The 56,802-nt window shown below is 67.5% G+C and carries 49 protein-coding genes and 1 riboswitch (1 of these 50 only partly in view); of the genes, 31 read left to right on the top strand and 18 right to left on the bottom strand.

Going from position 1 to position 56,802, the window contains the following annotated elements:
* The 5 genes from hemE to VER16_RS10605 form a co-directional block, all read right to left on the bottom strand.
* Window positions 1-645 carry the 5' portion of a uroporphyrinogen decarboxylase gene (gene hemE, locus VER16_RS10625; RefSeq protein WP_324807924.1) on the bottom strand. 438 nt of this gene lie to the left of the window's left edge, so the window shows 645 of its 1,083 coding nt (coding positions 1-645); it begins with the start codon at window positions 643-645; its stop codon lies off the left edge, out of view.
* 26 nt (window positions 646-671) lie between these two features.
* Window positions 672-911 (bottom strand): WGR domain-containing protein, encoded by a 240-nt coding sequence (locus VER16_RS10620; RefSeq protein ID WP_106468857.1) that lies wholly within the window; start codon window positions 909-911, stop codon window positions 672-674.
* A 31-nt stretch (window positions 912-942) separates the two neighbouring features.
* Entirely contained in the window at window positions 943-2,058 is a 1,116-nt protein-coding gene (gene aroB, locus VER16_RS10615; protein ID WP_324807921.1) for a 3-dehydroquinate synthase, read from the bottom strand.
* A complete protein-coding gene (locus VER16_RS10610; RefSeq protein WP_324807919.1) occupies window positions 2,055-2,597 on the bottom strand; it encodes a shikimate kinase in 543 nt (180 codons plus the stop codon). Before VER16_RS10610 ends, aroB begins: the two co-directional genes overlap by 4 nt.
* A gap of 74 nt (window positions 2,598-2,671) precedes the next feature.
* Complete coding sequence (locus VER16_RS10605) at window positions 2,672-3,499, bottom strand: kinase (protein WP_324807917.1); 828 nt, start codon at window positions 3,497-3,499, stop codon at window positions 2,672-2,674.
* A gap of 40 nt (window positions 3,500-3,539) precedes the next feature.
* Between VER16_RS10605 and pdxH the strand changes: the two genes are divergently transcribed.
* Window positions 3,540-4,139, top strand: coding sequence for a pyridoxamine 5'-phosphate oxidase (gene pdxH / locus VER16_RS10600; RefSeq protein ID WP_324807915.1), 600 nt, complete (start codon window positions 3,540-3,542; stop codon window positions 4,137-4,139).
* Complete coding sequence (gene aacA, locus VER16_RS10595; protein ID WP_324807914.1) at window positions 4,136-4,603, top strand: aminoglycoside 6'-N-acetyltransferase; 468 nt, start codon at window positions 4,136-4,138, stop codon at window positions 4,601-4,603. The genes pdxH and aacA overlap by 4 nt, the downstream gene beginning before the upstream one ends.
* A gap of 122 nt (window positions 4,604-4,725) precedes the next feature.
* On the opposite strand, the gene VER16_RS10590 is transcribed toward aacA, so the two are convergent.
* Window positions 4,726-7,533 carry an HD domain-containing phosphohydrolase gene (locus tag VER16_RS10590; RefSeq protein WP_324807911.1) on the bottom strand — a complete coding sequence of 936 codons (2,808 nt, stop codon included), beginning with the start codon at window positions 7,531-7,533 and terminating at the stop codon, window positions 4,726-4,728.
* A gap of 125 nt (window positions 7,534-7,658) precedes the next feature.
* Here VER16_RS10590 and VER16_RS10585 point away from each other — a divergent pair, with 125 nt between their 5' ends.
* On the top strand, window positions 7,659-8,120 hold the full coding sequence (locus VER16_RS10585) for a DoxX family protein (protein WP_324807910.1): 462 nt from the start codon (window positions 7,659-7,661) through the stop codon (window positions 8,118-8,120).
* Between the two features lie 80 nt (window positions 8,121-8,200).
* On the opposite strand, the gene prpR is transcribed toward VER16_RS10585, so the two are convergent.
* Entirely contained in the window at window positions 8,201-9,784 is a 1,584-nt protein-coding gene (gene prpR / locus VER16_RS10580) for a propionate catabolism operon regulatory protein PrpR (protein ID WP_324807908.1), read from the bottom strand.
* Between the two features lie 153 nt (window positions 9,785-9,937).
* On the opposite strand from prpR, the gene prpB reads away from it, so the two are divergent.
* The 8 genes from prpB to pbpC all read left to right on the top strand — a co-directional run bounded on the left by prpB (window position 9,938) and on the right by pbpC (window position 24,689).
* A complete protein-coding gene (prpB, locus tag VER16_RS10575) occupies window positions 9,938-10,831 on the top strand; it encodes a methylisocitrate lyase (RefSeq protein ID WP_324807906.1) in 894 nt (297 codons plus the stop codon).
* 36 nt (window positions 10,832-10,867) lie between these two features.
* A complete protein-coding gene (gene prpC / locus VER16_RS10570) occupies window positions 10,868-12,025 on the top strand; it encodes a bifunctional 2-methylcitrate synthase/citrate synthase (protein ID WP_324807904.1) in 1,158 nt (385 codons plus the stop codon).
* Window positions 12,026-12,122: 97 nt separating this feature from the next.
* Window positions 12,123-14,741 (top strand): Fe/S-dependent 2-methylisocitrate dehydratase AcnD, encoded by a 2,619-nt coding sequence (acnD, locus tag VER16_RS10565; RefSeq protein ID WP_324807902.1) that lies wholly within the window; start codon window positions 12,123-12,125, stop codon window positions 14,739-14,741.
* Between the two features lie 94 nt (window positions 14,742-14,835).
* On the top strand, window positions 14,836-15,537 hold the full coding sequence (locus VER16_RS10560) for a hypothetical protein (RefSeq protein ID WP_324807900.1): 702 nt from the start codon (window positions 14,836-14,838) through the stop codon (window positions 15,535-15,537).
* A 101-nt stretch (window positions 15,538-15,638) separates the two neighbouring features.
* Complete coding sequence (locus tag VER16_RS10555) at window positions 15,639-15,860, top strand: ribbon-helix-helix domain-containing protein (protein WP_324807898.1); 222 nt, start codon at window positions 15,639-15,641, stop codon at window positions 15,858-15,860.
* Between the two features lie 100 nt (window positions 15,861-15,960).
* Entirely contained in the window at window positions 15,961-17,139 is a 1,179-nt protein-coding gene (prpF, locus tag VER16_RS10550) for a 2-methylaconitate cis-trans isomerase PrpF (RefSeq protein ID WP_324807896.1), read from the top strand.
* A gap of 196 nt (window positions 17,140-17,335) precedes the next feature.
* Entirely contained in the window at window positions 17,336-22,258 is a 4,923-nt protein-coding gene (locus tag VER16_RS10545) for an alpha-2-macroglobulin (RefSeq protein ID WP_324807894.1), read from the top strand.
* 49 nt (window positions 22,259-22,307) lie between these two features.
* Entirely contained in the window at window positions 22,308-24,689 is a 2,382-nt protein-coding gene (pbpC, locus tag VER16_RS10540; protein ID WP_324807891.1) for a penicillin-binding protein 1C, read from the top strand.
* 123 nt (window positions 24,690-24,812) lie between these two features.
* On the opposite strand, the gene VER16_RS10535 is transcribed toward pbpC, so the two are convergent.
* Both VER16_RS10535 and VER16_RS10530 read right to left on the bottom strand, forming a co-directional pair.
* Window positions 24,813-25,412 (bottom strand): ferritin-like domain-containing protein, encoded by a 600-nt coding sequence (locus tag VER16_RS10535; protein ID WP_324807889.1) that lies wholly within the window; start codon window positions 25,410-25,412, stop codon window positions 24,813-24,815.
* A gap of 30 nt (window positions 25,413-25,442) precedes the next feature.
* A complete protein-coding gene (locus VER16_RS10530; RefSeq protein ID WP_324807886.1) occupies window positions 25,443-25,925 on the bottom strand; it encodes a peroxiredoxin in 483 nt (160 codons plus the stop codon).
* Window positions 25,926-26,187: 262 nt separating this feature from the next.
* Here VER16_RS10530 and VER16_RS10525 point away from each other — a divergent pair, with 262 nt between their 5' ends.
* Window positions 26,188-27,081, top strand: a complete 894-nt coding sequence (locus VER16_RS10525) for a DnaJ C-terminal domain-containing protein (RefSeq protein ID WP_324807884.1) — start codon at window positions 26,188-26,190, stop codon at window positions 27,079-27,081.
* A 71-nt stretch (window positions 27,082-27,152) separates the two neighbouring features.
* Here the strand turns inward: VER16_RS10525 and pilH are convergent, their stop codons facing one another.
* On the bottom strand, window positions 27,153-27,524 hold the full coding sequence (pilH, locus tag VER16_RS10520) for a twitching motility response regulator PilH (protein WP_005410644.1): 372 nt from the start codon (window positions 27,522-27,524) through the stop codon (window positions 27,153-27,155).
* 88 nt (window positions 27,525-27,612) lie between these two features.
* Window positions 27,613-28,608, bottom strand: coding sequence for a YhdH/YhfP family quinone oxidoreductase (locus VER16_RS10515; RefSeq protein ID WP_324807881.1), 996 nt, complete (start codon window positions 28,606-28,608; stop codon window positions 27,613-27,615).
* 152 nt (window positions 28,609-28,760) lie between these two features.
* Between VER16_RS10515 and hflK the strand changes: the two genes are divergently transcribed.
* The 8 genes from hflK (at window position 28,761) to VER16_RS10475 (ending at window position 35,905) form a co-directional block, all read left to right on the top strand.
* Complete coding sequence (hflK, locus tag VER16_RS10510) at window positions 28,761-29,894, top strand: FtsH protease activity modulator HflK (RefSeq protein ID WP_324807879.1); 1,134 nt, start codon at window positions 28,761-28,763, stop codon at window positions 29,892-29,894.
* Window positions 29,891-30,754: a protease modulator HflC gene (gene hflC, locus VER16_RS10505; RefSeq protein ID WP_150455415.1), complete on the top strand. Its 864-nt coding sequence runs from the start codon at window positions 29,891-29,893 to the stop codon at window positions 30,752-30,754. Before hflK ends, hflC begins: the two co-directional genes overlap by 4 nt.
* Window positions 30,755-30,823: 69 nt before the next feature.
* A complete protein-coding gene (locus tag VER16_RS10500; RefSeq protein ID WP_079222788.1) occupies window positions 30,824-31,009 on the top strand; it encodes a DUF2065 domain-containing protein in 186 nt (61 codons plus the stop codon).
* Between the two features lie 611 nt (window positions 31,010-31,620).
* On the top strand, window positions 31,621-32,913 hold the full coding sequence (locus VER16_RS10495; protein WP_108765933.1) for an adenylosuccinate synthase: 1,293 nt from the start codon (window positions 31,621-31,623) through the stop codon (window positions 32,911-32,913).
* Window positions 32,914-33,629: 716 nt separating this feature from the next.
* Window positions 33,630-33,986, top strand: coding sequence for a hypothetical protein (locus tag VER16_RS10490; RefSeq protein ID WP_324807875.1), 357 nt, complete (start codon window positions 33,630-33,632; stop codon window positions 33,984-33,986).
* Between the two features lie 187 nt (window positions 33,987-34,173).
* A complete protein-coding gene (locus VER16_RS10485) occupies window positions 34,174-34,818 on the top strand; it encodes a hypothetical protein (RefSeq protein ID WP_324807873.1) in 645 nt (214 codons plus the stop codon).
* Window positions 34,819-34,881: 63 nt separating this feature from the next.
* Window positions 34,882-35,535, top strand: a complete 654-nt coding sequence (locus tag VER16_RS10480) for a nucleotidyltransferase domain-containing protein (protein ID WP_324807871.1) — start codon at window positions 34,882-34,884, stop codon at window positions 35,533-35,535.
* Window positions 35,498-35,905 carry a hypothetical protein gene (locus VER16_RS10475; RefSeq protein ID WP_324807869.1) on the top strand — a complete coding sequence of 136 codons (408 nt, stop codon included), beginning with the start codon at window positions 35,498-35,500 and terminating at the stop codon, window positions 35,903-35,905. The genes VER16_RS10480 and VER16_RS10475 overlap by 38 nt, the downstream gene beginning before the upstream one ends.
* A 20-nt stretch (window positions 35,906-35,925) precedes the next feature.
* Here the strand turns inward: VER16_RS10475 and VER16_RS10470 are convergent, their stop codons facing one another.
* The 3 genes from VER16_RS10470 to VER16_RS10460 form a co-directional block, all read right to left on the bottom strand.
* Window positions 35,926-36,567, bottom strand: coding sequence for a M23 family metallopeptidase (locus VER16_RS10470; RefSeq protein ID WP_324807866.1), 642 nt, complete (start codon window positions 36,565-36,567; stop codon window positions 35,926-35,928).
* Window positions 36,568-36,571: 4 nt separating this feature from the next.
* Window positions 36,572-37,528, bottom strand: coding sequence for a L,D-transpeptidase (locus VER16_RS10465; protein ID WP_324807864.1), 957 nt, complete (start codon window positions 37,526-37,528; stop codon window positions 36,572-36,574).
* Window positions 37,529-37,622: 94 nt separating this feature from the next.
* Window positions 37,623-38,027 carry a hypothetical protein gene (locus VER16_RS10460; protein WP_324807862.1) on the bottom strand — a complete coding sequence of 135 codons (405 nt, stop codon included), beginning with the start codon at window positions 38,025-38,027 and terminating at the stop codon, window positions 37,623-37,625.
* 80 nt (window positions 38,028-38,107) lie between these two features.
* Between VER16_RS10460 and VER16_RS10455 the strand changes: the two genes are divergently transcribed.
* The 5 genes from VER16_RS10455 (at window position 38,108) to VER16_RS10435 (ending at window position 43,037) form a co-directional block, all read left to right on the top strand.
* Window positions 38,108-38,473 (top strand): MerR family DNA-binding protein, encoded by a 366-nt coding sequence (locus VER16_RS10455; protein WP_324807860.1) that lies wholly within the window; start codon window positions 38,108-38,110, stop codon window positions 38,471-38,473.
* A 102-nt stretch (window positions 38,474-38,575) separates the two neighbouring features.
* Window positions 38,576-40,702, top strand: a complete 2,127-nt coding sequence (locus VER16_RS10450) for a methyl-accepting chemotaxis protein (protein WP_324807859.1) — start codon at window positions 38,576-38,578, stop codon at window positions 40,700-40,702.
* A 136-nt stretch (window positions 40,703-40,838) separates the two neighbouring features.
* Window positions 40,839-41,639, top strand: a complete 801-nt coding sequence (locus VER16_RS10445; RefSeq protein WP_324807857.1) for a hypothetical protein — start codon at window positions 40,839-40,841, stop codon at window positions 41,637-41,639.
* Window positions 41,640-42,356, top strand: a complete 717-nt coding sequence (locus VER16_RS10440) for an alpha/beta fold hydrolase (protein ID WP_324807856.1) — start codon at window positions 41,640-41,642, stop codon at window positions 42,354-42,356.
* A gap of 96 nt (window positions 42,357-42,452) precedes the next feature.
* The gene (locus VER16_RS10435) at window positions 42,453-43,037 is read left to right on the top strand and encodes a hypothetical protein (protein ID WP_324807854.1); all 585 of its coding nucleotides are present in this window, start codon (window positions 42,453-42,455) and stop codon (window positions 43,035-43,037) included.
* Window positions 43,038-43,089: 52 nt separating this feature from the next.
* Here VER16_RS10435 and VER16_RS10430 read toward each other — a convergent pair whose 3' ends face one another.
* Together VER16_RS10430 and VER16_RS10425 are read right to left on the bottom strand one after the other, a co-directional pair.
* Window positions 43,090-43,269, bottom strand: a complete 180-nt coding sequence (locus VER16_RS10430; RefSeq protein WP_324808231.1) for a hypothetical protein — start codon at window positions 43,267-43,269, stop codon at window positions 43,090-43,092.
* 23 nt (window positions 43,270-43,292) lie between these two features.
* The gene (locus VER16_RS10425; RefSeq protein WP_414716042.1) at window positions 43,293-45,410 is read right to left on the bottom strand and encodes a catalase; all 2,118 of its coding nucleotides are present in this window, start codon (window positions 45,408-45,410) and stop codon (window positions 43,293-43,295) included.
* A 116-nt stretch (window positions 45,411-45,526) separates the two neighbouring features.
* Here VER16_RS10425 and VER16_RS10420 point away from each other — a divergent pair, with 116 nt between their 5' ends.
* The 3 genes from VER16_RS10420 (at window position 45,527) to VER16_RS10410 (ending at window position 48,264) form a co-directional block, all read left to right on the top strand.
* Window positions 45,527-46,261, top strand: a complete 735-nt coding sequence (locus tag VER16_RS10420; RefSeq protein WP_324807853.1) for an AraC family transcriptional regulator — start codon at window positions 45,527-45,529, stop codon at window positions 46,259-46,261.
* Between the two features lie 81 nt (window positions 46,262-46,342).
* Window positions 46,343-47,713 carry an amino acid permease gene (locus tag VER16_RS10415; protein WP_414716041.1) on the top strand — a complete coding sequence of 457 codons (1,371 nt, stop codon included), beginning with the start codon at window positions 46,343-46,345 and terminating at the stop codon, window positions 47,711-47,713.
* 140 nt (window positions 47,714-47,853) lie between these two features.
* Window positions 47,854-48,264: a VOC family protein gene (locus tag VER16_RS10410; protein WP_324807851.1), complete on the top strand. Its 411-nt coding sequence runs from the start codon at window positions 47,854-47,856 to the stop codon at window positions 48,262-48,264.
* Window positions 48,265-48,366: 102 nt separating this feature from the next.
* Here the strand turns inward: VER16_RS10410 and gcvP are convergent, their stop codons facing one another.
* Window positions 48,367-51,234, bottom strand: coding sequence for an aminomethyl-transferring glycine dehydrogenase (gene gcvP / locus VER16_RS10405; protein ID WP_324807849.1), 2,868 nt, complete (start codon window positions 51,232-51,234; stop codon window positions 48,367-48,369).
* A 62-nt stretch (window positions 51,235-51,296) separates the two neighbouring features.
* Window positions 51,297-51,399, bottom strand: a riboswitch (glycine riboswitch).
* Between the two features lie 309 nt (window positions 51,400-51,708).
* Here gcvP and VER16_RS10400 point away from each other — a divergent pair.
* The 3 genes from VER16_RS10400 to VER16_RS10390 all read left to right on the top strand — a co-directional run bounded on the left by VER16_RS10400 (window position 51,709) and on the right by VER16_RS10390 (window position 54,442).
* A complete protein-coding gene (locus tag VER16_RS10400) occupies window positions 51,709-52,935 on the top strand; it encodes a multidrug effflux MFS transporter (protein WP_324807847.1) in 1,227 nt (408 codons plus the stop codon).
* Between the two features lie 139 nt (window positions 52,936-53,074).
* Entirely contained in the window at window positions 53,075-53,968 is an 894-nt protein-coding gene (locus VER16_RS10395; RefSeq protein WP_324807845.1) for a siderophore-interacting protein, read from the top strand.
* A gap of 81 nt (window positions 53,969-54,049) precedes the next feature.
* Window positions 54,050-54,442 carry a hypothetical protein gene (locus VER16_RS10390; RefSeq protein WP_108769609.1) on the top strand — a complete coding sequence of 131 codons (393 nt, stop codon included), beginning with the start codon at window positions 54,050-54,052 and terminating at the stop codon, window positions 54,440-54,442.
* A 114-nt stretch (window positions 54,443-54,556) separates the two neighbouring features.
* On the opposite strand, the gene VER16_RS10385 is transcribed toward VER16_RS10390, so the two are convergent.
* Window positions 54,557-56,521 (bottom strand): M2 family metallopeptidase, encoded by a 1,965-nt coding sequence (locus VER16_RS10385; RefSeq protein ID WP_324807842.1) that lies wholly within the window; start codon window positions 56,519-56,521, stop codon window positions 54,557-54,559.
* Window positions 56,522-56,802: the final 281 nt, after the last annotated feature.

Genomic DNA, 56,802 nt, shown 5'->3' with positions numbered 1-56,802 from the left:
GCCCCAGGTGTCGAACACCTGCAGGGCCTGCGCGCCGGCCGCGCGCTGCGCGCCCAGGTAGGCGATCACCGCATCGGTGGTCACCTCCAGCAGGCGGTGCAGGGCCTGCGGGTGGTTCAGCGCCATCGCCTTGATGCGCGCGAAATCCTTGCTGCCGCCGCCTTCCACCATGTAGCAGGCCAGCGTCCACGGGCTGCCGGAGAAGCCGATCAGCGGCACCTGGCCGTCCAGTTCGCGGCGGATCAGGCGCACTGCGTCCATCACATAGCCCAGGTCCTGTTCCATGTCCGGCACGGCCACCCTGGCGATGGCGGCTTCATCGCGCACCGGGTGGCGGAACTTCGGGCCTTCGCCTTCGACGAAATACAGCTCCAGGCCCATCGCATCGGGAATGGTGAGGATGTCCGAGAACAGGATGGCCGCGTCCAGCGGGAAGCGGCGCAGCGGCTGCAGGGTGATTTCGCAGGCGATCTCCGGATTCTTGGCCATGGCCAGGAAACTGCCGGCCTTGGCCCGGGTCGCGCGGTACTCCGGCAGGTAGCGACCGGCCTGGCGCATCAGCCAGACGGGGGTGCAGTCCACCGGTTCGCGGCGCAGGGCGCGCAGCAGGCGATCGTTGCGGAGGGGGCTGGTCACGATGGGCATTCCTTGGGCGAAAGTTGGCAGCGGCGTCAGTCGCCGTGCGAAAGCATCTGGAAGCCGCGATGCAGTTCGGCATCGCGGGCCTTCTCGAAGGCATGGCGGGCTTCGTCTGCCTGCAGGAACAGCTCGCGCCGCAGCTGCGAGCGCGCACCGACGCGGCCGCTCTCGCGCAGCAGTTCCCAGCCGCCGAACAGGTCCGGCTGCAGGCTCAGGCGCAGGAAGCGCGGTGCCTGCGCGCCGGCATCGGGATGTTGCAGGTAGACGTGCATGGGCCGATTGTATCGCCCCGGGGGCACGGCTCTACAACGGCGTGCCCAGCACCTTCAGCACGGCCGCTTCATCCACGTCCGGCACCACTTCGGCCCGGCCCATGCCGCGCCACAGCACCAGGCGCAGGCGGCCGGCCACGTTCTTCTTGTCCAGCCGCATGCGGCCCAGCAGGGCCTGCGGGTCGAGCCCGGCGGGGATCGTCACCGGCAGCTGCAGCTTTTCCAGCAGCGCCTGCAGGCGTACGCGGTCGGCATCCTCGGCCAGGCCCAGGTCGGTGGACAGCTTCGCCGCCAGCACCATGCCCACGGCCACGGCCTCGCCATGGTTCAGTGCGTCGCGGCCCGGCGCCGAATAGCCCTGTTCGGTCTCGATGGCGTGGCCGAAGGTGTGGCCCAGGTTGAGCAGGGCGCGCTCGCCCTTCTCGAAGGGGTCGCGTTCGACGATGGCGGCCTTGTGCCGGCAGCTGCGCGCGATGGCCTCGGCCAGCACCGCGTCCTCGCTTGCCAGCAGCGCATCAGCGTGCTGCTGCAGCCATTCAAAGAACACCGCATCGCCCAGTGCGCCGTACTTCACCACTTCGGCCAGGCCGGCACGCAGCTCGCGCGGCGGCAGGGTGGCCAGCACGCGGGTATCGGCGATGACCGCGCGTGGCGGATGGAAGGCGCCCACCAGGTTCTTGCCGGCGGGGATGTCCACGGCCGTCTTGCCGCCCACCGAGGAATCGACCATCGCCAGCAGGGTGGTCGGCAGCTGCACGCAATCCACGCCGCGCATCCAGCAGGCCGCAGCGAAACCGGCCAGATCGCCGACCACGCCGCCGCCGAGGGCGAACACGCAGGCATCCCGGGTGGCGCCCAGTGCGGCCAGTGCTTCGATGGCGCGGCCGAACTCGGCCAGGGTCTTGGAGGCCTCGCCGGCCTGCAGCACGTGCTCGCCGACGATCAGGTCCGGGCGCGCGGCCAGCAGGGTCTGTTTCACGGCGGCCAGGTAGCGCGGGGCGACTTCGCTGTCGCTCAGCAGCAGCACGTGGCGGCCGCGCACGTGCGCGGCCAGCGCAGCGCCGTCGGCCTGGGTACCGGCGCCGATGGTGATGGAATAGGGGCGGTCGCCGCCAACGGCGACCTGCAGCGGGGCGGGGGAGGTCATGCGGTCAGGTCCTGGCGCTGCCATTGCGTGGCCAGCTTGACGACAAGCTGTGCCGTGGCGTCGGCAGCGGTGTACGGGTCGGTGTCGAGAGTGATGTCGGCCAGCGCGTGGTACAGCGGATCACGTGCCGCAGCCAGATCGTGCAGGACCTGCTCGCGGTCCGGGCGCTGCAGCAGCGGGCGCCCCTTGTCGCGGGCCAGCCGTTCCAGCTGTGCGGCCACGCTCACATGCAGGTGCACCACGAAGCCACGCTGGGCGATCAGGGCGCGGTTGTCCGGGTCCAGCACGGCGCCGCCGCCGGTGGAAACCAGCTGGCCCTGGCCAGACAGCACCTGGGCCAGCGCCTGCCGTTCATGGGCGCGGAAGCCGGCTTCGCCGGAGTGCTCGAAGATGGTCGGAATGCTGGCCCCGGCCGCATCGACGATGGCCTGGTCGACATCGACGAAGTCCAGCGTGAAGCGCTCGGCCAGGCGGCGGCCGATGCAGGTTTTGCCGGCGCCCATCGGGCCGATCAGGATCAGGTTCGGAGCAGGATTCATGCCCGTTGATCCTACCACTTCCACACCTCCGGCCTGGCAGGATGGTTGCGGTTGGAAGCATCGGTGGTGCGCGGCTAGCGAACCGCCTGCACCTGGCGCTGGCCGTCCAGCACCACCACATGGTCGGCGCGATCGGGCAGGGCGCGCAGCGCCTGCCGGCTGACCCGTTCGTAGTACTGCACGAAGCGCTCCAGCTGCGGGCGGCTCATGCCGTGCCGGCCAGGCTGGGCGGCCTGCAGGTTCTGTTCCTGCTGCCAGCGCCAGCGCGGTACCACCGAGAAATCCGGCGGCTGCAGGAACCAGAGGCGGTCGCAGCGCTGCCACAAGGCCGGATAGTCGTGGGCCAGGGCCTGGTTGCACCAGCGCCGCCAGCGGCCATCCGGGTCGGCCTCGCGCTCCAGCGCGTTCAAGGGGCTGTCCAGCTCGGCATCGTCCTGCGCGGGCGTGCCGAGGAACCAGCCTTCGAACACCAGCAGGTCCAGCGGGGCCTCCAGCGTGGACCACTGCGCTTCTGGCAGGCGCTCATCGGCCAGCTTGTCGAAGCGCGGCAGCGCCAGCGGCTGGCGCGCGGCCACCGCGTCCAGTACGGCGTGGGCCAGCGGCAGGTCGTGGGTGCCGGGCGGCCCACGGGTGATCAGCAGCGGATGTACCTGGCGGGCCAGGCGCTGGCGTTGCGCGCGGGTCAGGTAGACATCGTCGATGGACAGGGCCGCCGCGTTCAGGCCGCGCAGGCGGGCGCGGGCGACCACCTGTGCCGCCAGCGTCGATTTGCCGCTCCCCTGCACACCGCTGATGGCCAATACTGGCACCGTGGCACCACTGGCCAGCGCGTCATCCAGCGCCTGTTCTGCAAGTGTTTCAGGGAATCCTTTCACCAGGGGCATGTACGCAGCAGCAACCATGCCGCCACAATAGCCCAATCCGTGTGAGAACAAGCGAACCATGAGCGACCTTTACGCCGAAGCCCTGTCCACCTTTGCCGCCCTGTTCGACGAGGCGAAGCAGAGCCGCGAGGTCGAACCCAACGCGATGACGGTGGCCACCGCCGATGCGCAGGGCCGCCCCTCGGCGCGCACCGTGCTGCTGAAGGCCTTCGATGAGCGCGGCTTCGTGTTCTACACCCACCTGGACAGCCACAAGGGCCAGGAGCTGCAGGCCAACCCGCAGGCGGCCCTGCTGTTCCTCTGGCGCAGCCTGCGCGAGGCCGGCATCCAGGTGCGCATCGAAGGACGCGTGGAGCAGGTAGCCGACGTCGAAGCCGATGCGTACTTCGCCAGCCGCCCGCGCATGAGCCAGATCGGCGCATGGGCGTCGCAGCAGTCCAGGACGCTGGCCACGCGCGAGGAATTCGATGCGCGCGTGGCCGAGGTGGAAGCACGCTTCGAAGGTCAAGACGTCCCGCGCCCGGATGGCTGGAGCGGCCTGCGCGTGGTGCCCGACCGCATCGAATTCTGGTACGGCGCACAGTTCCGCCTGCACGAGCGCTGGTGCTATGAAGCCGGTGCCGAGGGGCGCTGGAGCAAGCGCCTGCTGTACCCGTGATCGACGCTGCGCCGGCCATCCGCCAGGCCACGCCGGCCGATGTGGCGGTGTGGGCGCAGCTGCGGCTGGGCCTGTGGCCCGATGCCGATGACCCGCTGCGGGAACTGGAACAGTCGCTGGCCGACCACGATGGCGCGGTGTTCCTGGCCTGCCTGGCCGATGGCGAGGCCGTGGGCTTTGCCGAAGTGCGGCTGCGCCACGATTACGTAAACGGTACGGACACATCGCCGGTGGGCTTTCTGGAAGGCTGGTACGTGCAGCCAGCGTGGCAGGGCCATGCCCTCGGCCGGGCCCTGCTGGTGGCCGTGCGGGACTGGACGCGTGCGGCCGGCTGCCGCGAACTGGCCTCGGACAGTCGCGTCGAGGATGAGCGCGCGCATGCCGCGCACCGTGCCTGCGGTTTCGAAGAGACCGAGCGGGTGGTCTACTTCCGCATGGCGCTGGACGCAGCGTCGCCCCGGTAACTGATTTTTGTAGCGTCGAGCCATGCTCGACTGATTCTGCTTGGTTGGCATTTGGCGAAGCGAGCGTGTCGACCAAGGTCGACACCTACCAATACCCTCGCCGTGTCGGCCAAGGTCGACACCTACCGGGGGGCTGTCAGCAGTCCTTCCAGCACCTCCACGTCCACAGGGTCGCGCTGTGCAGCAGTCATGAAGCGTTGGCCGAAGACATCCCACAGCCGGCTGTGCAGGAAGAAGCGGAACAGTTCTGCATCCAGATGCTGCTCGTTGCACATCAGGGCCATGATGCGCAGGGTTTCGCTGAGGGGCTTGGCCGGCTTGTAAGGGCGATCCGCGGCCGTGAGTGCCTCAAATACATCACACAGCGCCATGACACGGTCCAGGATGCCCAGCTGATCGCCGGGCAGGCGCCGTGGGTAGCCCTTTCCGTCCAGCCGCTCATGGTGGGTGGCGGCAAGCTCGGGCACCTGCTCCAGGCCCGGTGGCCACGGCAGGGCCTTGAGCATGATGTAGGTCTGCACGATGTGGTTGTTGATGCGGAAGCGATCTTCTTCGGTCAGGGTGCCGCGGCGGATGGCGAGGTTGTACAGCTCGCCGATGTTCTGCTGGCAGGGCGGCAGCACCATGTTGAACCCGAGCGTGTTGCGCGGGTCGTCCGCTTCCACGGCGGGTCGGTCACTGCCCCACGGTACGCGGTGTTCGGGCAGGTCCTGCAGCAGGGTGCTCGCTGCCGGCAGCGGCGGCGCGTTCGGGCGCTGTGTTTCCAGGTGGCGAAGCTCGGCGGCGGACAGCCCCAGGCGGTCGTCGAAGTGGCGCTGCCACGGTTGCTGGCCGATGGCCTGCAGCCGTGCGATGGCCTCATCAGCCATGAACTCGCCGCCCACGTTGCAGCCGGCCACGAATGCAAAATCATCCTGCAGTTGCTGCTGTCGGCTGGCGAGCTGCGCTGCACTTGTCTCGCCACGCGCGGCGGCCAGCTGCGCATCGCGCCACAGGATCTCGAAGCGCAGGCGTACCTCGTGGATGCGGTTGCGGATGACTTCCAGCTTGGTCGCCTTGTCCACGATGTGCTCGGGGCTGATGACCTTGCCGCAGTCATGCAGCCAGGCACCGATCCGGAACGCCTCGCGCTCACCCTCGCTCAGGCGGAAGCCGGCATAGCCGCCTTCCTCGGTCTGGTGCAGGTGTTCGGCCAGTTCAATGGCCATCTGCGGCACGCGCTCGCAGTGGCCGCCGGTGTACGGGCTCTTGGCATCGATCGCATCGGCCAGAAGGCGGATGAGTGATTCGAACAGCTGCCGCTGCGCCGCAGACAGCTGGCGGGTCTCGATGGCCACCGCCAGCATGCCCGAAAGCCGTTGGGCGAACTGCAGGAAGGCGGCGTCGGTGTGGGCGGCATCGGTGGGATGTTCCAGCACCAGCAGGCCCTGCAGGTTGCCTTGGCGGCCGTGAAGCGGCAGCCGCAGCTGATCGGGCGGTGGCTGATCCTGCACCTCGGTGCTCGGCCAGGCCATGTGTGCAGGCAGGGGCGTGCGCAGCGTTCCGACCTGGCCTGCGCACTGCAGTTTCCCCGATGTGGCGTCGGGCAGAAAGACGGCCGCTGCACGTGACTGCGTTGCCTTGACCATCTCTTCCAGTACCCGCTGCAGCATGCGTTCCATCTGCGGCTCGGTGGCCAGGCATTCGGTCAGGTCCAGGAACGCGGCAATGGTGCCGCCCATGTGCTGGATGGCGTGCGACAGCTCGCTCACCTCGCGCACGCGGCTGGCCGGCAGTGGAGCGCCGGAAAAGTCGAAGCGTGCAATGCGCAGGCTGCGTTCGCGCAGGCCCACCAGGCTGCGGCCCAGGGCACGCCCGGCCAACCAGCCCAGCGGCAGCAGCAACAGCGTCAACAGCAGCGCCAGCGCCAATGTCTGCGCGGCGCGCCGACGCGCGTCGGCCGCCAGCTCGTCCAGTGGCAGGGCCTCAAGCAGGTCGAACGTCTGGCCGTGCCCGGCCTGCAGCTGTGAGCGCAATCCGATCCATGTCCGTCCTGCAATGTCGAACTGCACCGGGGTGCCACTGCGGGCGGCACGCGACTGCGCCTGCGTCAGAGCAGAGTCGCGCAGTTCCTGCAGTGAAGTCGTGCCGACCGGCAGCGTGCTGGCAACGATGTCGCCGCTGCCATGCAGCAGGGCCAGTTGGGTAGCAGGCGTGGTGCGCAGTGTGGACAGCACCTGCGTCAGGTCGTCCAGCGCAATGTCAATGCCAACCACCGCATCTGCGGTGCCGGCGCTTTCGCTGAGGGTGACACCCATGCGGCCGGTCGTTGCGAAGCGGTAGGGCGCGGAAACGTGCACCTTGCCCGGGCTCTGCAGGGCCCGCTGGTACCAGCCGCGTTGGCGCGGATCGAAATCGTGGCTGGGCCACGGCCGTGTCTGCAGCGCCCGGCCCTGCGCGTCCATGAAATGGAAGCGGGCCTGGTGCGTGCCGTCCGCCTGTTCGCTGAGCGTCTGCAGCAGCGCGTCGGCTGCGGCGGGCGCGGCCACGCGCTGGCGTACGGCCGGCACCGCCAGTGTCCGGGCCAGAAGAAGGTCTCCATTGGGGTAGGCCACATATACAGACGCTGCCACCGGCGCCGCACGCAGGGCGGCCAGCAGGGGCGCGGCGTTGTCCAGCCGGCTGCGTTCGTCCGCCAGTGTCGGCAGCTGCCCCGCACCGATCTGGCCCAGCGCGATCTGGGCAGGCGCAAACTGCAGGCGCAGCTGTTCGGCCAGCAGGGCCGCATCGCGCACGCTGCGTTGCCGTGCATCTTCGCCCAGGCGCTGGTAGGTGGCGATCACCCCCCAGCCGATCAGCAGTGCAGCCACCAGGGCCATGCAGGTCATGGTCAGGGCGGTGATATGGACGCGGATACGGAACTGTCTGGGGGCAGCGGTGACACGACTCATCAAGCGTCCTTGTACTGCGGTAGTGCTGTCAGGAACGCGATGTCGCGAATGGACCGGCCAGCTTCATCTGCGGGCAGGCCGCCATCAGGCACACTCCGCGCCGGATTCTCTGCCTGGAAGGTGTGATGCTGCCTTGGCGTTGCCTGTTTGCCGTCCCGTCCCCGCGCGGCGGTGTTGAAGGTCTGCTGTTGCTGCTCGCCCGTATCGTGGCGGGGGTGATGTTCTGCGTATCCGGTTGGAACAAGGTGTTCACCGACGCTGGGCGCGAGCGCATGGTGCATACGCTGGTTGATGCGGGCATTCCGTTCCCGGTGTTCAGCGCGCCGGTGCTGGGCGCTATTGAATGGATTGCTGGCGGTCTGCTGGTGCTGGGGCTGCTGAGCCGTCCTTCGGCATTGCTGCTGGCGGCAATCTGCGCGGTGGCGGCGCTGACCGATGGCATCGCGCGCATTCCTGCCGGACTGAGCGTGCCGGACTGGTTGAGCTGGTTTTTCTACCTGAGCGAAGTGCCGCTGGGCGTGCTCCTGCTGTGGATTGCGGCCGTGGGCAGTGGGCGGTTTGCCATCGAGGGGCGATGGTCGCGCTGATGGCGCGGGCGCTTCGTTAGCATCGAGCTTGCTCGACTGTCTTCTCGACGCGACACAATCAGCCGATCGTGGGCTCGGCTCTACAGACCCTCCGCGCGCAGCCAGCGCCACAGCGTGGTGCGTGACACACCCAGCGCCTGGGCCATGCCTTCACGGTCGTTGCGGTGTTCCTGCAGCAGCGCCTGCAGCTGTGGGCGCTGCGGGCGCTTGCCGTTGCTTTCCAGTGGCAGCGCCGTCGCGCCTTCGTTCACCAGCTCCGGCGCCAGCTGCAGCAGGCGCGCGGCATCGATCAGCCCTTCGCCCGGCTGCCAGTGGATGCGCAGGCGATCCATCAGGTTGCGCAGTTCGCGCACGTTGCCGGGCCACCCGGCGGCGGTCAGCATGCCCATCGCGTCCTCGGCCAATGGCGCGTCGATCCCGCGCAGCTGGCGGAAAAAGTGTTGTGCCAGCACGGGAATGTCACCACGCCGCGCGCGCAGCGAGGGCAGGGCGATACGCAACGCGGCCAGCCGGTAATACAGGTCGCGTCGGAAGCTGCCGGCCGCCGCGCGCTGTTCCAGCGACTGCAGGGTGGCGGCAACCACGCGCAGGTCCACCGGCGTCGGTTCGGTAGCGCCCACGCGCAGCACCTCGCGTTCTTCCAGCACCCGCAGCAGGCGGGTCTGCAGCGGCAGCGGCAGTTCGCCGATCTCATCCAGGAACAGGGTGCCGCCGTCGGCTGCCTCGACCAGGCCGACGCGTCCACCGCGCCGCGCGCCGGTGAAGGCGCCGTCGCTGTAGCCGAACAGCTCCGCTTCCAGCAGCGACTCGCTGATCGCGCCGCAGTTCAGCGCGACGAAGCGGCCTCGCCGGCCGCTGGCCGCGTGCAGCTGGCGCGCGACCAGTTCCTTGCCGGTGCCGGTTTCGCCGGTGACCAGTACGGTGCTCTCATGCGGTGCGTACAGCGCGATCTGCGCGCGCACCTGGGCCATCGCCTCGCTGTCGCCGAGCAGGGCATGCGCATCACTGCGCGGGGCGGCGCGCCGGCGCGGGGCCGGGCGGCTGCCACCGGAGCGGGCCAGTGCCTGGGTCAGTTCCAGCGCGTGTTCGAACGCGTGCCGTACCGAATCGGCCGAGTACAGCAGCACGCCCGGCAGGCCCATCTGTTCTGCGTGGTCGATGGCCATGCCGGTGCCGACGATCACCTCGATGCCGTTGGCGCGCAGGTCGGCGATGCAGTCGCGCGCATCCTCGCGGGTGACGAAGCGGCGATGCTCGATGTCCAGGCCGAAGCTGTGCTGGAAGTTGCTGAACACCGGTACGTCGCTGGCGTGGGTGACCAGGCCGATGCGCGGGGCGATGCGGCGGGCGCGGGCCAGTGCCTCCATCAGGTCGAAGCCGTTGGCCTGGATCGGCACCAGCGGCAGTTCCAGCCGCCCGCGCAGCCAGGCCGCGTTGGAGCCGCCGGCAATGACCACGTCGCAGTGCTCGCGGCGCAGGCGCTGGCCGATCACATCCACCGCTTCCTCAAAGCCGAGGTTGATCTGCTCGATGCGTGCGCGACGGTCGAACTCGGGGATCACATCGCCAAGCAGGCCGGTCAGGCGCGAGACGCTGACCGTCCAGATGACCGGGCGACCGGGGTCGGCATCGGCGTGGCGCAGGGGCGAGCGGGGCAGGTACATGGCGGCGGCAACCGGAAATGATGTTTCATGATACATCTGTTTCAATGTTTCATTTGTTTCACCATTGCGGCACAGTCATGCCTTTGAAATCAACCGGTTGCAGCTTGGCATGGTGCTTGCGCCCTCCATCCCGTTCCCAACCTGGATTGCCGCATGACCGCTTCCCCCCCTTCTTCCGCCGGTGCCCGCTTCCGTGAGGCACTGGCTGCCGAATCGCCGCTGCAGGTGATCGGCGCGATCAACGCCAACCACGCCCTGCTGGCCAAGCGCGCCGGCTTCCGCGCCATCTACCTGTCCGGCGGCGGCGTCGCGGCCGGTTCGCTGGGCCTGCCGGACCTGGGCATCAACACCCTGGAAGACGTGCTGATCGACGTGCGCCGCATCACCGATGTCTGCGACCTGCCGCTGATGGTCGACATCGACACCGGCTTCGGCCCGAGTGCGTTCAACATCGCCCGCACCGTGAAGTCGCTGATCAAGGCCGGCGCCGCCGCCTGCCACATCGAGGACCAGGTCGGCGCCAAGCGCTGTGGTCACCGCCCCGGCAAGGAAATCGTCTCGCAGGGTGAAATGGTCGACCGCGTGAAGGCCGCCGCCGATGCCAAGACCGATCCGGACTTCTTCCTGATCGCCCGCACCGACGCCATCCAGGTGGACGGCGTGGACAAGGCCATCGAGCGCGCCATCGCCTGCGTCGAGGCTGGTGCGGACGGCATCTTCGCCGAGGCCGCCTATGACCTGGACACCTACCGCCGCTTCGTCGATGCGGTGAAGGTGCCGGTGCTGGCCAACATCACTGAATTCGGTGCCACCCCGCTGTTCAGTCGCGACGAACTGGCCTCGGCCGGCGTGGCCATCCAGCTGTTCCCGCTGTCGGCCTTCCGCGCCGCCAACAAGGCGGCCGAGAACGTCTACCAGTCGGTGCGCCGCGACGGCCACCAGCGCAACGTCGTCGATGCCATGCAGACGCGCGAAGAGCTGTACGACCGCATCGGCTACCACGCCTTCGAACAGCAGCTCGACGCCCTGTTCGCCGCCAAGAAATAAGCAGTACCCTGCACTATCAGTTTTCGGAGGGAAAACATGAACGATACGACCGCAACCCCGACCTTCAAGCCGAAGAAGTCCGTCGCCCTGTCCGGCACCGCCGCCGGCAACACCGCGCTGTGCAGCGTGGGCCGCAGCGGCAACGACCTGCATTACCGCGGCTACGACATCCTGGACCTGGCCAACACCAGCGAGTTCGAGGAAATCGCCTACCTGCTGGTGCACGGCAAGCTGCCGACCCGCGCCGAACTGGTTTCGTACAAGGCCAAGCTGAAGTCGCTTCGCGGCATTCCGGCCGCGGTGAAGGCGGCGCTGGAAGAACTGCCGCCGTCGGCGCACCCGATGGACGTGATGCGCACCGGCGTGTCCGTGCTCGGCTGCGTGGCGCCGGAAAAGGATGACCACAACCATCCGGGCGCGCGTGACATCGCCGACAAGCTGATGGCCTGCCTCGGCTCGATGCTGCTGTACTGGTACCACTGGAGCCACAACGGCCGCGCCATCGACGTGGAAACCGACGACGACTCCATCGGTGGCCACTTCCTGCACCTGCTGCACGGTGACAAGCCGCAGGATTCGTGGGTGAAGGCGATGCACACCTCGCTGATCCTGTACGCCGAGCACGAGTTCAACGCCTCGACCTTCGCCTGCCGCGTCATCGCCGGCACCGGCAGCGACATGTACAGTGCGATCTGCGGTGGCATCGGCGCGCTGCGCGGCCCCAAGCACGGCGGCGCCAACGAAGTGGCGTTCGAAGTGCAGAAGCGCTACGACAACCCCGATGAGGCCGAGGAAGACATCAAGGCCCGCGTCGAGCGCAAGGAAGTGGTGATCGGCTTCGGCCACCCGGTCTACACCGTGTCCGACCCGCGCAACAAGGTGATCAAGGACGTGGCCCGCGAGCTGTCCGAAGAACAGTCGAGCATGAAGATGTACGACATCGCCGAGCGCCTGGAAACGGTGATGTGGGACATCAAGAAGATGTTCCCGAACCTGGACTGGTTCAGCGCCGTCAGCTACCACATGATGGGCGTGCCGACCGCGATGTTCACCCCCCTGTTCGTGATCGCCCGCACCGCCGGCTGGAGCGCGCACATCGTCGAGCAGCGCATCGACGGCAAGATCATCCGCCCGAGCGCCAACTACACCGGCCCGGAAGACCGCGCGTTCGTCGCCATCGACAAGCGCGTCTGATCCACCTGCTGTACCCATCCGGCCGGCCACGCGCCGGCCGGATGCCTTCGTTGCCGCTGCCGCGGCACCCGGCCCGCCCAAAGTACTCCGCCAGCCCATGAATACCGATTACCGCAAGAACCTCCCCGGCAGCACGCTGGACTACTTCGACGCGCGCGCCGCCGTCGATGCGATCCAGCCCGGTGCCTACGCCACGCTGCCGTATACCTCGCGCGTGCTGGCCGAGAACCTGGTGCGCCGCTGCGACCCGGCCACGCTCACCGATTCGCTCGCACAGCTGATCGAGCGCCGCCGCGACCTGGATTTCCCGTGGTTCCCGGCACGCGTGGTCTGCCATGACATCCTCGGCCAGACCGCGCTGGTGGATCTTGCCGGCCTGCGCGATGCGATTGCCGACAAGGGCGGTGACCCGGCCAAGGTCAATCCGGTGGTGCCGGTGCAGCTGATCGTCGATCACTCGCTGGCAGTGGAATGTGGCGGTTTCGATCCGCAGGCGTTCGAGAAGAACCGCGCCATCGAGGACCGCCGCAACGAAGACCGTTTCCACTTCATCGACTGGACCAAGCTGGCGTTCCAGAACGTGGACGTGATCCCGCCGGGCAACGGCATCATGCACCAGATCAATCTGGAGAAGATGTCACCAGTGGTCTACGTGCAGGACGGCGTAGCCTTCCCCGATACCTGCGTGGGCACCGACAGCCACACCCCGCACGTGGATGCGCTGGGCGTGATCGCCATTGGTGTTGGCGGCCTGGAAGCGGAGAACGTGATGCTGGGCCGCGCTTCGTGGATGCGCCTGCCCGACACCGTCGGCGTTGAACTGAGCGGTCGCCCGCAGCCCGGCATCACCGCCACCGACGTGGTGCTGGCCCTGACCGAGTTCCTGCGCAAGGAACGCGTGGTCGGCGCCTGGCTTGAATTCTTCGGCGAGGGTGCGGCGGCACTGACCATCGGTGACCGCGCCACCATCTCCAACATGTGCCCCGAATACGGTGCCACCGCCGCGATGTTCTACATCGATGCGCAGACCATCGATTACCTGCGCCTGACCGGCCGCGAGCAATCGCAGGTGGCGCTGGTGGAGAACTACGCACGCACCACCGGCCTGTGGGCCGATGACCTGGCGACCGCGCAGTACGAGCGCGTGCTGCGTTTCGACCTGTCCAGCGTGGTGCGCAACATGGCTGGGCCGAGCAACCCGCACAAGCGTGTGGCCACCGCCGAGCTGGCCGAGCGCGGCATCGCCGATGAAGCCAAGCTGGCGGCGGGCCGTGGCGAACAGGCGCAGGGCCTGATGCCCGATGGCGCGGTGATCATCGCGGCCATCACCAGCTGCACCAATACCTCCAACCCGCGCAACGTGATCGCCGCGGCGCTGCTGGCGCGCAACGCCAATGCACGCGGCCTGCAGCGCAAGCCGTGGGTGAAGTCGTCGCTGGCACCGGGGTCGAAGGCGGTGCAGCTGTACCTGGAAGAATCCGGCCTGCTGCCCGATCTGGAACAGCTGGGCTTCGGCATCGTGGCCTTCGCCTGCACCACCTGCAACGGCATGAGTGGCGCGCTGGACCCGAAGATCCAGCAGGAAATCATCGATCGCGACCTGTACGCGACCGCTGTGTTGTCGGGCAACCGCAACTTCGATGGCCGCATCCACCCGTATGCCAAGCAGGCCTTCCTGGCCTCGCCGCCGCTGGTGATCGCCTACGCCATCGCCGGCACCGTGCGCTTCGATATCGAAAAGGACGTGCTGGGCGTGGATGCCGAAGGCAACGAAGTGCGCCTGAAGGACATCTGGCCGAGCGATGCCGAGATCGACGCCGTGGTGAAGGCTTCGGTGAAGCCGGAGCAGTTCCGCAAGGTCTACAACCCGATGTTCAACGTGCGCGTGGAGCATGGTGCGGCGGTCAGCCCGCTGTACGACTGGCGCCCGCAGAGTACGTACATCCGTCGTCCGCCGTATTGGGAGGGCGCACTGGCCGGTGAGCGCACGCTGTCCGGCATGCGCGCGCTGGCAGTGCTGCCGGACAACATCACCACCGACCACCTGTCGCCGTCCAACGCGATCATGGCCTCCAGCGCTGCAGGCGAATACCTGGCGAAGATGGGCCTGCCGGAAGAGGACTTCAATTCCTACGCCACCCACCGCGGTGACCACCTGACCGCGCAGCGCGCCACGTTCGCCAACCCGAAGCTGTTCAACGAGATGGTGCGCAACGACGACGGCAGCGTGAAGCAGGGCTCGCTGGCGCGCGTGGAGCCGGAAGGCAAGGTCATGCGCATGTGGGAAGCGATCGAGACCTACATGGACCGCAAGCAGCCGCTGATCATCATCGCCGGCGCCGACTACGGCCAGGGCAGCTCGCGTGACTGGGCCGCCAAGGGCGTGCGCCTGGCCGGTGTGGAAGCCATCGCGGCCGAAGGCTTCGAGCGGATTCATCGCACCAACCTGATCGGCATGGGCGTGCTGCCGCTGGAGTTCAAGCCGGGCACCACGCGCCTGACCCTGGGCATCGACGGCACCGAGACCTTCGACGTGGTGGGCGAGCGCACCCCGCGCGCCGAGCTGACCCTGGTCATCCACCGCCGCGACGGCCAGGACGTGGTCGTGCCGGTCACCTGCCGCCTGGACAGCGACGAGGAAGTGGCGATCTACGAGGCGGGCGGCGTGCTGCAGCGCTTCGCCCAGGATTTCCTGGAAGGCAGCAAGGTGGCGTAAGGCAGCAGGCAGCGGCCTTGTATCGAGTTGCCGCCATGCTGGCTTCGGCCTGCATGGCGGTGGTCACGGAGGAGAGGGGCGTTGCCCCATCTGCATGGGAACGGCGTTCTACAACATCGCAGGCACGGTCAACACGGCTTTCATCCTGCTGAGCCTGTTGGGTGTGGGCGCGCAGTTGCGCCTGGTGCGCAACCGTCGGGAACGTGCGGACACGACTGACAGCGCCACGGCAGTGCTGTCGCTGAATCAGTTCACGGTCAGCTTCCTGGCCTACCTGTCCTTCTTCGTCTATGGCTACAGCGTCACGCCGTTCAATCACTTCATTGTCTGGCCGCGCTTGCTCGCGTCGGTGCTGGTCATGGCCATCCTGATGGAGATCTGGCGTGACCGCCGGAGTCGGTCCGCCACGACCAGTCTGTTGGCAGCCGCGCTGCTGCTGATGTGCGCGCTGGCCGGTCTGGCCTGGGGTGATCGTTACGTGGACGAGGGCAGGGTGGTGGCCAGCGCGATGATCGTGGTCATCACTGCCTTGCTGGCGCAGGGCTACACGCATCAGATCCTGCTGATCCTGCGCAATGGCCACACCGGTGCAGTGTCGCTGCGGATGAGTCAGTTGATCCTGCTGATGGACCTGTCCACGATCGTATTTGCCTTCGCCATGGGTCTACGGATGGGATGGCCGTTGCTGCTGGCAGTGGTGAGTAGCAGTACCAAACTGGTCATCCTGTATCTGTTCCGATGGCAGCAAGGGACGTCCGCGCGGGCGCGGCGAAGTAATGCTGGGGCGCCTGCGTGATGGCGAAGACCTCTTTAAGGAAAGGCTGGCGCTTTCTGCCCTTGTCGTTGCCTTTGGTGCCTCGCAGACCGTCGCGTGACGGTTCCGCAGTGGAGGTGTGTATGGTCAATGTCAACGTGGTGCTGACTGATGAACTCAAGCAATTCGTGGATGAGGATATTCGGGAAGGCGGCTACGCCAGCGCTTCCGAATATGTCCGCGACCTTGTCCGTCAGCGAAGACGTATCAAGACTGAGGATCTGCTACGCCAGTTGACCGCGGAGGGCGTGGATTTGGGCGGCTCCGGCTCCTCCGCATCCGGGGTACTTCCAGAAACTGCTTGAGCGCGCATTGAATCGAAAGCGAACCAGTACGGCTGGCCGACCCCAACGGGGGCGCAAGGCCCCCCCACGAGTTGTTTCATTGCAAACAGGAACCCGATCCATGACCTTCCTCCCGCAACTCCGTATTCCCGCCACCTACATGCGTGGTGGCACCAGCAAGGGCGTGTTCTTCCTACTGCAGGATCTTCCCGTCGCGGCCCAGGTGCCCGGTCCCGCGCGCGATGCGCTGCTGATGCGCGTGATTGGTTCGCCCGATCCGTATGGCAAGCACACCGACGGCATGGGCGGCGCGACGTCCAGCACCAGCAAGTGCGTGATCATCTCCACCGCCTCGGTGCCCGACCACGACGTGGATTATCTGTACGGCCAGGTGTCGATCGACACCGCCTTCGTCGACTGGAGCGGCAACTGCGGCAACCTCAGCACCGCCGTCGGCCCGTTCGCGATTGCCAACGGCCTGGTCGATCCAGCGCGCGTGCCGCGCGATGGCCTGTGCACCGTGCGGATCTGGCAAGCGAATATCGGCAAGACCATCATCGCCCACGTGCCCATGTGCAACGGCGAAGTGCAGGAAACCGGTGATTTCGAGCTGGATGGCGTCACCTTCCCGGCGGCCGAGATCCAGCTGGAATTCATCGATCCGTCCGACGACGGCGATGCCGGTGCGATGTTCCCCACTGGCAACCTGGTCGACACCCTGGACGTGCCGGGCGTGGGCAGCTTCGAAGTGACCATGATCACCGCGGGCATCCCCACCATCTTCCTCAATGCTGCCGATCTGGGCTACACCGGCACCGAGCTGCAGCCGGCCATCAACGAAGACAAGGCGGCGCTGCATAAGTTCGAGACCATCCGGGCCCATGGCGCATTGCGCATGGGCCTGATCTCGAAGCTGGAGGACGCCGCCACCCGCCAGCACACGCCGAAGGTGGCGTTCGTGGCGCCGGCACAGGATTACGTATCGTCCAGTGGCAAGGCCATTCCGGCTTCGGCCATCGACCTGCACGCGCGTGCGCTGTCGATGGGCAAGCTGCACCACGCGATGATGGGGACTGCGGCCGTCGCCATTGGCACTGCGGCAGCGATTCCGGGCACCCTGGTCAACCGCGCGGCCGGTGGCGGCGAGCGCGAAGCAGTGACGTTCGGCCACCCTTCCGGGACGCTGCGGGTCGGCGCCCAGGCCGGGCAGGTGGACGGCCAGTGGACGGTGACCAAGGCGATCATGAGCCGCAGCGCCCGGGTGCTGATGGAAGGCAAGGTGCGGGTACCCGCCGAGTAATGCCCTGGTAGATGCATGAAGCCCCGGTAGCTGCCCACCTTGGTGGGCAGGCGCGCGCCAGCGCCCGCCCGGGGTCCAGCGCCAACCAAGGTTGGCGGCTACCGGGTTCCGGGCGGGACCCGGTTTCCGACCGCCTGGGCGTCAATTCCCTGGCGCGGCGCGCCTATAATGGCCGCCTCGATCAAGGAGTGACGACATGAGCGGTCCGGCACGGCGGAAGCGGTGGGGTTGGGCGGCGGCGGTACTGGCAGGAGGCCTGTTGCTGGGCCTGGCCGGTTGTCGCAATGACAGCGGGCAGCTGCCCAAGGCCAGCGGCGAAGCCATCGCCACCAAGGCCGAGCAGGTGAAGGAGTTCACCCTGCTGCGCGCCTACCCGGACCAGAAGAGTGAAGGCCTGTCGCTGGCGCTGGAATTTTCGCGCCCGCTGGTCGGCACCCAGGATTTCGACAAGCTGGTGCGCTTCGAGCAGAAGGTCGGCACCGACGACAGCAGCTGGACGCTGTCCGACGACGGCCTGACCCTGCGCTATCCCTTCGTCGAAGCCGGCAAGGAATACAGCCTGGTCGTCTCCGAAGACCTGCTGGCCGCCGACGGCAGCCGCCTGGGCAAGGAACTGAAGCAGAAGGTGTTCAGCGGCGAACTGAAGCCGGTGGCCGGTTTCGCTTCGCAGGGCAGCGTGCTGCCGGCCAAGGACAGCCGCGGCCTGCCGGTGGTCTCGGTGAACGTGCCCGAGGTGGACGTCGAGTTCCTGCGCGTGCGCGAAAAGGACCTGCCGACCTTCTTCAGCCAGTACCAGCGCGGCGGCCGCCGTGGCAGCTGGGAACTGAGCAGCGACTACGAGCGCAGCCCGATCAACAAGCTGGCCGAACCGGTCTACGTCAACCGCTTCATCCTGGGCGGCAAGCAGAACGAGCGGGTGCTGACCTACCTGCCGACCCAGGACATCAAGGAGCTGCAGGAGCCGGGCCTGTACTTCGCCCTGCTCAAGCGCACCGGTGACTACGAAGGCGAGTTCGATACCGCGTTCTTCTCGGTCAGCGACATCGGCCTGCACACCCGTGCCTACAAGGACAAGCTGTTCGTCCACACCGCCGCGCTGAAGGACGGTGCGGCGCTGAAGAACGTCGACCTGCGCGTGCTTGATGCCAAGGGCGAGGTAGTGCTCAAGGGCAGCACCGACAGCAACGGCAACGCGCTGCTGAACTACACCCTGGAGGCCACCCACGTGCTGGTGGCCAGCAGTGGCAAGGACACCAGCTTCCTGCCGTTCAACCAGCCGGCGCTGGACCTGAGCGAATTCGCTGTGGCCGGCCGCGACAACGCCTGGTTCGACGTCTATGCCTGGTCCGGTCGCGACCTGTATCGCCCCGGCGAGACCGTGCGCCTGTCGGCCCTGCTGCGCGACAACGACGGCAAGCCGGTCGGCGGGCCTGGTAAAAGCGTCCAGCCGCTATTCCTGCGCCTGAAGCAGCCTGACGGCAAGACCTTCCGCGAGACCCGCCTGCAGCCCGGCGACCAGGGCTACATCAATTTCGAGCAGACCATCCCCGCCGAGGCGCCGACCGGGCGCTGGCAGGTGGAATTCCGCACCGACCCGGCCAGCAAGGAAGCGATCCAGGGCATGACCCTGCGCATCGAGGAGTTCCTGCCCGAGCGCATGAAGCTGGACCTGGACAGCGCGCAGAAGACGCTGAAGCCGGGCGAAGACCTGCGCCTGCAGGCCAACGGCGCTTACCTGTATGGCGCGCCGGCCGATGGCAACCGCTTCACCGCGCGCCTGGCCGTGGCCGCCGAACAACAGCCGGTGGAAGGCCTGCCGGGCTACTTCTTCGGTGACCCGACCCTGCAGCTGCCGCGCGAAGCCAAGGACGTGGTCGACACCACGCTGCCGGCCAATGGCCAGCTGCGCGAAGACGTGGCGCTGCCGGAAGAGGCGGCCAAGGCCAAGGCGCCGATCGCCGTGGTGCTCTCGGGCAGCCTGTATGAAACCGGTGGCCGCACGGTCACCCGCACCCTCAAGCGCGTCATGTGGCCGGCCACTGCGCTGGTCGGTGTGCGCCCGCTGTTCAACCCCGAGGACGGTGCCGATTCCAACGGCAACGCGCGCTTCGAGCTGATGCGCGTCGATGCCGCCGGCAAGCCGCAGCCGGCCAAGGGCCTGAAGGTGACCCTGGTGCGCGAACTGCGCGACTACCACTGGACCTTCAACGACAACCGCTGGGACTACGATTTCACCCGCCGCTTCGAGAACAAGGAAACCCGCACCGTCGACGCCGGCAGCAGCGCGGTCGCCTTCGATTTCCCGGTGGAGTGGGGCGAGTACCGGGTGGACGTGTTCGACCCGACCACCGGCCTGACCAGCCGTTACCCGTTCCGCGCCGGCTGGAGCTGGGGCGATGACAACCGCGGCCTGGATGCACGCCCGGACAAGGTCAAGCTGGGCCTGGACAAGACCGGCTACAAAGCCGGCGACACCCTGCAGGTGACGGTGACCCCGCCGCATGCCGGTAAGGGCATCCTGATGGTCGAGAGCGACCACATGCTGTACGTGCAGGAGATCGACGCCAAGCCGGGTGCCACCTACAAGATTCCGGTCACCGCCGACTGGGAGCGCCACGACGTCTACATCACCGCCCTGGTGTTCCGTGGCGGCAGCGCGCCCAGCAAGATCACCCCGGCCCGCGCCGTGGGCGTGGTGCACGTGCCGATGGACCGCAAGGGCCGCACCGTGGCCGTGGGCCTGGTCGCGCCCAAGCAGATGCGTCCGGAACAGGACCTGCCGGTGACGGTCAGCGCCCCGCAGCTGGCCGGCAAGACCGCGCACGTCACTGTCTCGGCGGTGGACGTGGGCATCCTCAACATCACCCGCTTCCCGGTGCCCGATGCCGGCGCGCACTTCTTCGCCCAGCGTCGCCTCGGCATCGATGCCTACGACATCTACAGCCGGGTGATCGAGAGCTTCGACGGCAGCAACGGCAAGCTGAAGTTCGGCGGCGACATGGCCCTGCAGGCGTTGCCGCAGGCCAAGCGGCCGACCGCGCGCGTGCAGACCGTGGACCTGTTCTCCGGCCCGGTGCAGCTCGATGCCAAGGGCAATGCCCGCATCCGCCTGAAGGTGCCCGACTTCAATGGCACCCTGCGCGTGTCCGCGCTGGTCTACAGCGATGACCAGTACGGCAAGCGCGATGTGGAAACCATCGTGCGCGCACCGATCCTGGCCGAAGCCAGCATGCCGCGCGTGCTGGCGCCGGGTGACCGCAGCACTGTCACCCTGGACGTGCAGAACTTCACCGGCAAGCCTGGCCAGTTCAACGTGAAGGTTGACACCGAGGGCCCGCTGAACCTGGGCGAGGGCAGCCGCAGCGTGCAGTTGAATGCGGACGCCAAAACCACGCTGAGCTTCCCGCTGTCGGCGCGCGAGGGCAACAGCGTGGCCAAGGTGCGGGTGCGCGTGGATGGCAATGGCTTCAAGGCCGACCGCCGTTACGAGCTGCCGGTGCGTGCAGCGTGGCCGCAGGTGGTCCGTTCGCAGGTGCGCACGCTGGATCCGCTGGCCACGGTCAGTCTGGACGGCGGCCTGGCCGATGGCCTGATGGCCGAGTCGGTCAATGCGCGCCTGCTGGTCAGCCCGCTGCCGCCGATCCCGTTCGCCAGTGCCCTGCAGGGCGCGCTGAACTACCCCTACGGCTGTGCCGAACAGACCACCAGCAAGGGCTACGCCGCGCTGATCCTGGACCAGGCGACTTCGTCGATGCTCGGCACCGACGGCCTGGATGCCAAGACCCGCCGCGAGCGCATGGAAGGCGCGTTCGGTCGCCTGGCCTCGATGCAGGTGGCCAACGGCAATTTCTCCATGTGGGGTGACGACGGCTACGTGAACCCGTGGCTGACCCCGTACATCACCGAGTTCCTGCTCGATGCCAAGGACGGTGGCTTCGCCGTGCCCGACAACGTGCTGCAGAAGGCGCTCAACCGCCTCAGCGAGGACCTGCTGTCCGGCGGCAACCAGTTCTACGGCCAGGATGACCGCGAGAAGCTGAAGTTCGCCAACCAGGCGTATTCCGGCTACGTGCTGGCCCGCGTCAACCGCGCGCCGCTGGGTACGCTGCGCACGCTGTACGACAACGAGCGCGGCAAGGCGGTCGGTGGCCTGTCGCTGGTCCACCTGGGCGTGGCGTTGTCGCTGCAGGGCGATGCCAAGCGGGGCCAGGCGGCGATTGCTGCCGGCTTCGCCAAGTCCAGCAGCGAGCGTCCGTCGTACTTCGGCGATTACGGCAGCGCCATCCGCGATGACGCGCTGATGATCGCGCTGACCCATGAAAACAAGCTGGCCAAGCCGGCCTGGGATGCGCGCGCGGTCGATCTCGGCCGCGGCCTGGATGCCCGCCGCAATGCCGGCTGGATGTGGCTGAGCACGCAGGAGCAGGTGGCCATTGCCCGCCTCGGCAAGGCACTGGCCGCCAACCAGAAGGCGCTGGTGGCCGGTGAACTGGTGATCGGTGGCAACAGCGAAGCCATCGGCGAGCGCAAGCTGTTCGGCCGCAACTTCACCGGCAGCGAACTGGCCAGCGGCGTGCGCTTCACCCCGCAGGGCCAGCCGCCGATGTTCGCCAGCATCGACGTGGCCGGCATCCCGCGCAGCGCGCCTGCGCCGGACAACAGCGTGCTGGGCGTCGAGCGGACCTACTTCGGCACCGACGGCAAGCCGTGGACGCCGCGTCCGCTGAAGGAAGGCGAGGCGCTGATCGTGCGCGTCACCATCCGTGCCGATACGCAGATGCCCGATGCACTGCTGACCGACCTGCTGCCGGCCGGCCTGGAGATCGAGAACTTCAATCTGGGCGACGCCAAGCAGTGGGCCGATGTGGTGGTCGATGGCATCACCGTCAGCGACCGCAGTTCGGCATCGGACACCAAGCACGAGGAGTTCCGCGATGACCGCTATGTGGCCGCGCTGAAGCTCTCGCGCGGTGGCAAGGCCAACGTGTTCTACCTGGTGCGTGCGGTCACCCCGGGGACCTACTCGGTGCCGCCGCCGCTGGTGGAAGACATGTATCGCCCGCAGCTGCGTGGCGTGGGCCGCAGCAACCCGACCACGATCACGGTGGTCCAGCCGTGACCGCGGGGACGGGCCGCGACGGCGCGGCCCGTCCTGCCGGCACGCTGCAATGAAGAACGACGGGACGACCCGGCGGGCGGCCCTGCGCCGCCGGCTGCAGCCGCTGTGGCCCTGGCTGCGCTGGGGCACCGCCGCGCTGCTGGTTCTGCTGCTGGTACTGGATCTGGCCTTCCCGCCGCCGCTGCCCAGGCAGCGTGATACCAGCACCCTGGTGGTGGCCGCCGACGGCAGCCCGCTGCGCGCCTTCGCCGATGCCGAAGGCGTGTGGCGTTACCCGGCCTCGGCCGACAGCGTCTCGCCGCTGTACCTGCAGGCACTGCTGACCTACGAAGATCGTTGGTTCTGGCAGCACCCCGGCATCAATCCGCTGGCCATCCTGCGTGCCAGTGGCCAGCTGCTGCGCGGTGGCCGCATCGTCTCCGGCGGTTCGACGCTGACCATGCAGGTCGCGCGCATTCTTGACCCGCATTCGCGCACGCCGTGGGGCAAGCTGAAGCAGATGCTGCGCGCGGTGCAGCTGGAAGTGCATCTGTCCAAGGCGCAGATCCTGGCGCTGTACCTGGAGCGCGCGCCTTACGGTGGCACCATCGAGGGCGTGGAGGCCGCCAGCTGGGCCTACCTGGGCAAGCCGGCCACCCAGCTGTCGCATGCCGAAGCGGCGTTGCTGGCAGTGCTGCCACAGGCACCCAGCCGGCTGCGCCCGGACCGCCATCCCGAAGCGGCGCAGAAGGCGCGTGACAAGGTGCTGGCGCGCATGTCCGAACTGGGCGTGTGGAGCCCGGAAGAAGTGCAGGACGCGCGCATCGAGAACGTGGTCGCGCGGTCGCTGCGTCCGCCGATGCATGCGGCACTGCTGGCGCAGCGCCTGCATTCGGCACATCCGGGCCAGGCGCGCATCCAGAGCAGCATCGACCTGGACCTGCAGCGCACGCTGGAAGAGCGCGTGGCCAGCTATTTTTCCACGCTGCCCGAGCGCACCTCGGCCGCGCTGCTGGTGGTCGACAACCAGACCCTGCAGGCCCGCGCCTACGTGGGCACGCTGTCCTTCGGTGACCGCCAACGCCTGGGCCATGTGGACATGGTGCAGGCCTGGCGCTCGCCGGGTTCCACGCTCAAGCCGTTCCTGTATGCGATGGCCCTGGACGATGGCCTGATCCATTCGGAAAGCCTGCTGGTGGATGCGCCACAGAGCTTCGGCAGCTACCGGCCGGGCAACTTCGACGAGGCCTTCAACGGCCCTGTCGGGGCGTCCAGTGCACTGCGGCTGTCGCTCAACGTGCCGGCAGTGGACCTGCTGCAGCGGGTGGGCTCGGCACGCTTCGCCGCGCGACTTTCGCACGCGGGCATCCAGCTGCGCTTCCCGCCGGGCAGTTCGCCCAATCTGTCGTTGATTCTTGGCGGCACCGGCGCGCGGCTGGAAGATCTGGTCGGCGCCTTCGCCGCGCTCAACCGCAACGGCATCGCCGGCCGGGTGCGCTATGCCGACGATGACCCGATGATCGAGCGGCGCCTGGCCTCGCCCGGGGCCAGCTGGATCGTGCGCGAGATGCTCGAGTCCAACCCGCGCCCGGGTTACGGCGTAGGCACCTTCGATGTCGCTGGCCGCCCGCGCGTGGCCTGGAAGACCGGAACCAGTTATGGCTACCGCGATGCGTGGGCGATCGGCAGCACGCGCCACTACACGGTAGGCGTGTGGGTGGGGCGGCCCGATGGCACGCCGCTGCCGGGCCAATATGGCGCGGTCACCGCGTTGCCGCTGATGTTCGAAGTGGTGGACAGCCTGCCGCGCCAGCCCGGCGATGCCGCCGCTGCACCGATGCCGGCCAGCGTCAGCCGTGCCGATGTGTGTTGGCCCACCGGCGGACTGGCCGAGTCGTTGCCGGCCGCCTTGTGCCAGCGGCGCATGCCTGCGTGGCTGCTGGATGGCGGCGTGCCGCCCACCTTCCCCGAACGTGAGGCCCGCCGCTGGCAGCCGGGCCGGCAGCGCTACAGGGCCGATGTGCGTACGGGCCAGCGGCTTTCCGCCGACTGCAGTGCGCCCCACGCGGAAGTGGAGCGCGAGATCGCGCGCTGGCCGGCGCTGCTGTCACCGTGGCTGCCCAAGGCCACGCGTGACGCCTCGCAGCTGCCGCCACTGGCAGCGGATTGCCGCGACGATGGCCGCGAAGCGAGCGTGGCCCTGCACATCGATGGGTTGAACGATGGCGCGGCGTTGGCGCGCGCACCCAACGCCGCGCATGGCGTGCGCCTGCAGCTGCGCGCGCTGGGCAGCGAACAGGCGGTGGACTGGCTGCTGGACGGGCGTTGGATCGCCCGCACACAGGGGGCGCAGCTGATGCAGCGTGAATTCGCCGACCCGGGTGCACATACGCTGACCGCGCTGGCCACCGATGGCGCGTGGACGCAGGTGCGGTTCACCGTGCTGCGGTAGCGCCGCGACCTGCTTTGGTAGGTGCCAACCTTGGTTGGCACCTGTAAAACCGCCCACCAAGGTGGGCATCTACCAGAGCAATGCCCACCAAGGTGGGCATCTACCAGAGCGTGCGCCGGGCCGCTATTTCCCGATCCACCCGTCCAGCAGGTCGGCAAACTCATCGGCGTGTTCCTCCTCCTGCGCCAGGATCTCCTCCAGGATGCGCTTGGTGGTGGTATCGCGGTCGCCGATGAAGTTGATCATCTCGCGGTAGCTGTCGATGGCGATCCGCTCGGCCACCAGGTTCTCGCGCACCATGTCGCGCAGGTCGCTGCCTTCCTTGTACTCGGCATGCGAGCGTGCGGTCAGCGTGTCCGGATTGAAATCCGGCTCGCCGCCCAGCTGCACGATGCGCTCGGCCAGCTTGCCGGCATGGGCCTGTTCCTGCTGCGCATGCTCGAGGAACTCGGCCTTCACCGCGTCGGCCAGCATGCCCTTGGCCATGAAGTAGTGGCGGTAGTAGCGCAGCACGCACACATACTCGGTGGCCAGGGCATCGTTGAGCAGCTTGATCACTGCTTTCCGGTCGGCGCTGTAGGTGTCGGTGATCGCACCGTCCTCGACGTTGCGCCGCGCACGCTCGCGCAGGGTCTTGCGGTCGCTGATGCCGGGCACGTCGGTGCCGGGCTTGGTGCTGTGCTTGGCGGTGGATTTGCTGGCTTTGGCTGGCTTGCTGCTCATGGCTGGCCGGTTCCTCGTGCGGTTGGGGTATCAGGTGGGAAGGTGCTCCAGCACGTACTCGGCCGAGGACACCTCGAACTGGCCGGGCTCCTCGATCCACACGGCGCGTACCACGCCGTCATCGACGTACAGGGCAAAGCGGCGCGAACGGATGCCCATGCCCGAGGCGCTGGCATCCAGTTCCAGGCCCAGTGCGCGGGTCAGTTCGGCATTGCCATCGGACAGCATCAGCAGCCCCTCGGGGACCTGCTGGTCGGCGGCCCAGGCCTTCATCACGAACGGGTCGTTGACCGCCATGCAGTAGACGTCGATGCCGCGCTGGCGGAACGCCGCGAACTTCTCGACGAAGCCGGGCAGATGGCGGGCGGAGCAGGTGGGGGTGAAGGCGCCGGGCACGGCGAACAGGACCACCTTGCGGCCGTCGAACAGGGCGTGGGTGTCCAGCGTTTCAATACCCTCGCGGATGCGCTTGAGGGTCACTTCCGGAATGCGGTCGCCGACGTGGATGGTCATGGGAACTCCTTGCTGGGGCAGGCTAGTGGGGCCGGTGGGAGGGGGGCGTCAAGACATTGGAAACCCGGCGTGCACACCCCACTGTGAAGGGCGCGGCAGGCCATGCCTCCACGCTTCAGCCTGGGGCAGCGCGGTGACCGCTGCATTGCGTTGGATCAGTCGGCGTCACCGGCGTGGCACGGGCAGCGGCGTAGCATGCCGGCGCGTAGAATGAACCCGGGGCGGCGCCACCGGCGCGGCCGAAGCAGATCGAGGTAGCTGGATGGAATTCAAGGATTACTACGCCACCCTGGGGGTGGAACCGAGTGCGGGCGAGGCCGAGATCAAGACCGCCTACCGCCGGCTGGCACGCAAGTACCACCCGGATGTGAGCAAGGAGGCCGGCGCCGAGGACAAGTTCAAGGCGGTCAACGAGGCCTACGAGGCGCTGCGCGATCCGGAAAAGCGCGCGGCCTATGACCAGCTGCGTGCGCAGGGCTATCGCCCCGGCGAAGAGTTCAACGTGCCGCCGAACTACGGCGGGGGCGGTGGCTTCAATTTCGAGGAAGTGTTCGGCGGCGGTGGTGCTGGCGGCGGTTTCAGTGATTTCTTCGAAAGCCTGTTCGCGCGCCAGCGCGGTGGCCAGGGTGCTGGTCCGGGCCCGGGCTTCAGCAGCCACGGCCAGGCCCCCAACCGCGATACCCGGGCCAAGCTGTCGGTGCCGCTGGAAGCGGCCTACAGCGGTGACAGCCTGCGCATCACGGTCAACGGCAAGCAGCTGGATGTGCGTGTGCCCAAGGGCATCCGCCCGGGCCAGGTGATCCGACTGGCAGGGCAGGGCAACCACGGCGGCAACCTGCTGCTGGAAGTGGAATACGCCGCCCACCCGCAGTTCGAGGTCGATGGCCGCAACATCCTCCACACGTTGTCGGTAACGCCATGGCAGGCCGCACTGGGCACCAGCATCAGTGTGCCGACCCTGGGAGGCGCGGTGGAGCTGAAGATCCCGGCCGATTCCGATGCAGGCCGCAAGCTTCGCCTGCGCGGCCGTGGCCTGCCGGGCAACCCGGATGGCGACCAGATCGTTGAACTGGAGATCGTGGCGCCAGCGGCGACCGACGAGGCGCAGAAGAAGGCGTACCGGAATCTGGCAAAGGCATTCGGCGAAGCGATCTGAGATCGATTCCGGTAGATGCGGACCTTGGTCCGCACAGCGTGCCAACCAAGGTTGGCACCTACCGGAATGCTTCAGCCCTGGCCGGCGAACACGCGTTCCAGCACTTCGGACAGTTCGTCTTCCGAGAACGGTTTGGTGATGTAGGCCTTGGCACCCTGGCGCATGCCCCACATGCGGTCGGTGTCCTGGTCCTTGGTGGTTACCAGGATCACCGGAATATGCCGGGTCGCCTCGTCGCGTGCGAGCGTGCGGGTGGCCTGGAAGCCGTTGAGGTTGGGCATCACCACGTCCATCAACACCAGGTCGGGCAGTTCGGCCTTGGCCGTTTCCACCCCGGCCGCGCCGTCGGTGGCAGTCAGGATCTGGTGCCCGAGCTTCTCGACGATGCGCTGTATCCCCAACAGCTGCGACGGTGAATCGTCGACGATCAGAATGCGTGCCATGTTGTTCCCCGTGTCATGCCCGCAGTGTAGTGCGGGCACATTGCGGGCGGGAGTGGCAGAGCTGCCGTCCGTCGCCTGCCTGCGACGTTCAGTCGATCCGCACCACCGTGCGGCCCAGCGAACCGCCGGCGAGCATCCGTTCGAACACGCCCGGCAGTTCCGCCAGGCCGACTTCGGCGGTGCAGATGCGGTCCAGGTGCCGTGGCTTCCATTCCCCACCCAGGCGCGCCCAGACCTGTTCGCGCAGGTCGCGCGGTGCGCTGGCCGAAGACACGCCCAGCAGTGACACGCCGCGCAGGATGCATGGCATGACCGTCATCTCCAGCTTCGGGCTCGCGGCCAGGCCGGCACTGACCACGCTGCCATAGGGCACGGTCTGCGCCAGCAGGCTGGCCAGCATCGATCCACCGGCGTTGTCCAGGCCACCGCCGAAACGTGCCGATTGCAGCGGCGCGGTATCGGCCAGCGCCTCGCGCGGCAGCACCTCGGCGGCGCCGATGTCGCGCAGGAAGGCGGCCTGTTCCGGCTTGCCGCTGATGGCGTGCACGTCGTACCCGGCGCGGCTGAAGATGTCCACCGCCAGCGCACCAACCCCGCCGGTGGCACCGGTCACCGCCAGCGGGCCGTGCCCCGGGGTCTGCCGGTTGTCCTGCAGGCGCAGCAGGGCCAGGGCGGCGGTGAAGCCGGCCGTGCCCAGCACCATCGCTTCGCGCGGGCTCAGGCCGGCGGGCTGGGCGATGACCGCGCGTGATTCCAGCCGCACGTATTGGCTGTAGCCGCCGTCACGGGTCTCGCTGAGGCCGCAGCCGGTGGCCAGCACCGCATCGCCCTCGCGCCAGGCCGGGTCGCTGGAGGCGACCACGGTACCGGCCACGTCGATGCCGCCGACCAGCGGGAAGCGGCGCAGGATCTTTCCCTTGCCGGTGCCGGCCAGGGCGTCCTTGTAGTTGACCGAGGACCAGTGCGCGCGGACCAGCACCTGGCCGGGGCTGAGGTCGTCCACGCCCAGCTGGACCAGGCCGCTGCGGTAGCCGGCATCGTCGTTTTCGATCCGGAAGGCGGTGAACGGGGAGGTGGGGGCCATCGGCGCTGCCTGACTTCGAGGAAAACGCCACCTTACCCGGTCGTGGCCCTTTCAAACCTGCCAGTCCGCCCCATCTTGTATGATCGGTGAAGATTCACGGCTGGCGCCGCGGGAAGGGCCCGCGCCGCAGCCCAAATATTGATGGAGCGTGCATGGCCTGGAATACACCCGGCGGCAACAAGGGCGGACAAGGCCCCGAGGACAATCGACGCGGGCCGTTCGGGTCGCGCGGCGGTGGCAATGGTGGTGGCTGGGGCGGTTTGCCCGGGCCGCTGAAGGACCTGTTCGATGGCGGCATCCTGCGTTGGGTGGCGGCCGCGGTGGTGTTGCTGGTGCTGTTCTCCAGCTTCCAGCTGATCGGCGAACAGCAGCGTGGCGTGGTGCTGCGCTTCGGCCAGTTCTCGCGGATCCTGACCCCGGGCCCGAACTTCAAGCTGCCGTGGCCGATCGAGTCGGTCACCAAGGTCAATGCCACCGAGATCAAGACCTTCTCGATCCAGGTGCCGGTGCTGACCCGCGACGAGAACATCGTCAACGTCTCGCTCAACGTGCAGTACCGCATCGATGATCCGCAGCAGTACCTGTTCGGTACCGTCGACGCCGACCAGGTGCTGGAACAGTCCGCGCAGAGCGCAGTGCGCGAGGAAGTCGGCCGTGCCGACCTCAATTCGGTGCTGAACAACCGTGGCCCGCTGGCCGTGGCCGCCGAGGAGCGCCTGCAGGCGCTGCTGAAGGCCTTCAAGACCGGCCTGACCGTGACCGGCCTGACCCTGCAGGACGCCCGTCCGCCGGAGGAGGTCAAGCCGGCCTTCGACGAGGTCAACGGTGCCCAGCAGGTCAAGGAACGCCTGATCAACGAAGCCCAGGCCTACGCCGCCAAGGTCGTGCCGGAAGCCCGAGGCCAGGCCTCGCGTGCCCGTACCACCGCCGAAGGCTACAAGCAGGCCGTGGTGTCCAAGGCCGAGGGTGACGCACAGCGCTTCAGCCTGCTGCAGGCCCAGTACAAGGACGCCCCGGAAGTGACCCGCAAGCGCCTGTGGCTGGAAACCGTCCAGCAGGTGCTGAGCGAGAACCGCAAGGTGATCGGTGGCGATGGTCGCCAGCTGATCTACGTGCCGATGACCGGCGACACCCGTCCGGGCGCCTCGGCCCCGGCCGCAGTGCCGAACCCGGAGGTGGTGATCCCATCGCTGCCGGGTACCGCAACCGAAGTTTCCCGGGACCCGGGCCGGCCGGTGGCCCGCCCGACCGGGCGTCCGAGCGGCCGTGAGGAGGGCAGCCGATGAGAAGTTCACTCTGGATTGCCGTCGTCGTGGCGGCCCTGCTGGCCCTGCTGGGTTCGGTCTACGTGGTCCGCGAGGACCAGACCGCCATGGTCCTGAACCTGGGCAAGGTGGTGCGTTCGGACATCAAGCCGGGCCTGCACTTCAAGGTGCCGGTGGTGGAAACCGTGCGCGTGTTCGACCGCCGCTTCCAGGTGCTGGACACCGCACCGGCGCGTTACTTCACCGCCGAGCAGAAGGACGTCAGCGTCGACTTCTTCGCCGTGGGCTACATCTCCAACGTGGGCGACTACTTCCGTGCCACCGGTGGTGACCCGCGCGTGGCCAACGCCCGCCTGCAGCCGATCATCACCGATTCGCTGCGCAACCAGATCAACTCGCGCACCCTGCAGCAGCTGGTGTCTGGCGACCGCAGCGAGCTGATCGCCGCGCAGCTGAAGGACATCAACGAAGCGGTATCCGGGCTGGGCATGCAGATGATCGACCTGCGCATCAAGCAGGTCGACCTGCCCACCGACAGCCAGGTGATCAACGATGTGTACGAGCGCATGCGCGCACAGCGCAAGCAGGAAGCGGCCAAGCTGCGCGCCGAGGGCGAGGAGCAGTCGCTGACCATCCGTGCCCAGGCCGACCGTGACAGCACCGTGCTGATCGCCGAAGCCGAGCGCGATGCCCAGCGCCTGCGCGGTGAAGGCGATGCCGATGCGGCCCGCATCTATGGCAAGGCCGGTTCGGCCGACCCGTCGTTCTATGCGTTCTACCGCAGCCTGGAGGCTTACCGCGGCTCCATGACCGACGGCAACGGCGTGATCGTGCTGGACAAGAACGACCCGTTCCTGCAGTACCTCAAGAACGACCGCTGAGGTCGTTCGGCAAGATCCCACGGGGCCCGGCCAGATGCCGGGCCCCGTGTTTTTTCCGGAGTGCCCCACATGAAAGATCTGTTCGCGGCCGTCTGCCTGGTGGCCGTGCTGGAAGGCCTGCTGCTGTTCGTCGCCCCGCTGGCCTGGAAGCGCATGGCCGAGCGCCTGCTGGATCTGCCCAGCCCGGCCCTGCGCAGCTTCGGCGGCCTGGTGCTGCTGGCCGGCCTGAGCCTGCTGTGGTGGGCACGCCACTGAACGGTAGTGCCGGCCGCGGGCCGGCAACCCCGAACGGGGCGCCTGCGTCCGCATGCGTGGCCTGGCTCTGGTAGATGCCAGCCTTGGTTGGCATTGCCGGCCAGCGGCCGTCACGACCGAACGGGTCGCCTGCGTCCGCATGCGTGGCCTGGCTCTGGTAGATGCCAACCTTGGTTGGCATTGCCGGCCAGCGGCCGGCGCGACCGAACGGGTCGCCTGCGTCCGCATGCGTGGCCTGGCCCTGGTAGATGCCAACCTTGGTTGGCATTGCCGGCCAGCGGCCGTCACGACCGAACGGGGCGCCTGCGTCCGCATGCGTGGCCTGGCCCTGGTAGATGCCAACCTTGGTTGGCATTGCCGGCCAGCGGCCGGCATGACCGGACGGGGCGCCTGACCGTCCGGTAAAGCCGTCCGTCGGAAAGGTGGCACCGGACCCCGGAAACCCGGATAATGCACAAAAGCCGGACGGGCCTCCCCGTTCGGCTTTTTCCGTGTCTGGGCCTTCCATCGCCGGCTGCTCCCCGTTTGGAGCCGCCTTCCAGGTGCTGGCCAGCCCCGCCACGGTTACCCGTCCGCGGCCCCGATGGCCGCAACAAATCGAGGAGCCCGTCATGGGTCAGTCTGTCGTAGTGTTGGGTGCCCAGTGGGGCGATGAAGGCAAGGGCAAGATCGTCGATCTGCTCACCGAGGAAATCGGCGCCGTGGTGCGCTTCCAGGGCGGCCACAATGCCGGCCACACCCTGGTCATCAATGGCAAGAAGACCGTCCTGCACCTGATCCCGTCGGGCATCCTGCGTGACGATGCGCTGTGCCTGATCGGCAACGGCGTGGTGATCTCGCCGGCCGCGCTGCAGAAGGAAATCGCCGAACTGGAAGCCTCCGGCGTCGAAGTGCGTTCGCGCCTGAAGATTTCCCCGGCCGCGCCGCTGATCATGCCGTACCACATCGCCCTGGACCAAGCGCGCGAACGCGCTGCCGGCGGCAAGGCGATCGGCACCACCGGTCGCGGCATCGGCCCGGCCTACGAAGACAAGGTTGCGCGTCGCGGCATCCGCATCGCCGACCTGCATTACCCCAAGCAGCTGGAAGAGCTGCTGCGCACCGCGCTGGATTACCACAACTTCGTGCTGACCAAGTATCTGAACACCGATGCGGTCGATTTCCAGAAGACCTTCGACGAGGCCCTGGCCTTCGGCGAATACGTGCAGCCGATGAAGTCCGACGTGGCCGGCATCCTGCACGACCTGCGCAAGCAGGGTAAGCGCGTGCTGTTCGAAGGCGCGCAGGGTGCACTGCTGGACATCGACCACGGCACCTACCCGTACGTCACCAGCTCCAACACCACCGTCGGTGGCGCACTGGCCGGTTCCGGCGTCGGCGCCGATTCGATCGACTACGTGCTGGGCATCGCCAAGGCCTACGCGACCCGCGTCGGCGGCGGCCCGTTCCCGACCGAACTGGACGATGAAATCGGCCAGGGCATCCGTGACCGCGGCGCCGAGTACGGTGCTTCGACCGGTCGCCCGCGTCGTTGCGGCTGGATGGACATCGTCGCGCTCAAGCGCGCCGTGGCCATCAACGGCATCAGCGGCCTGTGCATCACCAAGCTGGACGTGCTGGATGGCATGGAAAAGCTGAAGGTCTGCATCGCCTACGAATACAACGGCAAGCGCACCGAGTACGCGCCGCTGGACGCGCAGGGTTGGGAAGAGTGCACCCCGGTGTACCTGGAATTCCCGGGCTGGAGCGAGAACACCCACGGCATCACCAACTGGGACGAGCTGCCGCCGGCCGCACGTGCCTACCTGCGTTCGCTGGAAGAGCTGGCCGGTTGCCCGATCAGCATCGTTTCCACCGGCCCGGACCGTGACCACACCATGGTCCTGCAGGACCCGTTCGCCTGAGCGATTGACCGGTAGCGTCGGGCCATGCCCGGCGTAGCGGAAGCGCTGTTCAAGTGAAAAAGAGCGCCGCGACTCCCTGTGGGGTCGCGGCGTTTTTTTGGCCGAATCGCCGCCCGTGAACTGCCCCAGTAGTGCCAGCCCATGGCTGGCAGAACCGAAGCCACCAGCATGTCGTTTCCAGCACGACACATCGGCCAGCCACGTCCAATTCCCTCAAGCCAAGCGCCACTCACAATCCCCGCGTGACCTCCGCATACAACTCCTGGTAAGCGATAAACGTCACGCGCTATTCTGAAATACAGGTTGTTTACGACGCCACGCGTCGCGCACACCCATGCATCGGGACATTCGCCTCTTTTCCTGTCGCTTCTGCCCGTTCCCTGCGCATGCAACAATTCGCCCCGCGCTCTCGATGCATCCGAAACATTCGTGTTTTTCTCATTGAATCGAACGTGCAGGCGTAGACAACATGACGCGCCACCGAAAAAGGGTGGCCGGGTGTGCAAACCCGAGACAGATGTTACTTACGCTTGCCAGCCGGCACCGTCCTGAAGCGGTGCCGGCTGGCAATCCGTCGGCCTTTATGGCGGGCGGTGCGTGGGGGTCTTCGGACCCGCCGGTCATTGGTAACTATCTGTCCCGGTTTGCAACCCGCACCGTCCGCCACCCGCTTCCGCGCCGTGGCGCTGTCACGCACAGCCACGGAAGCCGACGCCATGACCACCCGCAAGAATCCGCCGTTCCACGTTGTTGAGCCCATCAACGACGACTCCAATCCCGCAGACGATCTCAGCACCTTCCAGGGCTGCCTCACCCGCATCCGTGATGGGGAAGGTTCCGATGGCATGTTGTGGCCGGAGGAGAACCTGTCCGACGGACGACGCCAGTCCTTGGCTCGGATTGATCGTGCAGCCGTGGGCATCCTCACCGCAGTGGAGATGCTGCATGCGGCCAACCGCTGCACGACCATGGCCACGCCGCGCCGACATCTGGACGAGGGGGTAGTGGAAGGGCTGTTCTTCGCTTGCCGCGAACTGGCCGAGCTGGTCTGCAGGGAAGTCAGGCCGGCCTGACCCTCGCGAAAGCGCTGTGCCTTTCATGCACGGCCTGCGGAGATAGTCGTTCGCGCTGCCGGCCAGCGGCCGGCACTACCCGCGCGGCGTCGCTGCACGGAGAAGCCCCGTGCATGCGTGGCTTTTTCGTTTTCGGTACTGTGGCGGCACCGCCAGCAGGAAGCGCAGCGATGACGGAGACTTCGGCATGAAAGGCGAGACGGTCGCACGGCTGACCCTGTGGCTGCTGTGGAGCCTGTGGACGCTGGCCTGCCTGGTGTTGCTGCTGGGCGCAGCCGCCAACCATCTGGCCTCGCGCACGCAGACCCTGCCGTTGGTGCTGCAGCCCGGTGCGACGGCCCAGATCACGGTCTACCGCTTCATCGACGACGCGCTGCGCCTGCGTCTGCGCTATGCAGATGACGGCACCGACTCCAGCAGCAACCCCGAACTGCGCCTGCGCGCGGAAACTCCGACCGATCGCATCGATGTCCGCGCACAGGCACGCACAGGTGCGGCAGATCCGGATATCTCGCGCGCATTGGCATCGGTGGACCCGGACAGATTCGCAGCCGCCTACTTCGGCTATGGCCGGGGCGATGCACTGCCGCGCGGGCGTTCCACGCTGCGCTTGACCGTGCTGGACGTCGACCCGGCGCTGGCCGGTCGCGCTGCTACGGTGGAACTGCTTCCTCCCATGCACGCATTGAAGGTGACCGACCTGGACTATCTGTGGTTGTGGCCGTTCTTCTTCTGGCAGCCGGTCGCGTTGCTGTTGCTGATTGCCGGTGGCGGATTGGCGACCGCCAGCATCGCGCTGCGGCGCTGGCAACGCCGCTCCGCCCCCGGGTAGCGCCGGGTCACGCCCGGCGGGGCGGGGCAGGTCACTTGCAAAATGCCCAATATGGGTACGATAATGCCCAATATGGGTATCCAGGCTGCCATTGCGTCTTCCACCGGCCCCATCGGGCTGGCCGACGCGCTGTTCACCCAGACCCAGCAACGGGTGCTGGCCCTGCTGTTCGGGCAGGATCGTCGTGATTTCAGCATTTCCGAGCTGATCAGCGGCAGCGGTGCCGGCTCTGGCGCCGTGCAGCGCGAAGTGGCCAAGCTGGTCGCAAGCGGCCTGGTCGAGCAACGCAGGGTTGGCAACCAGAAGCGCTATCGCGCGTTTGCCGGCTCGCCCATCCATGCCGAACTGGTGGCGCTGGTGCACAAGACCATCGGTCTGGCGCAGCCGCTGCGCGAGGCGTTGCAACCGCTGCAGGATCAGATTGCACTGGCCTTCGTCTTCGGTTCGGTGGCCAAGCGCACGGACAGCGCGCACAGCGACATCGATCTGATGCTGGTCTCCGATACGCTGGGCTATGCTGAGTTGATGGCCGTGCTCGATCCGCTGGAAGATCGCCTCGGACGGCCGGTGAACCCGACGCTGTACACGCATGACGAACTGCATGATCGCCTGCGCAAGGGCAACGCCTTCCTGCAGCGCGTACTCGAACAACCCAAGGTGTGGGTGATTGGAGGAAAGGATGACCTCGCCATTGCAGAATCTGGTCGGGGCGGGTAAACCGCTCACCGCTGAACCGCCCGATCCGCGCGAGATCGAAGGGCTGCAGCGCTCGGGCCTTGCGCGGCTGCGTGACGCACGCAATGCCACGTTGTCGCTGGAAAGTCGTTTCGATCTTGCCTACAACGCCGCGCACGCCTTGAGCCTGGCCGCACTTCGCGCGCAGGGGTTCCGGCCCAGCAACCGCTACATCGTGTTCCAGTCGCTCAAGCACACGCTGGGCATTGGTCCGGAGGTGTGGCGCGTGCTCGACAAGTGCCACCAGCAGCGCAACATCGCCGAGTACGAGGGCGAACTCGATGTCAGCGGGCGCCTGGTCGAAGACCTGATCACGGCCTGTGACGCGGTGCGTGTTGCCTCAGGCCTCTGATCGGAGCGCGTGGCGACGCATCAGTGCCCCGCCACGAACAACGGGTACGGGTTGATCGATTCGCCCTTCCACCACTGTTTTTCCGGCCCCAGCACATGCACCTCGAAATGCAGGTGCGGGGCATCAGCACTGGCATTGCCGGTGCTGCCGACGTAGCCGATCACTTCACCGCGCTTGATCACCTGCTTTTCCGCCAGCCCATCGGCATAGCGCTGCAGGTGGGCGTAGTAGTAGCACCAGCGGCCGCTGGGCTCGAACTGGTAGATCGTCAGGCCACCGCGTTCGCTGTCGAACAGTTTTTCCACCGTGCCATCGGCCACCGCCAGCACCGGCGTGCCGGCATCGGCCATGATGTCGATGGCATCGTGCACGCGGCCCTCGCTGCGTGCATCGGTGAAGGTGTCGCGCAGCTGCGAGGCCTGGATGCCCTGCACCGGCAGCAGCAGCCCGGTCGGCGCATCGGTGGGGCTGGACGGCGGCATGGTCGTGGGAACCGGAGCGTCCACGCGCGGCGTTGCAGCCGCAGCTGGCAGCGTCGCGGCCACCGCGGGTTGCGCTGCAGGCCGGGCAACCGCCACCGGCTCATCCGCATCGCGGCGCAGCCACCAGCCGGCACCCAGCCCCAGCAGCACGCCCAGTACGATCAGCTGCGAAAGACGCATCGCCTCACTCCTGCATCACGACGGGTACCGAGGTATCCACGGCATCGGCCACGCGCAGCGCATCCCAGTTGGTCATGCGTACGCAGCCATGCGATTCGGTCTTGCCCACATGGCCCGGTTCGGGCGTGCCGTGCAGGCCGTAGTGCGGCTTGGACAGGTCGATCCAGACCCGGCCCACGGGATTGTTCGGGCCCGGCGGCAGCGTGGCCTTCTTCTCGCCCTTGCGCGCATCCCAGAACAGCTTCGGGTTGTAGTGGAACGGCGGGTCGCGGTATACGCCGAGGATCTTCCATTCACCGATCGGCAGCGGGTCGTGCTGGCTGCCGGATGACACCGGCACCTGTGCGATCACTTTGCCCGCTGCATCGAGCAGCTGCAGGGTGGAATCGGATTTGTCGACCACCACCTTGGCCGCCTTCGGCAGCGGCGTCGGCGCAATGTTTGGCACCTGGATGCGGCTGCCGGCCTTGCCCAGGTCGACGCCGGGGTTGAGCGCCTTCAGCAGTTCGGGCGAGGCATGGAAGCGCTCGCCCAGCGACTCTTCCACGCTGCCGTAGCCCAGCGCCTTCAGCTTGGCCTGTGCGGCGGGGCCCTTCGGCACCGGCTGGAACGGACCGGCCACGTCTTCGGCGGTCAGCGTGTAGCTGGCCAGCGGTATAGTTTCATCGGCCTGCAGCGCTTTCCAGGTGGCATCGTCCAGCTCGCCGGTCACCGTCAGCCCGTGTGCGGCCTGGAAGCCGGACACCGCGCGGCGCTGGTTGCTGCCCACTTCGCCATCGATCTGGCCGGGCGAGAAATTGGCGCGGTCCAGCAGCACCTGCGCGTGCAGCGGCGAGCGCGCTGCGATATCCGGTCCGGCGCGTTCGGCGATGGGCGCGGGCAGGCCGGCCGGTGGGGTCTGCGCGAATACAGGGGTTGTCAGCAACGACAGCGCAAGCACAGCAACGCGGGGTGAAAGCATGGATATCTCCTGCAGAACATGCAGCCACCATGCCTGCACCCCACGAGCAGCCTGCGTGAAAACGCGGGCGGCTGGCTGAGTGCAAGCTGAGCGCTCAACGCAGCTGGCCATCCCTGATGCGCCAGCTCTGCAGCACGCCAAAGCTGATTTCGGCCACGGTGAACAGCAGCAGGATCGCACTGGCACCGTGCAGCACCGCATACACCTGCCACAGCGCGAACAGCCAGCGCGCCGCTGCATCCAGCCGGCCCAGCAGCACGCTGGGCGCAAGCACGCGGGCCAGCGACCACATCACCACCACCGAGCCGAGCAGGTTGGCCAGCAGCATGTGCAGCGGGTCCAGCGCCGGCACCTGGCCGGGAAGCTGCCAGGCCTGGGCCAGCGCGGCCATTGCCGCGTGCAGCGGCGCGAATGTCCAGGGCAGGGCGAATGGCAGGGTGACCACCAGGTCATAGAACGCACTGGCGCGGACGATGCGGAGGTAGCGGGAGGTGAGCATGGACGCCTTCAACAGGGGGAAAGAGGGCGTACTCTCAGGGCTGAAGTAAACTTCAAGGTCAAGTGTTTTCTGGATACCCCATGCAGATTGGAGAACTGGTCCAGGCCTGCGGCCTCTCGCGCGAGGCACTGCGCTTCTACGAGAAGCAGGGCCTGATCGGTGCACGGCGCCTGGCCAACGGCTACCGCGATTACCCGGACGAAACGGCGATGCTGGTGCACTACATCCGCACCGCCCAGCAGCTCGGTTTCACCCTGGCCGAGATCGGCCAGCGCCTGCCCCGGCTATGGGAACAGGCCGACGCCGGCCCGCTGCTGGCGGCCGCACTGCAGGAAAAGCTGGCCGACATCGATGCCCGCATCGCCGCGCTCACCGCCCTGCGCCAGGATCTGGCCACGCGACTGGCCAGCGCCTGCCCGCTGCAGCCACACGGGGTTGCTGGCTGAACGGAGAATGTGAACCGCCACCGAAGCGTTCACGCTTGAACGGTCAAGGCCAGCGGGCGGTGCGCCGATAAGGGCGCATCCCCTCCACGTTTGGATTCCCCCATGAACTACTTGAGGAATGTCAGGGTCGCCTGGCGTCTTGGCCTTGGCTTTGGCCTGTTGCTGCTGCTGGTGGCCGCCGTGGTCGCTACCGGTGCCACCGCCACCGCCGTGCAGAAGCACGCGATGCAGCAGGTGGTCGATGTCAGCGTGGCCAAGGTGCGGCTGCTGTCGGACATGCTCGATGCCAACAACCAGATGATGGTCGTGCGCCGCGAGATGCTGATCCGCCAGGGCGACGCGCGCGACGCCGACGAGCAGCGCATCGCCGACCTGGTCAAACGCTATGAGACCAGCTGGACGGCCTACCAGGCGTTGCCTGGCGATGCCGCCGGCAAGGCCATGGGCGAGGCCATCGCCGCCAGGCGGGCCATTGCCCGCCCGCTCAACAAGCAGACCAGTGAATTGATGGCGCAGGGCGATTTCCCCGGTGCCATCGCGCTGACCCTGGGCCCGGTGCAGGACGCGGCCAATGGCTGGAACAAGGCGCTGGCCGATGGCGTGGCATTCGAGGAAAAGGAAAGCCGCCTGGCCGCCGCCGAAGCGATCCGTCTCGGCGAGCGCAGCCTGTTGCAGCTGCTGGTGCTGGGCGGCGTGGCGCTGCTGGTCGGCATCGCGGCCTCGGTGATGATCGGCCGCAGCCTGACCGGCCCGCTGGCGCGCGCGGTGCAGCTGGCACAGCGGCTCTCCAAGGGCGAGTTGGACCAGTCCTTCCACCTGGGTGGCCGCGATGAACTGACCCAGCTGGGCGAGGCCATGGGCAGCGTGCGGCAGAGTGTGCAGGCCGCCATCGGCGCGCAGCTGCAGATGGCCGAGCAGCACGAGGCCGGTGCCATCGGCTACCGCATGGATGCCAGCGCCTTCCCCGGCGATTTCGGCCGCATGGTGCAGGCCACCAACAGCCTGGTGGAATCGCACGTGCAGGTGGAACTGCTGATGGCCGAAGTGATGCAGCGCTACGCCATCGGCGATCTCAGCCGTGACCTGCCGCAGTATCCCGGCGAGAAGGGCGCGTTCACCCGTACCCTGGCCGCAGTGAAGCAGAGCCTGATGGCGATCAGCGCGCAGATCGACACGCTGGCGCGGGCCGCCGGCGCGGGTGATTTCAGCGTGCGCGGCGATGCCGAGGCGTTCCAGTTCCAGTACCGCGCGATGGTCGAACACCTCAACGCGATGATGGCCAGTTCGCAGGCCAGCATCGCCGATGTCTCAGACGTGCTGCGCGCGATCTCGCACGGCAACCTGACCGCGCGCATGGACGGTGACTACGAGGGCGTCTTCGCCCGTATGCGCGACGATGCCAACACCACCACCACACAGCTGACCGGCATCGTCCGTGGCATCCAGGTGGCGGCCGACAGCATCAACAATGCCGCGCAGGAACTGGCCGCCGGTAACAGCGATCTCTCGCGCCGTACCGAACAGCAGGCGGCCAACCTGGAAGAAGCGGCCGCGTCGATGGAAGAGCTGACCTCCACCGTGCGCCAGAACGCCGAGTTGGCCCGCCAGGCCGACAGCGAGGCGCATGCGGCCGGTGCGGCCGTGCGTGAAACCGAGCAGGCGATGGCGCAGATGGCAACGGTGATGGGCGAGATCGACCAGTCGTCTGCGCGCATCTCGGAGATCTCCACGGTGATCGACGGCATCGCGTTCCAGACCAACATCCTGGCGCTGAACGCGGCCGTCGAAGCAGCGCGTGCCGGTGAGCAGGGCCGTGGTTTCGCGGTGGTCGCCAGCGAAGTGCGCACCCTGGCGCAGCGTGCGGGTGTGGCCGCCAAGGAGATCAAGGAACTGATCGAGGATGCCGCCGCCAAGGTGCGCAGCGGGCTGGCAGTGACCGTGCAGTCCGAGGCGGCGATCGCTCGTCTGGCCCACGCCAGTTCGCGCACCAACCAGCTGATGAGCGATATCGCTGCGGCCAGCAAGGAACAGGCGGCGGGCATCGAGCAGGTCAACCAGGTGGTGGTGCAGATGGACCAGGTGACCCAGCAGAACGCGGCTCTGGTGGAAGAGGCGACCGCGGCCAGCCGCGCGCTGGAAGAGCAGGCCAACGCGCTGACCACCTCGGTGTCGGTGTTCCAGATCGAGCAGGGCGGTGTGGCGCGCAGACTGGTGACACAGGCGGCCTGACCACTGCGCGGGTAGAGTCGAGCTTGCTCGACTGCTTTTGGCAGAGGCAGTCGATCGGGCTGGCAGTCGAGCTTGCTCGACTCTACCGCGCGGGGCCTTTTTCGGCGATGCTCGCAGGAAACACGGGGGAGGCAGCATGGACAGCAACGAAACCGAAAGCGCCTACGGCGACGTGCCACGGATGCAGGGCATGGCGGCACCCACCGTGCCGCCACCGGAAGCGCCGACTGACTGGTCGATGCTGCCGCTGACCCGGGGGGACGATGACTCGGCGGTGATGCAGGCGCTGCGCCGAATGCGCCGTGAGCCGGCGCTGCTGTTCACCGTGGCCTACCTGCTGGTTTCGCTGCTGGGCCTGTGGTGCAGTTTCTGGTTCTACCGTGGATTCGAGCTGTCGATTCTTGATTACATGCAGCCCAGCGATTTCCTGGTGGCCGGTATCCGCGACCCGGTCTATGCGTTGCTGCTGGCAGCAGGGGTTCTGCTGGTCCTGCTGGTGAGCTGGCCCGATACGCTGCGCGCGCGCAACACCGCCAAGCTGGAGCAGCTGCGCGCGCGCAACTGGCTGTGGCGGGCGGTGCTGAAGCGTTCGGTGTTGACCAGCTGGGACGGCGTGGGGTTGCGTCCGCTGACTGCGATGACGCTCGCCGTGGCAGCCTTCATGGCCATCGGTGCGGCCAATTACGTGCAGGTGCGCGGGCAGCAGATCCGCAACGTGGGCAGTGGTGAAGTGGTGCGGCTGCAGTTGAATGGCGACCCGGCGCCATTGCCGGGTACCGCGCGCCTGCTCGGCACCAGCAGCGCATTCCTGTTCGTCTGGTGGCCGCAGCAGCGGCGTGCTGAAGCCATTCCCATCGCTGCGGTGCGCACGCTGCAGGCGACCACCGTGGCGGCGCCTGCGCCTGCGCCGGCAGGTGGTCCCAACCGGGACCGATAGTTGGCCCCGCCGCTGCGCCCCCGTGTGGTGATGTTGCCCGGCCTGGACGGTGGCGTGGGCATGTCCGGCGCATTCCTGCAGGCGCTGCGCACGCATGGGCTGGATGCGGAGGCGCTGTCCCTCCCCGTTGTGGGCGGGCAGGACTACTCGACTCTGTGCGCCTGGCTGCAGCCGCAGTTGCCACAGCTGCCGTGGGTGCTGCTGGGCGAGTCCTTCGCTGGCCCGTTGGCGGTGCAGATTGCCGCGCAGGCGCCGCGTGGGCTGTGCGGGCTGGTACTGAGCACCACGTTCGCACGACGGCCAGTGCCGGTACCTGCCGCCAGCGCGGTGGCGCTGGCGGCGGCGTGGCCATTGCCGCCGCTGCCGGTGATGGCCCGCGTCCTGCTGGGGCAGTGGCGGTCACCACAGAACGTACAGTCGCTGCGCCAGGCCCTGGCCGATGTGCCCAACCGCGTGCTGCGGCAACGCGCGGCCAGCACCCTGCGCGTGGACGTACGCGCGCTGTTGCCGCGCATTGCCGTGCCCACGCTATGCCTGCAGGCGCAGCAGGACCGGCTGCTATGGCCGCCCAGCGTGGCCGAGTTGCAGGCCCTGCTGCCGACGGCGCGGCACATGGCGCTGCAGGGCCCGCATCTGCTTCTGCAGGCGCGGCCTGAGCAGGCGGCCGAAGTCGTGGCGCGCTGGGTGAACGGCCTGCCGCCGGCATCCCGCAGCTGAAGACTGCGCTGTGGCAGAATCGCGGGCTTCACGGATCTGAAGGAATGCACGTTGAAAAGGATGTCGTCTGCCCGTCTTCTGGTGACGGGGCCTCTGTTGACCGGTCTGCTGTCGCTGGGCGTTGCCGCCCCCGCATGCGCTGCCGGCAGCGCGCCTGTTTCCGGACAGTACGAAACCCTGATGCTGGCGGTGACGCCGGAGCATACCGTCGAGGGCTACTACTTCGAGGAACTGGGAGAGGGAGTCACCCGAAAATGCGCCTTCTTCCTGCAGGGCCGCATCGGTACGGCGGCTGCAACGAAGGTCACCACCTGGAGCGGGCCGGTATTCCCCGGCAGCGTGACCCCGACCGCCGACGGCGTGAACCTGGTGGTGGAGCGCGGCACCGAACATCTGGGCTGCGGCAGCGTGATGTACCCGGACATCGACAAGGGCCTTGATCTGGCCCGCACCGCAGACAGGAAGTGGATCGGGCTGTTGACCGTTTCCGCTGAAAAGGCCTACCTGCAGAAAGCCCGGGGCGGTACCGCAGCCAAGGGGCCCTACATCGTCGCCCGCAACGTGGTGGCAGTGCTGGCTTACCAGGACGGCTGGGCGCAGGTGGAATACATCAACGCCGACGCGAAGTCGTTCATCGGCTGGATACGCGATGACCAGTACCAGCATCTGAAAGCGCCCTGATGCCGTGGCGGCGGCATGGCATTGCACCATGCGCCGCCTGCTGCACGGTCGTCTACTTCTCCTTGCGGCCGCTGCCGCTGCGCTTGCCACCGCCGTCCTGCTTGTTCACGGTGGCCCAGGCGATGCGTTCAGCCGTGCGCTTGCTGGCACCACGTTCGCGTTCGCTTTCCTCGATGTGCTCGGCCTGGCGCTTCTGCTTGTCGGTGTAGGCGGATTTGTCTCCACGGCTCATGTCGATTCTCCGGTACGGACCACTCAGGCCAGCAGGCGCAGCTTCGGCTCGCGCGACCATTGGCGGGTAGCTGCGGCCGCGAGGAAGCCCTTGGCGTCCTCTGCTTGCACGATGCCGGCATCGTTGCCCACGCGCGCCGCTTTCAGCAGCGCCTGGCCGCCGGCATCGCTGGCGATGGCCTTCAGGTGTGCCCACGCGTGGCTGACGAACTCGACGGCGGCGGCTTCCCTGGCCAGCGCCTTGGCGCCCTCTGCACTTAGCACCACGGCCACGGCGTCGAACACGGCCGAGGGCGTGCCGGCCAGCTGGCCATCGGCGGCCTGGCGCTTGCCGTCGCTCAGCGTGGCACCGCCTACTTTCGGCGCTACCAGTTTCACCTCGGCGCCGGACTTCTGCGCGGCCTTGCGCAGGCTGGTGATCAGGCCCGCATCGGAGCCTTCATCGAACAGGATGCCGATGCAACGCCCCTGCAGCGTGTCTTTCGTGCGGCCGATGATGCGCACCTCGGGAACGGCGGGCATGTCCTGTGCCGGCGTTGCGGTCGGCGCCGCATCGGGCAGGTCGGCCAATGCCAGCCCATCGGCCACGCGCTGCGCCAGCGATTCGTCGATGTTGCGCAGGTGGCTGACGGTACGCACCCGCACGTCCAGCGTTTCCACCTTGGACAGCTCGAACACCAGCGCCGAGGCGAGATGGGCCTGTTCCGGCGTCTCCAGGCTGCGGAAGAACGCACGAGCCTGGCTGTAGTGGTCGGCGAAGCTGCCCGCGCGTGTGCGTCCTTTGCGACCATCGTCGGCCGTGGCATGGCTGCGGAAACCCGCAGCAGTTTCGCGCGGGCTGTCGTCTTCCAGCGAACTGGGGTCGTAGGCCACGCGGCCCTTCGGCACCTGCATCTGCATGCGCCCATCGCGCTGGTGGTTGGCGAACGGGCACTTGGGTGCGTTGACCGGAATCTGGTGGAAGTTGGGCCCACCCAGCCGGATCAACTGCGTGTCCAGGTACGAGAACAGCCGGCCCTGCAGCAGCGGATCGTTGCTGAAGTCGATGCCCGGCGGCACGTTGGCAGGGCAGAACGCCACCTGCTCGGTTTCGGCGAAGAAATTGTCCGGCCAGCGGTCCAGCACCATGCGGCCGATCACCTTCAGTGGCACCAGCGATTCGGGAATGATCTTGGTCGGGTCGAGGTGATCGAACGGGAACGCCTCGGCCTCTTCTTCGGTGAACAGCTGCACCGCCAGTTCCCATTGGGGAAAATCGCCGCGCTGGATCGCCTCGAACAGGTCGCGGCGATGGAAATCATTGTCGGCCGCCTGCAGCTTCAGCGCTTCATCCCACACCGTGGACTGGATGCCCAGCGTCGGCCGCCAGTGGAACTTGACGAAGGTGGATTCGCCGGCCTCGTTCAACAGGCGGAAGCTGTGCACGCCGAAGCCTTCGATCATGCGCAGCGAACGCGGAATGCCGCGGTCGCTCATCGCCCACATGATCATGTGCATCGACTCGGGCATCAGCGAAATGAAATCCCAGAATGTGTCGTGCGCGCTGGCGGCCTGCGGGAACCCGCGGTCCGGCTCCATCTTTACCGCATGCACGAGGTCGGGAAACTTCATCGCGTCCTGGATGAAAAACACGGGGATGTTGTTGCCGACCAGATCCCAGTTGCCCTCTGGGGTGTAGAACTTGACCGCGAAGCCACGCACATCGCGTGGAGTGTCCACTGAACCGGCACCGCCGGCCACGGTCGAAAAGCGGGTGAACACCGGCGTCTTCGTGCCGACCTCGGTGAGTACGCGTGCGCGGGTGTACTTCGCCAGCGAGCGGGTCAGTTCAAAGTAGCCATGGGCGGCGCTGCCGCGTGCATGCACGATGCGCTCGGGAATGCGCTCGTGGTCGAAGTGGGTGATTTTCTCGCGGAGGATGAAATCCTCCAGCAGGGTAGGCCCGCGCGGGCCCTGGCGCAGGGAGTTCTGGTTGTCGGCCACCGGGATGCCCTGCGCGGTGGTCATCGGCGGGTGGGTACCGCCGGCCAGCAGGTGCAGTTCGTCACCCTCGCCGCGCTTCTGGTTCTGGTGGTCATGGGGTTTTCCGGGCTTTCGGGAGGGGGCGGGTGCGCGCTTGCCGGTCGGCTTGCTGGCGGCCATCGGGGGTTTCTCCGGGGTACGTGGGGGCAGGCCATGACAGTCGCCCCCCGGCCGTTAACCCACGGTCCGCCGCGGGTGAACGTACGGGCAAAAGCGTGCTCGGGTATGCTTGCTGCATGCGAGTCGAGCCCACCGACATCGAAGCCCTGTTCGACGCCATTCCGGACGTGCTGTTCTTCATGAAGGACCGCCAGGGCCGCTACACCCACGTCAACCAGACCATGCTGCGGCGGCTGGGCCTGCGTGCGCGCAAGGATGTCATCGGCCGCACCGCCGCCGAGATCTACCCCACCGGCCTGAGCGCGGACTACGTGGACCAGGACGCGCGCGTGCTGTCCGGTGAAGTGATCGAGAACCTGATGGAACTGCACCTGTTCGCCAACCGCGAGCCGGGCTGGTGCCTGACCTGCAAGCGCCCGCTGCTGGTGGATGGCAGCATCCAGGGGCTGATCGGTATTTCCCGCGACCTGGGCCAGAAGGACAGCCTGGGCAGCCAGTACGAGCAGCTGCGCCTGGCCCTGGCCCACCTCAACGCGCACTACGCCGAAAACGTGCGCATGCAGACCCTGCTGGACATCACTGGTTTCTCGCTGTCCAAGCTCGAGCGCAGCTTCCGCAAGGTGTTCCAGATGACCCCGCAGCAGGTGCTGACCCGCCTGCGCATCCAGATGGCCATGCACCTGCTGCACGGGGATGACAGCATCGCCTGCATCGGCCAGGCCTGCGGCTTCAGCGACCAGAGTGCGTTTACCCGCAAGTTCAAGGCTGAAACCGGTTTCTCGCCACGCGCCTACCGGGCCCGTATCGGGGAGAACGTCGGCGCCGTTCTGGCCGAGGCCATGCTGCCCTGAGCGGTCTGCTGCACTGTGCCTATCCCCCTGGGTGGGGGACAATGTAAGGTGACGCCCCTGTAGCCGCCGCCAGTCCTGCCGATGCCCGCCAGCCCCGTTCCGTCCGCTTCGCCTTCCCGCCTTGGCCACTCGCTCAAGCCGCGCCAGCTGATCATGATGGGCCTGGGCAGCGCGATCGGCGCCGGCCTGTTCCTCGGCTCCGGCGTGGGTGTGCAGGCGGCCGGCCCGGCCGTGCTGGTGTCCTATCTGGTGGCCGGCGCGCTGGTGATCATCGTGATGAACGCCCTGGGCGAAATGGCGGCAGCCAAGCCCACCAGCGGCGCGTTCTCGGTGTACGCCGCCGATGCCATGGGCGCCACGGCCGGGGCCACCGTGGGCTGGCTGTGGTGGGTGCAGCTGGTCATCGTCATCGCCGCCGAAGCGGTGGGCGCGGCCGGTCTGCTGGCCACGGTCTGGCCGGTGATACCGGTGCCGATGGCGGCGCTGGCCTTCATGCTGTTCTTCACCGCGATCAACCTGCTCGGGGTGAAGAACTTCGGCGAGTTCGAATTCTGGTTCGCCATCCTCAAGGTGGCGGCGATCCTGGCCTTCATCGCCATCGGCATTGCCCTGCTGATGGGCTGGCTGCCGCAGGTGGCCTCGCCGGGATTGAGCAACTTCACCCAGCACGGCGGCTTCGCGCCCAAGGGCCTGGCCGGCATCGGCGCGGCGCTGCTGGTGGTGGTGTTCGCCTTTGGTGGTACCGAGATCGTGGCGGTGGCGGCGGCCGAGACCGAAGACCCCGAGCGCAGCATCGCCCGTGCCATCCGCACCGTGGCCTGGCGCATCCTGGTGTTCTACATCGGCTCGCTCAGCGTGATCATCGCGGTGGTGCCGTGGACCAGCGAATCGCTGAAATCGCCGTTTGCCGCCGTGCTCGACGTGGCCAACATCCCGGGGGCGGCCACCGCCATCACGTTGATCGCGGTGATCGCGCTGCTGTCGGCGCTCAATGCCAACCTCTACGGTGCCTCGCGCATGATGTATTCGCTGGCGCAGCGCCGTGAGGCACCGGCCGTGCTGGGCTGGACCGATCCGCGCCAGGTGCCGGTGATCGCCGTGCTGGCCAGTGTGCTGTTCGGGTTTGCGGCCACCATCATGGAACTGCTGTTCCCGGACAAGGTGCTGCCGGTGCTGCTGAACATCGTCGGTTCCACCTGCCTGCTGGTGTGGACGCTGTCGCTGGTCTCGCAGCTGGTGCTGCGCCGCCGGGCCGACCGCCTGGGCACCCGCCTGCCGTTCCGCATGGCCGGCTTCCCGTGGCTGACCGTGTGTGCGCTGGGCATCCTGGCGCTGATCTTCGGCCTGCTGCTGAGCGAGGCGCATACGCGCCTGCAGTTCCTGTCGATGGTGGCGCTGACCGCGGCCATCGCCGCCGGCAGTGCCATCGCCCGGCGCATGCGCGAAGCCTGATCCTGTAGAGCCGACCCTACGGTCGGCTGCGGTTCGCGCAGACGTCAGCCGAGCATGGGCTCGGCTCTACAGAAGGCATACATCCGCCGTGCCATCCTGATCGCGTGGGCCGTTGCCCGCCCGTCGAACAGGAGTACCGCATGCTGCGCAGTCGCCCGTTCCTGATGTTCACCGGCCAGGCCGAGGCCGCCATGGCCCTGTACGCCGAGGCCTTTGCCGACTTCCGTCTACTGGGCCTGCAACGCCACCCCGAGGGCGCCGGCGCTGGCGTGCCCGGTCAGGTGCGCCAGGCCATCTTCCTGCTGGGTGGCACGCACTATCTGTGCTTTGACAGCCTGGACGTGCACGACTTCACCTTCAGCCCGTCGATCTCGCTGTTCGTCGAATGCGCCGGCGGCGAGCAGTTCGATCGCGCGGCACGTGTGCTGGGCGAGGGCGGGCACTGGCTGATGCCGGTGGGTGATTACGATTTCAGCAACCGCTACGGCTGGGTGCAGGACCGGTTCGGCGTGTCGTGGCAGTTGAGCCTGGGACAGATGCCCGACCCGTGATCGGCTTGTTGTGGGTGTGGACCTTGGTCCACACGCCCTTCAACGAACGGCCCGCTTGCGCGGGCCGTTTGTCGTGAAGCAGTCGAGCAAGCTCGACTCTACTTACGCCTCGACTTCATCATCCTTGTAGGCATCGACCGGGATGCAGGCGCACATCACGTTCTTGTCGCCGTACACGTTGTCGACGCGGGCCACCGGCGGCCAGTACTTCTGCAGCTTCAGGCTGGGCAGCGGGAAGGCCGCCAGCTCACGCGGGTAGGCGTGGGTCCACTCGCTGGCGGTCACCGCCGTCGCGGTGTGCGGGGCGTTCTTCAGCGGGTTGTCCTCGCGGTCCAGGCGGCCGTCTTCGATCGCGCGGATTTCCTCGCGGATCTGGATCATCGCGTCGATGAAGCGGTCCAGTTCGTGCAGCGATTCACTCTCGGTCGGTTCGACCATCAGCGTGCCGGCCACCGGGAAGCTCAGGGTGGGGGCATGGAAGCCGAAGTCGATCAGGCGCTTGGCCACGTCCTCGGCGCCGATGCCGCTGGTCTTCTCCAGCGGGCGCACGTCGAGGATGCACTCGTGTGCCACCAGGCCGTTGCGGCCGGTGTACAGGGTCTTGAAGTGCGGCGCCAGGCGCTTGGCGATGTAGTTGGCGTTGAGCTGGGCCACCTGGGTGGCCTTGCGCAGGCCTTCGCTGCCCATCATGGCGATGTACATCCAGCTGATCGGCAGGATCGAGGCGCTGCCGAAGCTGGCCGCGCTGACCATGCCGACCGGGCCGTTGTCACCCAGCTTGCCCGGCAGGAACGGGGCCAGGTGTTCCTTGACCGCACACGGGCCGACGCCCGGGCCGCCGCCGCCGTGCGGGATGCAGAAGGTCTTGTGCAGGTTCAGGTGGGAAACGTCCGAACCCCACTTGCCCGGCTTGGCCACGCCGACCAGGGCGTTCATGTTGGCGCCGTCGGTATACACCTGGCCACCGTGCTGGTGGATGATCTCGCAGATCTCGACCACTTCCTCCTCGAACACGCCGTGCGTGGACGGGTAGGTGATCATGATCGCGGCCAGGCGGTCGCTGTACTTCTCGGCGTTGACGCGGATGTCTTCGACATCGACGTTGCCGTTCGCATCGGTCTTGGTCACCACGACCTTCATGCCGCACATCTGTGCCGAAGCCGGGTTGGTGCCGTGCGCCGAATCCGGAATCAGGCAGATGTCACGGTGGCCTTCGCCGCGCGAGCGGTGGTAGGCGCGGATCGCCAGCAGGCCGGCGTACTCACCCTGCGCACCGGAGTTCGGCTGCAGGCTGACCGCATCGTAGCCGGTGCATTCGACCAGCATCGCTTCCAGCGTCTCGATCAGTTCCTTGTAGCCCAGCGCCTGGTCGGCCGGCACCAGCGGATGGATCTGCGAGAACTCCGGCCAGGTCACCGGGATCATCTCGGCGGTGGCGTTGAGCTTCATGGTGCACGAGCCCAGCGGGATCATCGTGCGGTCCATCGCCAGGTCCTTGTCGGCCAGCGAACGCAGGTAGCGCAGCAGCTCGTGCTCGCTGTGGTGGGTGTTGAACACCGGGTGGGTCAGGAACGCGGACTGGCGCAGCAGGGCAGCCGGCAGTTCGTCGGTGGTGCTGGCATCGAGCGCATCCACATCGGCCTGCGCACCGAACACGGCGGCCAAGGCGACGATGTCGGCGCGGGTGGCGGTCTCGTCCAGGCTGATGCCGACCGAGTCGCTGTCGATCGCGCGCAGGTTGTAGCCGGCGGCGCGGGCCTTGGCGTGGATCTCATCGGCGTGCACGCCGGTGATGTGCAGGGTGTCGAAGAAGTCGCCACCGACCTGCACGCCGGCGCTGCGCAGCGATGCGGCCAGGATCGAAGCCAGTCGGTGGGTACGGCGGGCGATGCGGGCCAGGCCTTCCGGACCGTGGTAGACGGCGTACATCGAGGCCATCACCGCCAGCAGCACCTGCGCGGTGCAGATGTTGGAGGTGGCCTTCTCGCGGCGGATGTGCTGCTCGCGGGTCTGCAGGGTCAGGCGGTAGGCCGGCTTGCCTTCGGCATCGATGGAGACGCCGATCAGGCGGCCCGGCATCGAGCGCTTGTAGGCATCACGGCAGGCCATGAACGCCGCGTGCGGGCCGCCGAAACCGAACGGTACGCCGAAGCGCTGGCTGTTGCCGACCACGATGTCCGCGCCCCATTCGCCCGGGGCGGCCAGCAGGGTCAGGGCCAGCAGGTCGGTGGCCACGGCCACCAGGCCGCCGCGTGCGTGCACGGCATCGACCAGCGCCTTGTAGTCGCCGACCTGGCCGAAGGTGTCCGGGTACTGCAGCAGCAGGCCGAAGGCCTCCGCTTCCAGTGCTTCGGCCGGGGTGCCCACGCGCAGCACGATGCCCATGGGCTCGGCGCGGGTGCGCAGCAGTTCCAGCGTCTGCGGGTGCACGGCGTCGTGCACGAAGAAGGTGTCCGACTTCGACTTGGCCGAACGCTTGGCCAGGGTCATCGCTTCGGCCGCGGCGGTGGCTTCGTCCAGCAGCGAGGCGTTGGCGATCTCCATGCCGGTCAGGTCGGCGCACAGGGTCTGGAAGTTGATCAGCGCTTCCATGCGGCCCTGCGAGATTTCCGCCTGGTACGGGGTGTAGGCGGTGTACCAGGCCGGGTTTTCCAGGATGTTGCGCAGGATCACGTTCGGCGTGTGGGTACCGTAGTAGCCCTGGCCGATGAAGCTGCGCAGCACCGTGTTCTTGTCGGCGATCGCGCGGATCTTCGCCAGCGCCTGCACTTCGGTCATCGATTCCGGCAGCGCCAGCGGTGCGGGCGACTTGATCCTGGCCGGCACGATGGCATCGGTCATCGCATCCAGCGTGGCGTGGCCAACGACGTCGAGCATCTGCGCGATCTCGGCATCGTTGGGGCCGATGTGGCGCTCGACGAACGCGGAATGATGCTCAAGCTCACGCAGGGAGGGGGTGTTCTGGGACATGGCGAAGGATCCGTCAGGAAAGGGCACACGCACGGGCACAAGCCGCCGGTTGGCGGTCTGCGGGGCGCCCCTCTGTCCTTTTGCCTGAGAGTTTAAAAGCGCGGCTGGCCGCAGCTTCGTGCCCCTTCGGCGCCGGATCGAACCGGTCTCTCCAGAGTTCTGTTACGGGTGGTATCGGGCCTGAGCGATTACGGGCGTTGCGCCTTCGGCAGCGGTGTTCCGCTTCTCCCACCATGTTGCACGGCGATTATAGCCGGTTGCCGCGGCTGAACGCGGCCCGGAAGGCGGGGGCAGGGCGCCTGCGGGCCTGAACGGCCGATGGCCCGGCCATGCGTTCTGTGCAGCCCTCCATGGCATCGGCCGCAATCCGGGCCTATCATGGCCGGATTCTCGTATTCATCTGGCGCCGTCCCTGCTGCAGGGGATCGGCGCCCGCCGTGCGTGCCGCGCATGGCCCTGCCGGACGCTTTGCCGATGACCGCCGCTGTTGCCCCTTCCACCCGACGCATGGCCCTGCTGCTCGCAGGCCTGGCCATGTTCGGCCCGTTCTCGATCGACACCATCTTCCCGGCCTTCCCGCAGCTGGCCCAGCGCCTGGCAGTGGACGAAGTGGCCGTGCAGCAGACCATCAGCGTCTACCTGCTGTTCTATGCGCTGATGAGCCTGGCGCACGGGCCGCTGTCCGATGCCTGGGGCCGCAAGCGGGTGATCCTGGGCGGCCTGGTGGTGTTCATCGGTGCCTCGGTGGGCTGCGCGCTGTCCACCGACCTGACCACGCTGCTGGTGTTCCGCGCGCTGCAGGGCCTGTCGGCCGGCGTCGGCATGATCGTCGGCCGCGCGGTCATCCGCGATCTGTACCACGGCCACGATGCGCAGCGACTGATGAGCCAGGTGTCGATGCTGTTCGGCATCGCCCCGGCCATCGCGCCCATCATCGGTGGCTGGATCCTGCTCAGTGGTGCCGGCTGGCCGCTGATCTTCTGGTTCCTGGTGGCGTTCTCGCTGCTGCTGCTGGTCTGTACCGTGCGCTTCATGCCTGAAACCCACCCGGTGGCCGCGCGCGTGCCGCTGTCGCCGCGCGGCCTGCTGCGTGACTACCTGCGCATCGGCTTCAATCCGCGTTTCCTGCGCCTGGCCCTGGCCGGCAGCATCAACTTCGGCGGCATCTTCCTGTACATCGCCTCGGCGCCGGTGTTCGTCATGCAGCACCTGCACCTGGGCGAAGGTGGCTTCGCCTGGTTGTTCATCCCCACCATCGGCGGCATGACCACCGGTTCGTTCCTGTCCGGGCGCATGGCCGGGCGCACCACGCCCACCCGCCAGATCGGCATCGGTTTCACCCTGTGCGCGCTGTCGGTGCTGCTCAATCTGGGCTACGTGAGCCTGGCGCCGCAGTTCGCTCTGCCGTGGGCGGTGCTGCCGATCTTCCTCGGCGGCATGGGCATGGCGCTGATCTTCCCGATTCTGGCGCTGGCGGTGCTGGACATGTACCCGCACCAGCGCGGCCTGGCGTCCTCGCTGCAGGCCTTCATCCAGCTGATGGTCAGCACCGTGGTGGCTGGCGTGGTGTCGCCGCTGCTCAGTGCCAGCCCGCTGCACCTGGCCCTGGGCCAGGCCGCCTTCTTCGCCGGTGGCTTCGTGTTCTGGTACTGGGAACACCGCTGCGAACGCGCAGTGCAGGCAGTGGCCACGGGCCATTGAGCAGCGCGCAGGGGCAGGGCGCTGCAGCGGCGCCCAACCTCTTGCGTCAGTGACCACGCGGGCTAGGCTGGGGATTCCAGCCAGCTGCTGCACGGGTGCATGACGGCCAGCCGATCCAAAGCCGTCGCGAGGTACCCCCATGGCTGCGCAGCAGACCTACCGCCTGTTCGAGGTGGCGCTGAAGGAGCGCCGCGTCCTTTCCCCCTCCCTGCACCGCCTGGTGTTCACCGGCGCCGACGTGGCGCGGATGAAGACCGAGGGCCCGGACCAGCGGATCAAGGTGTTTTTCCCCTTGCCCGGCCAGGATGCCCCGCAGGTTCCCAGCGGCGAGGACTGGTACGCCCGCTACCGCGCCCTGGCGGATGACCAGCGTCCGCCGATGCGCACTTACACCATCCGCCAGCTGCGCGCCGCACAGGGCGAGGTCGACGTGGATTTCGTCCTGCATGGCGAGACCGGCCCGGCTTCGCGCTGGGCCGTGCACGCACAGCCGGGCGACCGCGTGGTGCTGCTGGCACCGGACGCCGACTGTGCCGAGAGCAGCCAGGGCTGGGAATGGAAGCCTCCGGCCGGGGTGGGGCAGGTGCTGCTGGTGGCCGATGAGACCGCGCTGCCAGCGCTCGCGGGCATCCTCGAGGAACTGGCCGGCCAGGTCGCCCCGCCGCGCGTGCTGGCGCTGCTGGAGGTGGCCGACGCGGACAGTGCCATCGCCCTGGAGGCGCCGCCCAGCGCCGAACTGGTGTGGTTGCCGCGCGGCGCTGCCGGTCATGGGCAGGCACTGGTGGAGGCCGTGCATGCGCGGCTGGCGGCTTCACCGGTCGCCGCCGGCGAGGCGCTGGACGAGATCGATGTGGACGCGCAGATCCTGTGGGAGCTGGCCGACAGCAACGGCGCCGGGCCGTTCTACGCCTGGGTGGCTGGCGAGGCAGGCGCGGTGATGGCGGTTCGTCGCCACCTGGTCCGCGATTGCGGGCTGGACCGCCGCGCGCTCACCTTCATGGGCTACTGGCGGCAGGGCCGGGTGCTGGACTGAGCGTGCGGGGTTTCCCCCGTGAAACGGCGCCACTGCCGGGGTGCGCTATCCTTGCGCCCCCTCGTAGCGGTATCGCCCCCCATGTCCACCACCTCCAAGACCCGTCGCGACCAGCGCCGCCGCCAGGAAGAGAAGGCCGCCAACAAGGCCGCCGCCCAGGCATCGCCGGTCGAACCGCATGCCGAACTGCGCGATGCGCAGCGCACGCTGCTGGCGGGCGTGGTGCGCCGTGATGGCGAATGGGTGCTGGGCATGGATGGCCGCATTGCCGGCCACAGCGAGAGTGCCGCGCAGGTGCTGGCGCTGATCATGCAGGCCGGTGAACTGCACGAGCGCAAGGGCACGCCGGTGCGCCTGGTGTATTCGGACGCGCTGCGCGATGCCGCGCAGGCCGAGGCCAAGGAGAAGGGCCAGACCTTCGAGGAATACAAGGCGGAACTGGCTGCTGCGATGGCGGCAAAGAAGAACAGCTGACGCCCCCGCCTTTTGTAGAGTCGAGCCAGGCTCGACTGCATTCCAATCCAGCCGGGCATGGCTCGGCTCTACAACGTGGGAAAGGGGCGGATCCTTGCGGATCCGCCCCTTTTCTCATTTTGCTGCCGGTGCCGCGTTGGCCTGCCAGCCGCACATCTGGCCCTGGTTCTGCTGCTTCAGCCACTCGTTGACCGGGCTGAAGTATTCGATCATCGGGCCGGCATCGAGCTTGTCACTGCCGGTCAGTTCCTTCAGCGTGGCCTGCCACGGCTGGCTGGCGCCCTTGCTCAGCATCGCCCAGTACTTCTGCCCGGCTTCCTTGTTGCCGTAGAAGGTGCACTCATGCAGCGGGCCCTTGTAGCCGGCCGCATCGCACAGGCCCTTGTAGAACTGGAACTGCAGGATGCGCGCCAGGAAATAGCGGGTGTAGGGGGTGTTGCCCGGCACGTGGTACTTCGCGCCCGGATCGAAGAACTCCTCGCCACGGGTACTGGCCGGGGCCACGCCCTGGTACCTGGCCTTCAGGTCCCACCAGGCCTTGTTGTAGTTGTCCGGGGTGATCGACCCATCGAACACGCCCCAGCGCCAGCGGTCGATCATCAGCCCGAACGGCAGAAACGACACGCCCGACAGGGCCATGCGCATCTGGTTGTTGATGACCGCCTCGCGGCTCTCGGTCGGCGCGTCCACCAGGCCGATCGAGCTGAGGTACTTGGGGGTCATCGCCAGCACGATGGTGTCGCCGATCGCTTCGTGGAAGCCATCGTTGGCACCGCCCTGGAACAGCGGCGGCAGCGGGTTGTAGGCCAGGTCGTAATACAGGTGGCCCAGCTCGTGGTAGATGGTGGTGAAGTTTTCTTCGTTCGGCTTGATGCACATCTTGGTGCGCACGTCGCCTTCCATGTTCATGTCCCAGGCACTGGCGTGGCAGACCACGTCGCGGTCATCGGGCTTGATGAACTGGGTGCGTTCCCAGTACGACTGCGGCAGCGATGGCATGCCCAGCGATACGTAGAAATCCTGCGCGCGCTCGGTCATCTGCCTGGCGGTGCGCAGTTCGGCCTCGCGCTGGGCCTTGTACTGCGCCGCCACGTTGGCATCCTTGCCGGCCTTGGCCAGCGCCGCGCTCAGGTTGGCCTGGTACTGCTTTTCCAGCGCTGCGGTGATGTCCAGGCTGCCGGCACCCGGGTACGGTTCCAGCTGGTCCCACAGGTTGGACCAGTCCTGCTGCCACATGTTGCCCAGCAGGTGCGCGGCGATCAGGCCGTTGCCCACTTCGGCCTTGTCCTTGCCGTAGGTCGTGTCCAGCTTGCCGCGCGCGTAGCAGTGCAGCTGCTCGTACATCGGCTTGACCTGTTCCCACAGGCGGTCGGTTTCCGGCCCGATCTGCTCAGGTGGCATGTCGTAGCCGCTGCGCCACATCTGCCCGGCATCGGTGAAGCCCATGCCCTTGGCGCCTTCATTGACCAGGCTGACGAACTGCTGGTAGTCGCCGCGCATGCTCTTGGTCGTGCTGTGCCAGCCCTGCCAGGCATCGAGCTGCGCGTCGTAGTCGCGGCTGCGCGCCAGCACCTGTTCCAGCTCGCCGAGCTGGCGGCAGGAGTTGGGATCGTTGGCATCGGTGCAGTACTTGCCTGCGCCGTAGCTGCCTTCCATGCGGGTGGCGATCTGGGTCAGCTGGGCCAGCTTGGCCGGATCGCGCGGCGCCGGCATCGAGGACATCAGCTTCAGCAGGTGGATGGCGCGCTTGCTGTCCTCGCTCATCGGCTGGCCTTCGAACTTGCCGGCCTGTTCGATCCAGCTGTTGAGCTGGGTCAGCGAGCGCTCGTTGGCCTTGGCGGCGATGCGTTCGGAATCGCTGTTGATGTAGGTGGAGGACAGCCACTGGGCCGAGGTCATCTCCGGGTAGGCGGCCTTGAATTCGGCGTTGATGCGGGCGACGAACTGGTCGGCGGTCTCGCCGGCGGGCGCGCTGGCGGTGGCGGCCTCGGTGCCGGGCGAAGGTTCCTTCTTGCAGGCGACCAGGGCCAGCGTGGCGGCGGCGATAGCCGAGGCCAGCAGGAGATGGCGGTGAGTCACGGGCGGTCCTTGGGTGGTGAACGACGGCCGAAGGCTAGTGGGCGCGCGTGCCTACCGCAAGTGGGGAAGGTTGGTGGGGTTCGGCAGGGCTGCGCCCTGCACCTGCAGAGGCCCTCAAGCAACGGCAACGTCAAAGGCCTGCATTCCGTGGGATGGCGGGGCACTGTGGGTTTGCGGGGACGCCGTAAACCCGTCCATGGGGGCTTGGTCGCCGCATCCATGCGGCTCACACCCCGCAAACCCACAGTGCCCCGCCTTCGACAGGTTCACGCGGCTGTTGG

It is taken from the genome of Stenotrophomonas sp. (genome assembly GCF_035634915.1).
In the GTDB taxonomy this organism is placed as follows: Bacteria; Pseudomonadota; Gammaproteobacteria; order Xanthomonadales; family Xanthomonadaceae; genus Stenotrophomonas.
Note: the sequence above shows the minus strand (reverse complement) of the source record. Positions and strands in the feature narration are given on the sequence as shown.

Bases quoted from the DNA above. Each gene is read 5' to 3' on its own strand.
- VER16_RS10620 (WP_106468857.1), bottom strand. From the start codon at position 911: ATGCACGTCTACCTGCAACATCCCGATGCCGGCGCGCAGGCACCGCGC.
- aroB (WP_324807921.1), bottom strand. From the start codon at position 2,058: ATGACCTCCCCCGCCCCGCTGCAGGTCGCCGTTGGCGGCGACCGCCCC.
- VER16_RS10610 (WP_324807919.1), bottom strand. From the start codon at position 2,597: ATGAATCCTGCTCCGAACCTGATCCTGATCGGCCCGATGGGCGCCGGC.
- VER16_RS10605 (WP_324807917.1), bottom strand. From the start codon at position 3,499: ATGGTTGCTGCTGCGTACATGCCCCTGGTGAAAGGATTCCCTGAAACA.
- pdxH (WP_324807915.1), top strand. From the start codon at position 3,540: ATGAGCGACCTTTACGCCGAAGCCCTGTCCACCTTTGCCGCCCTGTTC.
- VER16_RS10590 (WP_324807911.1), bottom strand. From the start codon at position 7,533: ATGAGTCGTGTCACCGCTGCCCCCAGACAGTTCCGTATCCGCGTCCAT.
- VER16_RS10585 (WP_324807910.1), top strand. From the start codon at position 7,659: ATGCTGCCTTGGCGTTGCCTGTTTGCCGTCCCGTCCCCGCGCGGCGGT.
- prpR (WP_324807908.1), bottom strand. From the start codon at position 9,784: ATGTACCTGCCCCGCTCGCCCCTGCGCCACGCCGATGCCGACCCCGGT.
- prpB (WP_324807906.1), top strand. From the start codon at position 9,938: ATGACCGCTTCCCCCCCTTCTTCCGCCGGTGCCCGCTTCCGTGAGGCA.
- prpC (WP_324807904.1), top strand. From the start codon at position 10,868: ATGAACGATACGACCGCAACCCCGACCTTCAAGCCGAAGAAGTCCGTC.
- acnD (WP_324807902.1), top strand. From the start codon at position 12,123: ATGAATACCGATTACCGCAAGAACCTCCCCGGCAGCACGCTGGACTAC.
- VER16_RS10560 (WP_324807900.1), top strand. From the start codon at position 14,836: ATGGGAACGGCGTTCTACAACATCGCAGGCACGGTCAACACGGCTTTC.
- VER16_RS10555 (WP_324807898.1), top strand. From the start codon at position 15,639: ATGGTCAATGTCAACGTGGTGCTGACTGATGAACTCAAGCAATTCGTG.
- prpF (WP_324807896.1), top strand. From the start codon at position 15,961: ATGACCTTCCTCCCGCAACTCCGTATTCCCGCCACCTACATGCGTGGT.
- VER16_RS10545 (WP_324807894.1), top strand. From the start codon at position 17,336: ATGAGCGGTCCGGCACGGCGGAAGCGGTGGGGTTGGGCGGCGGCGGTA.
- pbpC (WP_324807891.1), top strand. From the start codon at position 22,308: ATGAAGAACGACGGGACGACCCGGCGGGCGGCCCTGCGCCGCCGGCTG.
- VER16_RS10535 (WP_324807889.1), bottom strand. From the start codon at position 25,412: ATGAGCAGCAAGCCAGCCAAAGCCAGCAAATCCACCGCCAAGCACAGC.
- VER16_RS10530 (WP_324807886.1), bottom strand. From the start codon at position 25,925: ATGACCATCCACGTCGGCGACCGCATTCCGGAAGTGACCCTCAAGCGC.
- VER16_RS10525 (WP_324807884.1), top strand. From the start codon at position 26,188: ATGGAATTCAAGGATTACTACGCCACCCTGGGGGTGGAACCGAGTGCG.
- pilH (WP_005410644.1), bottom strand. From the start codon at position 27,524: ATGGCACGCATTCTGATCGTCGACGATTCACCGTCGCAGCTGTTGGGG.
- VER16_RS10515 (WP_324807881.1), bottom strand. From the start codon at position 28,608: ATGGCCCCCACCTCCCCGTTCACCGCCTTCCGGATCGAAAACGACGAT.
- hflK (WP_324807879.1), top strand. From the start codon at position 28,761: ATGGCCTGGAATACACCCGGCGGCAACAAGGGCGGACAAGGCCCCGAG.
- hflC (WP_150455415.1), top strand. From the start codon at position 29,891: ATGAGAAGTTCACTCTGGATTGCCGTCGTCGTGGCGGCCCTGCTGGCC.
- VER16_RS10500 (WP_079222788.1), top strand. From the start codon at position 30,824: ATGAAAGATCTGTTCGCGGCCGTCTGCCTGGTGGCCGTGCTGGAAGGC.
- VER16_RS10495 (WP_108765933.1), top strand. From the start codon at position 31,621: ATGGGTCAGTCTGTCGTAGTGTTGGGTGCCCAGTGGGGCGATGAAGGC.
- VER16_RS10490 (WP_324807875.1), top strand. From the start codon at position 33,630: ATGACCACCCGCAAGAATCCGCCGTTCCACGTTGTTGAGCCCATCAAC.
- VER16_RS10485 (WP_324807873.1), top strand. From the start codon at position 34,174: ATGAAAGGCGAGACGGTCGCACGGCTGACCCTGTGGCTGCTGTGGAGC.
- VER16_RS10480 (WP_324807871.1), top strand. From the start codon at position 34,882: ATGCCCAATATGGGTATCCAGGCTGCCATTGCGTCTTCCACCGGCCCC.
- VER16_RS10475 (WP_324807869.1), top strand. From the start codon at position 35,498: ATGACCTCGCCATTGCAGAATCTGGTCGGGGCGGGTAAACCGCTCACC.
- VER16_RS10470 (WP_324807866.1), bottom strand. From the start codon at position 36,567: ATGCGTCTTTCGCAGCTGATCGTACTGGGCGTGCTGCTGGGGCTGGGT.
- VER16_RS10465 (WP_324807864.1), bottom strand. From the start codon at position 37,528: ATGCTTTCACCCCGCGTTGCTGTGCTTGCGCTGTCGTTGCTGACAACC.
- VER16_RS10460 (WP_324807862.1), bottom strand. From the start codon at position 38,027: ATGCTCACCTCCCGCTACCTCCGCATCGTCCGCGCCAGTGCGTTCTAT.
- VER16_RS10455 (WP_324807860.1), top strand. From the start codon at position 38,108: ATGCAGATTGGAGAACTGGTCCAGGCCTGCGGCCTCTCGCGCGAGGCA.
- VER16_RS10450 (WP_324807859.1), top strand. From the start codon at position 38,576: ATGAACTACTTGAGGAATGTCAGGGTCGCCTGGCGTCTTGGCCTTGGC.
- VER16_RS10445 (WP_324807857.1), top strand. From the start codon at position 40,839: ATGGACAGCAACGAAACCGAAAGCGCCTACGGCGACGTGCCACGGATG.
- VER16_RS10430 (WP_324808231.1), bottom strand. From the start codon at position 43,269: ATGAGCCGTGGAGACAAATCCGCCTACACCGACAAGCAGAAGCGCCAG.
- VER16_RS10425 (WP_414716042.1), bottom strand. From the start codon at position 45,410: ATGGCCGCCAGCAAGCCGACCGGCAAGCGCGCACCCGCCCCCTCCCGA.
- VER16_RS10420 (WP_324807853.1), top strand. From the start codon at position 45,527: ATGCGAGTCGAGCCCACCGACATCGAAGCCCTGTTCGACGCCATTCCG.
- VER16_RS10415 (WP_414716041.1), top strand. From the start codon at position 46,343: ATGCCCGCCAGCCCCGTTCCGTCCGCTTCGCCTTCCCGCCTTGGCCAC.
- VER16_RS10410 (WP_324807851.1), top strand. From the start codon at position 47,854: ATGCTGCGCAGTCGCCCGTTCCTGATGTTCACCGGCCAGGCCGAGGCC.
- gcvP (WP_324807849.1), bottom strand. From the start codon at position 51,234: ATGTCCCAGAACACCCCCTCCCTGCGTGAGCTTGAGCATCATTCCGCG.
- VER16_RS10400 (WP_324807847.1), top strand. From the start codon at position 51,709: ATGACCGCCGCTGTTGCCCCTTCCACCCGACGCATGGCCCTGCTGCTC.
- VER16_RS10395 (WP_324807845.1), top strand. From the start codon at position 53,075: ATGGCTGCGCAGCAGACCTACCGCCTGTTCGAGGTGGCGCTGAAGGAG.
- VER16_RS10390 (WP_108769609.1), top strand. From the start codon at position 54,050: ATGTCCACCACCTCCAAGACCCGTCGCGACCAGCGCCGCCGCCAGGAA.